The organism is Nonomuraea sp. NPDC050394, from assembly GCF_044459065.1.
Taxonomy (GTDB): Bacteria; Actinomycetota; Actinomycetes; order Streptosporangiales; family Streptosporangiaceae; genus Nonomuraea.
The window spans coordinates 780,609-837,384 of record NZ_JBITIO010000001.1; the positions used below are offsets into that span (position 1 = coordinate 780,609).

47 protein-coding genes (1 of these 47 running past the window's edge) are annotated in these 56,776 nt (G+C 70.9%); 27 read left to right on the forward strand and 20 right to left on the reverse strand.

Going from position 1 to position 56,776, the window contains the following annotated elements:
• Positions 1-372: 372 nt before the first annotated feature.
• From ACIBKY_RS03930 to ACIBKY_RS03940, 3 genes are all read right to left on the reverse strand, one after another.
• Positions 373-630 (reverse strand): hypothetical protein, encoded by a 258-nt coding sequence (locus ACIBKY_RS03930; protein ID WP_397094194.1) that lies wholly within the window; start codon positions 628-630, stop codon positions 373-375.
• A 150-nt stretch (positions 631-780) separates the two neighbouring features.
• Positions 781-1,017, reverse strand: a complete 237-nt coding sequence (locus tag ACIBKY_RS03935) for a type II toxin-antitoxin system VapB family antitoxin (RefSeq protein ID WP_397094195.1) — start codon at positions 1,015-1,017, stop codon at positions 781-783.
• 857 nt (positions 1,018-1,874) lie between these two features.
• Positions 1,875-3,140, reverse strand: a complete 1,266-nt coding sequence (locus tag ACIBKY_RS03940) for an erythromycin esterase family protein (RefSeq protein ID WP_397094196.1) — start codon at positions 3,138-3,140, stop codon at positions 1,875-1,877.
• 175 nt (positions 3,141-3,315) lie between these two features.
• On the opposite strand from ACIBKY_RS03940, the gene ACIBKY_RS03945 reads away from it, so the two are divergent.
• Positions 3,316-3,885, forward strand: coding sequence for a hypothetical protein (locus ACIBKY_RS03945; RefSeq protein ID WP_397094197.1), 570 nt, complete (start codon positions 3,316-3,318; stop codon positions 3,883-3,885).
• Positions 3,886-3,920: 35 nt separating this feature from the next.
• On the opposite strand, the gene ACIBKY_RS03950 is transcribed toward ACIBKY_RS03945, so the two are convergent.
• Positions 3,921-4,577 carry a TetR/AcrR family transcriptional regulator gene (locus tag ACIBKY_RS03950; protein WP_397094199.1) on the reverse strand — a complete coding sequence of 219 codons (657 nt, stop codon included), beginning with the start codon at positions 4,575-4,577 and terminating at the stop codon, positions 3,921-3,923.
• A gap of 126 nt (positions 4,578-4,703) precedes the next feature.
• Between ACIBKY_RS03950 and ACIBKY_RS03955 the strand changes: the two genes are divergently transcribed.
• Positions 4,704-5,927 (forward strand): oxygenase MpaB family protein, encoded by a 1,224-nt coding sequence (locus ACIBKY_RS03955; protein WP_397094201.1) that lies wholly within the window; start codon positions 4,704-4,706, stop codon positions 5,925-5,927.
• Here ACIBKY_RS03955 and ACIBKY_RS03960 read toward each other — a convergent pair.
• Positions 5,924-6,595: a hypothetical protein gene (locus tag ACIBKY_RS03960; RefSeq protein WP_397094202.1), complete on the reverse strand. Its 672-nt coding sequence runs from the start codon at positions 6,593-6,595 to the stop codon at positions 5,924-5,926. The genes ACIBKY_RS03955 and ACIBKY_RS03960 overlap by 4 nt on opposite strands.
• Before the next feature lie 73 nt (positions 6,596-6,668).
• Between ACIBKY_RS03960 and ACIBKY_RS03965 the strand changes: the two genes are divergently transcribed.
• Entirely contained in the window at positions 6,669-7,571 is a 903-nt protein-coding gene (locus tag ACIBKY_RS03965; RefSeq protein WP_397094203.1) for a LysR family transcriptional regulator, read from the forward strand.
• Here ACIBKY_RS03965 and ACIBKY_RS03970 read toward each other — a convergent pair.
• A complete protein-coding gene (locus ACIBKY_RS03970) occupies positions 7,497-8,159 on the reverse strand; it encodes a DUF2306 domain-containing protein (RefSeq protein ID WP_397094205.1) in 663 nt (220 codons plus the stop codon). The genes ACIBKY_RS03965 and ACIBKY_RS03970 overlap by 75 nt on opposite strands.
• Positions 8,160-8,318: 159 nt before the next feature.
• Here ACIBKY_RS03970 and sigJ point away from each other — a divergent pair, with 159 nt between their 5' ends.
• The 6 genes from sigJ (at position 8,319) to ACIBKY_RS04000 (ending at position 15,506) form a co-directional block, all read left to right on the forward strand.
• Positions 8,319-9,266 (forward strand): RNA polymerase sigma factor SigJ, encoded by a 948-nt coding sequence (sigJ, locus tag ACIBKY_RS03975; RefSeq protein ID WP_397094207.1) that lies wholly within the window; start codon positions 8,319-8,321, stop codon positions 9,264-9,266.
• Between the two features lie 81 nt (positions 9,267-9,347).
• Complete coding sequence (locus ACIBKY_RS03980; protein ID WP_397094209.1) at positions 9,348-10,181, forward strand: SDR family NAD(P)-dependent oxidoreductase; 834 nt, start codon at positions 9,348-9,350, stop codon at positions 10,179-10,181.
• A gap of 114 nt (positions 10,182-10,295) precedes the next feature.
• Entirely contained in the window at positions 10,296-11,693 is a 1,398-nt protein-coding gene (locus ACIBKY_RS03985; RefSeq protein ID WP_397094211.1) for an MFS transporter, read from the forward strand.
• Positions 11,690-12,058: a cupin gene (locus tag ACIBKY_RS03990; RefSeq protein ID WP_397094213.1), complete on the forward strand. Its 369-nt coding sequence runs from the start codon at positions 11,690-11,692 to the stop codon at positions 12,056-12,058. Before ACIBKY_RS03985 ends, ACIBKY_RS03990 begins: the two co-directional genes overlap by 4 nt.
• Entirely contained in the window at positions 12,055-13,800 is a 1,746-nt protein-coding gene (locus ACIBKY_RS03995; RefSeq protein ID WP_397094215.1) for an ABC transporter ATP-binding protein, read from the forward strand. Before ACIBKY_RS03990 ends, ACIBKY_RS03995 begins: the two co-directional genes overlap by 4 nt.
• Entirely contained in the window at positions 13,800-15,506 is a 1,707-nt protein-coding gene (locus ACIBKY_RS04000; RefSeq protein WP_397094216.1) for an ABC transporter ATP-binding protein, read from the forward strand. Before ACIBKY_RS03995 ends, ACIBKY_RS04000 begins: the two co-directional genes overlap by 1 nt.
• A 1-nt stretch (position 15,507) precedes the next feature.
• Here the strand turns inward: ACIBKY_RS04000 and ACIBKY_RS04005 are convergent, their stop codons facing one another.
• The gene (locus tag ACIBKY_RS04005) at positions 15,508-16,053 is read right to left on the reverse strand and encodes a dihydrofolate reductase family protein (RefSeq protein WP_397094218.1); all 546 of its coding nucleotides are present in this window, start codon (positions 16,051-16,053) and stop codon (positions 15,508-15,510) included.
• A 55-nt stretch (positions 16,054-16,108) separates the two neighbouring features.
• Positions 16,109-16,810, reverse strand: coding sequence for a helix-turn-helix domain-containing protein (locus ACIBKY_RS04010; RefSeq protein WP_397094219.1), 702 nt, complete (start codon positions 16,808-16,810; stop codon positions 16,109-16,111).
• A 98-nt stretch (positions 16,811-16,908) separates the two neighbouring features.
• Between ACIBKY_RS04010 and ACIBKY_RS04015 the strand changes: the two genes are divergently transcribed.
• From ACIBKY_RS04015 to ACIBKY_RS04030, 4 genes are read left to right on the forward strand one after another with little or no spacing between them, the layout of a single operon-like run.
• Positions 16,909-18,420 (forward strand): serine/threonine-protein kinase, encoded by a 1,512-nt coding sequence (locus ACIBKY_RS04015; RefSeq protein ID WP_397094220.1) that lies wholly within the window; start codon positions 16,909-16,911, stop codon positions 18,418-18,420.
• On the forward strand, positions 18,417-21,173 hold the full coding sequence (locus ACIBKY_RS04020; RefSeq protein ID WP_397094222.1) for a BTAD domain-containing putative transcriptional regulator: 2,757 nt from the start codon (positions 18,417-18,419) through the stop codon (positions 21,171-21,173). Before ACIBKY_RS04015 ends, ACIBKY_RS04020 begins: the two co-directional genes overlap by 4 nt.
• A gap of 24 nt (positions 21,174-21,197) precedes the next feature.
• Entirely contained in the window at positions 21,198-21,794 is a 597-nt protein-coding gene (locus ACIBKY_RS04025) for a hypothetical protein (RefSeq protein ID WP_397094224.1), read from the forward strand.
• A complete protein-coding gene (locus ACIBKY_RS04030; protein WP_397094226.1) occupies positions 21,778-22,317 on the forward strand; it encodes an OmpA family protein in 540 nt (179 codons plus the stop codon). Before ACIBKY_RS04025 ends, ACIBKY_RS04030 begins: the two co-directional genes overlap by 17 nt.
• Positions 22,318-22,513: 196 nt before the next feature.
• On the opposite strand, the gene ACIBKY_RS04035 is transcribed toward ACIBKY_RS04030, so the two are convergent.
• Both ACIBKY_RS04035 and ACIBKY_RS04040 read right to left on the reverse strand, forming a co-directional pair.
• Positions 22,514-23,572 carry a S1C family serine protease gene (locus ACIBKY_RS04035; RefSeq protein WP_397094228.1) on the reverse strand — a complete coding sequence of 353 codons (1,059 nt, stop codon included), beginning with the start codon at positions 23,570-23,572 and terminating at the stop codon, positions 22,514-22,516.
• A 19-nt stretch (positions 23,573-23,591) separates the two neighbouring features.
• Positions 23,592-25,013, reverse strand: a complete 1,422-nt coding sequence (locus ACIBKY_RS04040) for an AMP-binding protein (RefSeq protein WP_397094229.1) — start codon at positions 25,011-25,013, stop codon at positions 23,592-23,594.
• A gap of 67 nt (positions 25,014-25,080) precedes the next feature.
• Here ACIBKY_RS04040 and ACIBKY_RS04045 point away from each other — a divergent pair, with 67 nt between their 5' ends.
• Together ACIBKY_RS04045 and ACIBKY_RS04050 are read left to right on the forward strand one after the other, a co-directional pair.
• The gene (locus ACIBKY_RS04045; RefSeq protein ID WP_397094230.1) at positions 25,081-26,226 is read left to right on the forward strand and encodes a hypothetical protein; all 1,146 of its coding nucleotides are present in this window, start codon (positions 25,081-25,083) and stop codon (positions 26,224-26,226) included.
• Between the two features lie 60 nt (positions 26,227-26,286).
• Positions 26,287-28,464 carry an acyl-CoA dehydrogenase gene (locus ACIBKY_RS04050; RefSeq protein ID WP_397094231.1) on the forward strand — a complete coding sequence of 726 codons (2,178 nt, stop codon included), beginning with the start codon at positions 26,287-26,289 and terminating at the stop codon, positions 28,462-28,464.
• A 44-nt stretch (positions 28,465-28,508) separates the two neighbouring features.
• Here the strand turns inward: ACIBKY_RS04050 and ACIBKY_RS04055 are convergent, their stop codons facing one another.
• Positions 28,509-29,927: a serine hydrolase gene (locus tag ACIBKY_RS04055; RefSeq protein WP_397094233.1), complete on the reverse strand. Its 1,419-nt coding sequence runs from the start codon at positions 29,925-29,927 to the stop codon at positions 28,509-28,511.
• 60 nt (positions 29,928-29,987) lie between these two features.
• Positions 29,988-31,808, reverse strand: coding sequence for a hypothetical protein (locus ACIBKY_RS04060; protein ID WP_397094234.1), 1,821 nt, complete (start codon positions 31,806-31,808; stop codon positions 29,988-29,990).
• 73 nt (positions 31,809-31,881) lie between these two features.
• On the opposite strand from ACIBKY_RS04060, the gene ACIBKY_RS04065 reads away from it, so the two are divergent.
• Positions 31,882-33,468 (forward strand): hypothetical protein, encoded by a 1,587-nt coding sequence (locus ACIBKY_RS04065; RefSeq protein WP_397094235.1) that lies wholly within the window; start codon positions 31,882-31,884, stop codon positions 33,466-33,468.
• On the opposite strand, the gene ACIBKY_RS04070 is transcribed toward ACIBKY_RS04065, so the two are convergent.
• Complete coding sequence (locus ACIBKY_RS04070; protein WP_397094236.1) at positions 33,463-35,487, reverse strand: helicase-associated domain-containing protein; 2,025 nt, start codon at positions 35,485-35,487, stop codon at positions 33,463-33,465. The genes ACIBKY_RS04065 and ACIBKY_RS04070 overlap by 6 nt on opposite strands.
• 162 nt (positions 35,488-35,649) lie before the next feature.
• Here ACIBKY_RS04070 and ACIBKY_RS04075 point away from each other — a divergent pair, with 162 nt between their 5' ends.
• From ACIBKY_RS04075 to ACIBKY_RS04090, 4 genes are read left to right on the forward strand one after another with little or no spacing between them, the layout of a single operon-like run.
• Entirely contained in the window at positions 35,650-35,784 is a 135-nt protein-coding gene (locus ACIBKY_RS04075) for a hypothetical protein (protein WP_281395023.1), read from the forward strand.
• A gap of 10 nt (positions 35,785-35,794) precedes the next feature.
• Positions 35,795-36,598, forward strand: a complete 804-nt coding sequence (locus ACIBKY_RS04080; RefSeq protein WP_397094238.1) for a glycosyltransferase — start codon at positions 35,795-35,797, stop codon at positions 36,596-36,598.
• The gene (locus tag ACIBKY_RS04085) at positions 36,595-37,725 is read left to right on the forward strand and encodes a glycosyltransferase family 4 protein (RefSeq protein ID WP_397094240.1); all 1,131 of its coding nucleotides are present in this window, start codon (positions 36,595-36,597) and stop codon (positions 37,723-37,725) included. The genes ACIBKY_RS04080 and ACIBKY_RS04085 overlap by 4 nt, the downstream gene beginning before the upstream one ends.
• Positions 37,722-42,386: an alpha-(1->3)-arabinofuranosyltransferase family protein gene (locus ACIBKY_RS04090; RefSeq protein WP_397094241.1), complete on the forward strand. Its 4,665-nt coding sequence runs from the start codon at positions 37,722-37,724 to the stop codon at positions 42,384-42,386. The genes ACIBKY_RS04085 and ACIBKY_RS04090 overlap by 4 nt, the downstream gene beginning before the upstream one ends.
• On the opposite strand, the gene ACIBKY_RS04095 is transcribed toward ACIBKY_RS04090, so the two are convergent.
• Entirely contained in the window at positions 42,310-43,992 is a 1,683-nt protein-coding gene (locus ACIBKY_RS04095) for an acyltransferase family protein (RefSeq protein WP_397094243.1), read from the reverse strand. The two genes, ACIBKY_RS04090 and ACIBKY_RS04095, sit on opposite strands and share 77 nt — an antisense overlap.
• Positions 43,908-44,627, reverse strand: a complete 720-nt coding sequence (locus ACIBKY_RS04100) for a class I SAM-dependent methyltransferase (protein ID WP_397094245.1) — start codon at positions 44,625-44,627, stop codon at positions 43,908-43,910. Before ACIBKY_RS04100 ends, ACIBKY_RS04095 begins: the two co-directional genes overlap by 85 nt.
• A gap of 134 nt (positions 44,628-44,761) precedes the next feature.
• Here ACIBKY_RS04100 and ACIBKY_RS04105 point away from each other — a divergent pair, with 134 nt between their 5' ends.
• Positions 44,762-45,673: a DUF3068 domain-containing protein gene (locus ACIBKY_RS04105; RefSeq protein WP_397094247.1), complete on the forward strand. Its 912-nt coding sequence runs from the start codon at positions 44,762-44,764 to the stop codon at positions 45,671-45,673.
• A 167-nt stretch (positions 45,674-45,840) separates the two neighbouring features.
• Positions 45,841-46,941: an NAD(P)H-dependent flavin oxidoreductase gene (locus ACIBKY_RS04110; protein WP_397094249.1), complete on the forward strand. Its 1,101-nt coding sequence runs from the start codon at positions 45,841-45,843 to the stop codon at positions 46,939-46,941.
• On the opposite strand, the gene ACIBKY_RS04115 is transcribed toward ACIBKY_RS04110, so the two are convergent.
• The 5 genes from ACIBKY_RS04115 to ACIBKY_RS04135 form a co-directional block, all read right to left on the reverse strand.
• Positions 46,928-47,329, reverse strand: a complete 402-nt coding sequence (locus ACIBKY_RS04115; RefSeq protein WP_397094251.1) for a hypothetical protein — start codon at positions 47,327-47,329, stop codon at positions 46,928-46,930. The two genes, ACIBKY_RS04110 and ACIBKY_RS04115, sit on opposite strands and share 14 nt — an antisense overlap.
• Positions 47,330-47,367: 38 nt before the next feature.
• Entirely contained in the window at positions 47,368-48,276 is a 909-nt protein-coding gene (locus ACIBKY_RS04120) for an RNA polymerase subunit sigma-70 (RefSeq protein ID WP_397094253.1), read from the reverse strand.
• 20 nt (positions 48,277-48,296) lie between these two features.
• A complete protein-coding gene (locus tag ACIBKY_RS04125; RefSeq protein WP_397094254.1) occupies positions 48,297-49,106 on the reverse strand; it encodes a crotonase/enoyl-CoA hydratase family protein in 810 nt (269 codons plus the stop codon).
• 43 nt (positions 49,107-49,149) lie between these two features.
• The gene (locus tag ACIBKY_RS04130) at positions 49,150-49,776 is read right to left on the reverse strand and encodes a class F sortase (protein ID WP_397094256.1); all 627 of its coding nucleotides are present in this window, start codon (positions 49,774-49,776) and stop codon (positions 49,150-49,152) included.
• Positions 49,777-49,920: 144 nt separating this feature from the next.
• Complete coding sequence (locus tag ACIBKY_RS04135) at positions 49,921-51,732, reverse strand: hypothetical protein (protein WP_397094257.1); 1,812 nt, start codon at positions 51,730-51,732, stop codon at positions 49,921-49,923.
• A gap of 289 nt (positions 51,733-52,021) precedes the next feature.
• Between ACIBKY_RS04135 and ACIBKY_RS04140 the strand changes: the two genes are divergently transcribed.
• The 5 genes in view from ACIBKY_RS04140 to ACIBKY_RS04160 are tightly spaced (each overlapping or abutting the next) and all read left to right on the forward strand, a layout consistent with a single transcriptional unit that may run on beyond the window.
• A complete protein-coding gene (locus tag ACIBKY_RS04140) occupies positions 52,022-53,566 on the forward strand; it encodes an acyl-CoA synthetase (protein WP_397094258.1) in 1,545 nt (514 codons plus the stop codon).
• The gene (locus tag ACIBKY_RS04145) at positions 53,556-54,452 is read left to right on the forward strand and encodes a Zn-ribbon domain-containing OB-fold protein (protein WP_397094260.1); all 897 of its coding nucleotides are present in this window, start codon (positions 53,556-53,558) and stop codon (positions 54,450-54,452) included. The genes ACIBKY_RS04140 and ACIBKY_RS04145 overlap by 11 nt, the downstream gene beginning before the upstream one ends.
• Positions 54,452-55,435 (forward strand): lipid-transfer protein, encoded by a 984-nt coding sequence (locus ACIBKY_RS04150; RefSeq protein ID WP_397094262.1) that lies wholly within the window; start codon positions 54,452-54,454, stop codon positions 55,433-55,435. The genes ACIBKY_RS04145 and ACIBKY_RS04150 overlap by 1 nt, the downstream gene beginning before the upstream one ends.
• On the forward strand, positions 55,435-56,583 hold the full coding sequence (locus ACIBKY_RS04155; RefSeq protein ID WP_397095440.1) for a thiolase domain-containing protein: 1,149 nt from the start codon (positions 55,435-55,437) through the stop codon (positions 56,581-56,583). The genes ACIBKY_RS04150 and ACIBKY_RS04155 overlap by 1 nt, the downstream gene beginning before the upstream one ends.
• A protein-coding gene (locus ACIBKY_RS04160; RefSeq protein WP_397094264.1) for an acyl-CoA synthetase crosses the window boundary here: on the forward strand, positions 56,583-56,776 show its 5' end (the start). Its footprint extends 1,381 nt past the window's final position; only the first 194 of its 1,575 coding nucleotides appear in the window; its start codon is at positions 56,583-56,585; its stop codon lies beyond the right edge, outside the window. Before ACIBKY_RS04155 ends, ACIBKY_RS04160 begins: the two co-directional genes overlap by 1 nt.

The window sequence follows — 56,776 nt, forward strand, 5'->3', positions numbered from 1 at the left end:
TTGATCGAGCGCGCCTTCGGCGCGCGGCTTGCGCGTGGGGTGAGGGGTTCAGGTGGAGCAGGTCCAGGTCATTGGCGGCCGGTTCTTCACGTCACCAGCGTCGCGGATCTGGACGACCTTGAAGAGGTGGTGGTGTGTGGGATGCGCGGGAGGCCGTCTGTACCATCATCGCGTCGAAATCGTGGTCCCTGGATCATCGGTGGGGTGTCCTGAACTTCACAGTGCTTCAGACGAGCGTAGGCGCATGCTCTGAGGTACATGCCGTACAGGGTGTGGGCCGGATACATGTCCAGGCGCCCAGCCGGGTCAAGAGCTTGCCCTGAAACGGCAGGGCGATCGCGGCTCGTCCTCGCCCGTAGTCCTCCTGGGCGTTCAGATATCGGTGACCAGTTTGACTGGTTGCCTCGTCAGGACTGCCAGGGTCATGAAGTCGCGGTCATCGCACAGCACGGTGAGGTTCGCCCGTTCCGCGGTGCCGGCGATGCGCAGGTCGGCCGGACCGGCCGATCTGTGCTGCCCGGTCTCGGTGAGCAGTTGTTGCACCTCGGCCGCACGGTGCCAGGCATGCTCACTCATCGGTACCCAGCCGAACAGATCATGGAGCAGACGAATTTTCCAGACGGTCCGCAAGTGATCTCGCGGAGAGAAGGAACTCCAATTCCACGACCGGACAGGTCGCGATGACGCCGGCGGCAAGCTGATCGGACCACACTTGCCGGAGCTTTGGCTCCTGCAACCTCCGGAACATGCCGGAGGTGTCGGTGAGATACAGGGCGGGTGTCACCGGCGGTAGGCCGCCTTGTTGCCGACGAACTCATCGAAGTCTCCTCGGTCGGCCATCTCGCCAAGCGCGGCCAGGGCTCGAAGGCGCACCAATCGCTGCCCGACCTCTCGGAGGGCCGCGTTCACCGTGTCCTTCTTCGTCTTGGTACCGAGAACTTCGGCGGCTATCGCCAGGGCTTCTTGGTCGATCTCGATCGGGGCCTTCACCATGGCCATGGGATCACCGTCCTTCACCCATTCAGCATGTCAAGGACATCCACTCTGGATGTCCTTGATGTCTTCCGTGAATCTGCAGAGGGTCGCTCAACCGCCTCGCCATCGCTCTGATCGGCCAAGGCGCAGCCTTCGGCTCACCTCTTGCGCTTGTGGCGTCGTGGTCGAGTAGGCGGTAATCAGGTCTACAAGCAAGGTCTTTCACGCTGGGCGCCGCGTCGAGCTTATGGGTTCCGGGCGTTCTTCCAGTCGAGCTGAAGCTCGACCTCTGACGGTCCTCCCTCCGGTCGGGCGTTCTTCTGAGATCCCACCTGCTGCCCGCCTGCGTAGTTAAGTCCCATCCACCCTGGTCTGTGGCCCCCAGCTGCGCTCGGGCGCCTTGATCGGCGCGCGGCTCGCGCGGATGCTTCCCCGGCGTCGATGGTGGTGCTGGGATCTGCGCCGGTTCGGTTTGTCTGGTTCGCCGCATCAAGGCCGTGGACCGGGCCAGCGTCCGCCGCTCTTGCTGCGGATACCGCCGAGCCGGGCATCGCCAGCAGGTTGGTGCCGCGCGACGTCCGGTGCGGATGCCTTCAGCGGCCTGAAGGCATCCGGATCATCGGGAGCTCCGTGCGCCCGCGACGTCCGAACGACATCCCGGTATCTGTTCGAGGGACTCCATGCGCCGACCGAACCCGGACGCCGGCTGGTCACCCACACGATGCTCCCAAGCGCTTCCGGGTCGCCGGGAGACCGCGCCCGCCGGGCATGGCACGGTGGCGGTGCGGCGAATCGGGTCCGGGCGTCGGCCCCGGCCGTCCTGCTGCTGCCGAACCCGCCGGCGTGTGGTGGACCGGCAGTGGCCATCCTCACGCCTGCGGGCGGACGCGGCACACGGTTCAGAGGGGGTCGGCGGCCTTCACGCGGTGGAGGTGGATCAGCGCGTCGTAGGCCTTGCCCAGGGCCAGGGGCTTGGTGAACATCTCCGGCAGGTACGTGGCCGGGATCGTGTAGGTGGGCCGGGGGGTGTCGAGCCAGGTGCGTACCGCCGGGTTCCGGCCGGCCTGGCGGAGGTTCACGAGGTAGTCGCGGTGGCCGACCTTGTCGAGTGTGTGCTCGCTGCTGCCGGTGCCCGGGGTGCCGGTGTCGAAGACTCCGACCTTGCCGGTCTTCGGGTCCAAGGCGCGGAACCGGCCGGAGTGGATGGTGGTGGCGATGGCGACGTAGGACTTGCCGGCCATCGCGCGCAGGTGGGCGCCCTGCGTGACCGGGTACGTCTCCGGCCAGGCCGAGACGTAGCCGATGTGGCCGTTGTGAGCGGCCGCCACCGTCTTCAGGCCGGTCTGCCGGTTCCACCACCACGTGTTCTGCGCCATGGCCTTGTCGCGGTGGCCGTGCAGGGCGGGGCCGTCCAGGGCGTACATCGTGGTCATTTGCGCGATGACCCGCGCTTCCTGGGCCACGATCGGGGTGGCGTTCTTCACCAGGCGGTAGGCGGCCTCGGCATTCTCGGCCAGGGTCTTGCGCCGCTCCGGTGGGAGGGCGGCGATGGCGTTCATGCGCTCCGCCGTACCGGCGGGAAGGGCGAGCAGATCGGCGTAGTGACGGCGGAGGCCGGGCACGATCGCGGGCTTGTTCTTCTCGGCCCAGGCGATCACTCGCCGGTACTGGTCCGGATGGACGTCGCCGATGTCGAAGCCCATGACACGGAGTTTGTGGCGGGCCGTGCGGTTGTACTCGCGCATCCAGGTGTAGAGCTCCAGCCACTCCTTGGTCTGCCAGGAGCTGTAGGCCTGCTGGAAGTCCTCGCGCAGGATGGTGCGCAGGTCGCCCTTTCCGGTGCGGACGTACTCGTCGAGCCGGACGCCCGCCGACCAGGGCGCCTCAAGGGCGATCGTGGTGAAGCCCTTCTTGCTGACCAGGTGCCGGAACATCCGATGGCGTACGGTGAACAGCTCCTTTGACCCGTGGGTCACTTCGCCGATGCCCACGATCGAGGCGTCGCGGGTCATCTTGGACAGCGCGTCCAGGTCGCTCAGCGGGCGGGCGTACCGGTCGAGTCCGGCCACGACGCCCTTGTCGGTGGCGGCGTGGGCCGGAGCGGCCAGGATCGGCGCGGCCAGTGCCGCGACCAGGCCGAACGTCAGTAGGGAGAGCTTGTTCATGCGTTCAACCGTAGGGATCGGTCCTCGCCGTATCGATCCCGCGAACTGCCCTCTCGCCGGTACGGCAGGCACTACCTCGGCTCGGTGCATGAGAGGTCTCTCATGACGGTGCCAGCGGCGTCTCATCGATCGCCGGAAGGCTGCTTGCAGCGGACAAAAGACGAGGAGACCGGACATGGGCAAGATCAAGCTGGTTCTGGTGGGTTCGGTGCTCGGGCTCGGGCTGGGGGCCGCGGCGCTGGCCGCGCCCGCGCTGGCGGAGGAGCGGACGTGCCGCGGTTCGATCGGGGCGAGCACGCTCGACAACGTACGGGTGCCGCAGGGCGCGACGTGCACGCTCACTGGGACGCGGGTGAAGGGCACGGTCAAGGTGGAGCGGAACGCGGTGCTCGTGGCACGTGGCGTACACGTGATCGGCAACGTCCAGGCTGAGGGCGCGCGGGCCGTCACCGTCACCGGGGGTTCCAAGGTCGGCGGGAGCGTGCAGGTCAAGCAGGGTGGGGCGGCGACGGTCCGTTCGTCGCGGGTCACCGGTGACATCCAGTACGACGCCAACCGGGGCCGGCTTCAGGCGGCCGGCAACCGGGTCGGCGGGAGCATCCAGGTGGTCGGCAACCGCGGGCGGGCGCTGGTGGAGCGCAACACGGTCAAGGGCAATCTGCAGTGCAAGGAGAACAGCCCCGCGCCGGAGGGCGGCGGCAACGTGGTCGGCGGCAACAAGGAGGACCAGTGCCGCCGCCTCTGACCGATGCCGCTCTGCTTCCCGGTGGGCGGCCACACTCAGGCAGGTGGCTCCAGCATGGGTACGAGGAACCGGCGGGCCACCGCGGCCAGCCGTTCGTCGTCGTCCAGGTCGATGATCGCGCTGGGGATCGTCAGGAAAGAGGTGGAGATCCGCACCATCATCTCGGCGACGAGGTCGACGTCGAGGCGGCCCGACACGTTGCCCGCGCGTTGCTCGCTGCGGAGCTGGCCGGCGACGAAGTGCCGGACCGTGGCCAGGGTCTGACCGCCGTCGGCCGTCATGGAGGGGACCAGCAGGTCGGGTTCGGTGGCGATGAGGCCGCCGATCAGCGGGTTGCCGCGAATGGCCCGCAACGAGCTGACGAAGCCCAGGACCACCCGGTCGGCGGCGGTTCCGGCTTGCTCGATGTCGATGAGGAATCGGTCGAAGTAGCGGCGGAACTCCCGGCGTACCACGTGCTCGACCAGGGTGTCCTTGCTGTCGAAGCGCCGGTAGACCGTGATACGCGACACCTTCGCCAGGCGGGCGACGTCCTCCATGGTGGAGCGCCTGATGCCCATCCGGCAGAACTGCTCGTACGCCGCGTCGAGGATGCGCGTCCTTAGCTCGTCGGTGTCGTCGACGCGCTCGACGGCGTCGACGTAGGCGCGCTCCAGCAATCCGGACAGCACAGATTCCACGACCACCTCCATTAGGGGATTCTGCCTCAAACGCGGTCTTGTGATGCTCGTCACCCTGTGCTCTGATGATGATACACGGATCCAAAGGTTGTTTCTTTGTATCATCCCCTTCTCGCATGCCCTGAAAGGAGTGCGAGCATGGCAGAGTTGAGCAGGCGCGAGGCACTGATCTCGGGCGCCGCACTGGGAGCGCTCGGCGCGTTAGGGGTGTCCTCCCCGGCCCAGGCGGACTCCCTTGCAGGCGACTGGACGTGGCCGGCCGGCGGTTCTATCGCGGGTTCCGGCACCGGCGCCGACCCCCGCTGGGTGTGGGACGAGGTGGCCGATCCGCTGCTCGCCTCACTGTTCGAGCGCGGCGTCATCCCCGAGGTCAATCGGCTGCTGTACGACTGGAACCGCAACGACCAGCCCCTGCCCGCCGGACTGCCGGAGGATCTGCGGGCCTTCATCGAGCAGGCGCGTCAACTGCCGTCGTGGGCCGACCCCGCCAAGCTGGACGCCGGGGCGCGCTTCCACGCTCTCAAGGGGAACTACATCGTCGTCCTCACCATCGTCGGCGCCGGGATGCTGGCCACCGCCATCCCCAAGGAGGCCCGCGCGGTCTACTACTCCGCGGGCGGCGCGGATCTGAAGGACCGGATCGCCAAGACGAACATCCTGGCCTACGCGGTCCGGCCCCGGAACGCCTGGGGCGCCGGCGGCACGGCCGTGGTCGAGGCGGTGAAGACCCGGCTGGTGCACGCGGCGGTACGGCACCTGCTGAAGTCGTCCCCCCACTGGTCGGGCCCCATCCCGATCACCCAGGAGGACATGCTCGTCACGTGGCACACCCTGGCGACGTACTCCATGCGCGGCCTGCGGGAGTGGAAGGTGCGCATGTCCGCCACCGAGGTCGAGGGATACCTGCACTCGGTGCAGATGCTGGGGCACATGCTCGGCATCAGGGACGAGTTCCTGCCCGCCACCTGGGACACCTCCTACACCCAGTCGGACCTGGTCCTGCCCAGGAACATGGGGCCGACCCGGGAGGGAGTGGAACTCAACGCCATCCTGCGGGACATGCTCGCGGAGCTGACCAGCCCGGGAGGGATCGACAAGCCGCTGGTCAACGCGTTCTCCAGATACCTCACCGGCAACCAGGTCGCCGACTGGAACGGCATCCGGCGCGAGCCGCTGTGGGACCCGGTGGTCAAGACCGCGTGGCCGTTGCTGGTGCGGTTCCGTGAGGGACTGATCGGGCTACCGCTGGTGCCCGCCGCCGCCTGGCTCCTCGACGAGATGGTCAAGAAGTGGACCACGTACTACCTCACCCGTGGGGCCCAGACCAAGATCGTGATCCCGACGGGCAACCGGCCCGGCTAGGCGCGGGCTTCATCGGGATATTCCGGCAGCTCTCGCAGGGCGGGGGAGGCTTCCCGGTCCATCACGTCGCGCGAGGCGTGCGCGACGAACTGGGCGAGCAGCAGCCGGCTGTTCTCCAGCTTCGCGTGGAACTCCGGTCGCGGCAGGCTGGGGCGAATCTCGTTGATCGCGTCGAGGGCCTCCTGGGCGCAGGCCGTCACGTCGTTGTCGCCGGCGACGATCTGCGCGCGGAACAGGGCGTGCAGCGCGGCCCCCTGGGCCTGGTCGCTTGCCGCGCGGGCCTCGTGGTAGGTGGGCCCATGGGGATCGTCCTGTCCTCTGTACCACCGCGTGGCCCGTGCCTGCTGGTAGGTGGTCGCCCCCACGGCGAAGGCGCCGTAGGCCTCGATCCGCTCCTGTCTCAGCTGGGAGCTTCTCAGTCGCTTCTCACCATGATCGGACGCACGTCGTTGTAACCAGTACGTGACGATGGAACCCAGGAGGGTTCCTACTACGGCAACGGCTCCGGCCAGTACGGTCTCCATGGCCTCATAGCACCACATCCACCGCACTTGAGGGGCCGTCGCGGATGACACCGCGTACGGCGCGGGATCGATGCCGGGCGACAGGCCGACGGCGGGCGAGAGGCAGAGCGCCCACCGCAGCCGGTGGTATGTCAGGTCCGCCACGCCAGGCCGGGAATCAATCGCGAAAAGCGATTAGTTCAGATTCGTGCAATCGCCCATCACTATGATGGAGGGCGTGTCCGACATCGAGTTGCGCCACCTGGCGGCGATGGCCGCCATCGCCGAGGAGGGTTCGTTCGGCCGGGCGGCCGCCCGGCTCGGCTACACCCAGTCAACGGTGAGCCAGCAGGTCGCCGCGCTGGAGAAGGCCGTCGGCGGCCTGGTGTTCGACCGGCCAGGCGGACCGAAGCCCGTACGCCTCACCCCGCTCGGCTCCGTGGTCCTCGGCCACGCTCGCGACCTGCTGGCGAAGGCCGGCGCGCTGAACGACGCCGTGGACCGGTTCAAGGCGGGCGACGGCCGGATCGACATCGGCACGTTCCAGAGCGTGTCCAACGTGATCCTCCCCTCGGTGGTACGGCGGCTGCGTGCCGAGCACCCCGGCTGCGACATCCGACTGTCCGAGGAGGAGCCGGACCAGCCGCGGATCGGCGACCTCGACCTGCTGTTCTACGACGGGCTCATCGACGGCGACAGCGATCACCTCAAGCTGCTCGACGATCCGTACCTGCTGGTGGCGGGCGCCGGCGCCTTCCCCGACGGGCCGGTCGCGCTGGAGCGGCTCGACGGCGTCCCGATGGTGGCCTGGCCGCTGACCTGCGACCAGCCCGTGATGGAACAGGCCCTCGCCCGCGGCGGCGCCCGCCCGCAGTTCGTGTTCCGCAGCGCGGTCAACGACACCTTGTTGTCGATGGTGCGGGCGGGTCTGGGATCGGCGGTGCTGCCGTGGCTCGCCATCCGCGGGGCCGGCGTCTCATCCGACGACCGGCTCCGCGTCCACGAACTGCGGCCCTCCCCGCCGCCGCGAGAGATCTACCTGCACTGGCGGGCCGGCCGCACCCACTCACCGCTTGCCGGTCGTGCCATCGAGATCGCGGTCGAGGTCGCGACCGAACTCGCGCCGCCGGCCAGTGCTTGACGCGTGCCGGGAAGAGGCCGGGGTGAAGTGGATGGCGATGAGGAGGTTCGGTACCCAGCACAGCCAGGCGATCGCCACGTAGGCCGTGGTGAAGTCGAGGGTGATGAGCTCGGCCGAGGCCAGCCCGCCGTACACGAGGAGCATGAGGCGCAGAGTGACGGCGGAGAAGGTGAGGGCGAAGCTGCGGATCATCCAGCGGCGGTGGTCGGCCACGCGGCCGGTGAGGATCATACGGAGGCCGATGGCGCCGGTCACCAGCCAGCTGACGGCCAGGCCGGCGAAGCCGAGGGCGGCGACGGGGCCGCCGTGGGCGGTGGGCGCCAGGAGGAGGCCGCCGATTCCGCCGGCCAGGCAGCCCAGGAGGTAGAGGACTCCGATGGCGCGGTGGAGGCGGGGCAGGCGGCGCCGTATCGCTCCCACGAACTGCAGGGGTCCGATCGCAAGGGCGACGATCGCACCGCAGATGTGCAGTCCGAGGGCCAGGACACGTTCGACGTAGACCTCGCGTTGCTGCGGGAAGTACACCGCCGGGTCGAAGGTCAGGTACTTCGCGGCGACGAAGACGATGAACAGGGATAGCACAGTCATGAGGGCCCAACCGGCCCAGCTGATCCGCATGTGCACAGCATGATCCGGACGCGGACGGCCGGGCATCGGGTGCGCCCCTGAGTACTGCCCTGGGGTCACCCCTGCCTCATCTCAGGGGGCGGATGGAGGGGGGCACCCGGCATGGTTGAGCATGGAGACATGTCGCTTGAGGCCGATTTCTTCGAGAGCTTCAGAGGTCGCCTGGAGGCGATCGCCTACCGGCTGCTGGGGTCGGCCAGTGACGCCGAGGACGTGGTGCAGGACACCTTCCTGCGCTGGCACGCGGCGGACCGCGCGCTGATCGAGACGCCAGAGGCCTGGCTGACGAAGGTGCTCACCAACCTCTGCCTCAGCCAGCTCGGCTCGGCGCGGGTCCGGCGGGAGACCTACGTGGGGCAGTGGCTGCCGGAGCCGGTTCTGACCGGTGACCGCATGCTCGGCCCGGCTGACACCGCCGAGCAGCGTGAGTCGGTGTCCATGGCGATGCTCACCCTCATGGAACGGCTCTCGCCCAACGAGCGCGTCGTGTACGTGCTGCGCGAGGCGTTCGGGTACCCCCATCGCGAGATCGCGGAGATCCTCGACCTGACCGAGGTGAACTGCCAGCAGATCTACCGGCGGGCCAAGCAGCACCTGGCCGCCGGACGCTCCCGTGGCGAGGTCGACGCGGGGATGGCGGAGAAGATCGTCCGGGGATTCCTCGCCGCGGCGCTCAGCGGCGACACCGAGCCGCTGGTCCGGCTGCTCAGCGATGACGCGGTCAGCGTGGCCGACGGCGGTGGGCGGATTCCGGCGCGCAGGACCCCGGTCGAGGGCCCCGCCAAGATCGCGCGGTACCTGCTTCACGCGTTCCGGCCCACCGACGCCAAACGGGCCTTGTTCACGGGTGGCGGCGGCCTCGCCTTCTACGCGATCGTCGTCAACGGCGGGCCTGGCCTGCTGGTCGAGACCGGTAAGGGGGTGCTCGGCGTCTTCTGCCTCGACGTGGCGCCCGGCGGGGCCGTCGCGGCGATCCATCTTCAGGTCAATCCCGACAAGCTTGAGCGGCTCACGCGGCAGTGGGCGGCGGCCGGCCGGCCTGGCCGGCCCATCGAGAGCGATTGGTGATTCGCGGTCTGTGTCAGGAATCGGGCGGCTGTCCAGTTCAGGAGGTGAGTGCAGCCGACAACGTAGGAACGGGAAGACATCATGAGCAAGGTCTGGTTCGTCACGGGTTCGTCGCGCGGCTTGGGCCGTAACTTCGTCGAGGCGGCCCTGGCGCGCGGGGACAAGGTGGCCGCTACCGCCCGGAACGCCGCAAGCCTTGACGGGCTGGTCGCCGCCTACGGCGACGCGGTGCTTCCGCTGGAGCTCGACGTGACCGACAAGGCCGCGGTGTTCGAGAGCGTGAAGCTGGCCAAGGACCGCTTCGGGCGGCTCGACGTCGTCGTGAACAATGCCGGATACGCCCAGATCGGCGCGATCGAGGAGCTGACCGAGCGGGAACTGCGCGACCAGTTCGAGACGAACCTGTTCGGGGCGGTCTGGGTTCTCCAGGCGGTGCTGCCCCACCTGCGCGAGCAGGGTTCGGGGAACATCGTCCAGCTGTCGTCGGTGGCCGGGCTGGTCGCCATGCCGCTCGGGGGCGCGTACCAGGCCTCCAAGTGGGCTCTCGAAGCGCTCAACGAGACCCTGGCCCGTGAGGTCGCGGGGTTCGGGATCAAGGTGACCGTGATCGAGCCCGCCGGGTTCGCCACCAGGGACGGGAAGAATCCCGACCCGCTCGACAACGGGTTCATGGCGGAGGTCAACCCGGCCTATGACGGCCTGCGGCAGAGCCTGGCGAGTGTGACGAAAGACCAGCCCGCCGGGGATCCGGCCGCCGCCGCGCAGACGCTGCTCACGATCGTCGACTCGGCCAGTCCGCCCCTGCGGGTGCTCTTCGGGCAGGGCTTCTATCCGATGATCCGGCAGGTCTATGCCGACCGGCTCAAGACCTGGGCCGACGGGCAGGACCTTTCGGCGGCCTCCCACGGCGGATAGGACCGGACTACTCCCGGCGTCGTAGTCGGGCAGGTCGCTGATGCGGGGGCGGTAGCGGCAATTGACTTCACGGGTACGACGCCCCTGAGCTGCGGCTCGACCACGATTGCGGGCATGACGATATTGGTCGGCACACGCACGGGGTCCACGCTGGCGACGGTGGCGGTCGTGCAGTTCATGGTGTCGCTGGACCTGTCGGTGGTCAACGTCGGACTCCCGCAGATCGCGGCCGGCCTCGGCTTCGGCACGGTGGGACTGACCTGGGTGATCCACGCCTACGCGCTCACCTTCGGCGGGCTGCTCCTGCTCGGCGGCAAGGCGGCCGACCGGTATGGCCGTAAACAGGTTCTTCTGCTGGGGCTCGGCCTGTTCGGCCTCGCCTCGCTCATCGGCGGCTTCGCCCAGGAACCCGGCCATCTGATCGCCGCGCGGGCCGCCCAGGGCGTCGGGGCCGCCGCGCTGGCTCCGGCCGCGTTGTCGCTGCTGGCCACGACGTTTCCCGGGGGCAGGGAGCGGGTGCGTGCCTTCGGCGTCTGGAGCGCGACCAACGCCGCGGGCGGTGCGCTCGGCGTGCTGATCGGAGGTCTGCTCACCGAGTACGCGAGCTGGCGCTGGGTGATGTTCGTGAACGTGCCGATGGCGGCGGGGGCGCTGGCCCTGGCCTGGAGGGGTGTCGCCGCGGGCCCGGCGCCGGTTCGCACGGGTCGTCCGGACGTGCTCGGGGCCGTCCTGGCCACGGCGGGCGTGACCCTGCTGGTGTTCGGCATCGTGCGTACCGAACACCATGCGTGGACCTCGCCGGCCACCGTGACGACGCTCGCGGTCGCGATCGCGCTGCTGATCGCGTTCGTGCGGGTCGAGCTGACCACCCGGCGCGAGCCGCTGATCCGGCTCGGCCTGTTCGCCAACCGGTCGGTACTCGGCGCGAACCTGTTCAGCCTGCTGATCGGCGGAGCCATGGCCGCGTCCTTCTACTTCGCCTCCCTCTACCTCCAGCGCGTGCTCGGGACGGGGCCGGCGCTGACCGGGCTCATGTTCCTGCCGATGGCCCTCGCGGTGATCGCCGGGTCCGTGCTCGCGGTCAAGTTCGGCTACCGGGCCGCGCCGCGGACGCTGCTGATCGCCGGCGCGCTGCTGACCGGGGCCGGGTTCGCCTGGTTCGGGCTGATCAGCCCGGACGGTACCTTCCTCACCCACGTCCTGGCGCCGTCGGTCGTGATCGGCGCCGGGTTCGGGCTCTGCCTCGGGCCGATCGTCTCCACGGCCACCACCGGCGTCGCGGCCCACGAGAGCGGCACCGCGTCGGGCCTGCTCAACAGCTCACGCCAGATCGGCGCCTCGCTCGGGCTGGCCGTCCTCGGCACCGTGGCACACCACCGCACCGGCCAGGTCCTCACGCCCCAGACCCTCACCGACGGCTACGCGCTCAGCCTGACCGTCTGCGCCGCGCTCCTGGCCGCCGCCGTCCTCATCGCCCTCACCGTCCTGCGCAGGAAGGTCGTCCCGGCATGACCATCACCCCGATCGATTTGTTCGCCTCCCCTCTCCATCTCCACCAGGACGGCCAGGTCAAGGCCGGGACCCCCGGCGAGGACGGCTGGCGGCTGACCACCCTCCACGCGAAGACCGGCGCCGACGTCCACGCCGACCACTGGGAGATCCACCCCGAGGCCGAGGAGCTCGTGTCCTGTCTCGTCGGGAAGATCCGCCTCTACCTGCGTCCGGAACGGCCCGGCCTGCGGGAGGAGGAGGTCAGGCTGATCGCGGGAACCGCGGCCGTCGTCCCGCGCGGACGCTGGCACCGCATCGAGCTGGACATCCCGAGCAACATCATGGCCGTCACCCTGCCGCGCGGCAGCCGCCTGGAGAAGCGATGAACGCCACCGAGTCGCCCGGCATGGCGCGGTTGCTGCGCCCCCATGCCCTGAGTTTCGCCGCCGTGGTCCTCTTGCAGGTCATCGGTGCCGTCGCGGGGCTGGCTCCGCTGCTGGCGGTCGTCGAGCTGGGCCGTACGCTGCTGTCGCCCGGCCCGCTCGACCACGGCCACGTCTGGACCGTCGTGATCGCGGGAGCGGCCGGGTTGTTCGTCCGGCTGCTGTTCACGTCCGCGTCGTCCGGGATCGGGCACCTGGTCGACGGCCAGGTGCAGCTGATGTTCCGCCGGCAACTGGCGGCGCGGCTGGGGCGGGTGCCGATCGGCTGGTTCTCCCGGCGCCACAGCGGCGAGCTGGCCAAGGTGGTCGGCGACGACGTGAGCGCCGTGCACCCGTTCATCGCCCACACGCCGGGCGAGCTCGTCTCCGCGTTCGTGGTGCCGCTCGTGTCGCTCGTCTACCTGTTCACCGTCGACTGGCGGCTCACGCTGATCACGCTCATCCCGGTCGTGCTGGCCCTGGCGCTGGTGCCCTTGATGATGACCCCGGCCAGGCTGCGCGAGCAGAAGGCGTTCGACGCGGCCATGGGACGGATCACGAGCTCGGTCGTGGAGTTCGTGCAGGGGATCTCGGTGGTGAAGGCGTTCGGCGGCTCCGGGCGGGCCCACCGCAGGTTCGTGACGGCGGTGGACGAGTTCGTCGGCATCTTCTCCCGGCTCGTCTACGGCATCTCCGGGATCGGCGCGGGCATGCAGGTGGCGTTGTCGCCGCCGTTCGTGCTGCTGGTGGTGCTGATCGGCGGCACGCTCCTGATCACGTCCGGGAGTCTCGCACCGGCGGACCTGCTGCCGTTCCTGCTGCTCGGGCTGGGACTGACCGCTCCGGTGGCCGCCCTCGGCCACGGCTTCGACGAGATGCAGGCCGCCCAGCGCGCGGTCGGGCGGATCAAGGACGTGCTCGCGGTGCCGTCGCTGCGCGAGCCCGCCCACCCGGTCGCGCCGCGGGGGTCCCGGGTGGAACTGCGCGGCGTCCGGTTCGGCTACGACGACGATCACGAGGTGCTGCGCGGGATCGACCTGGTCCTGGAGCCGGGTACGGTCACCGCCGTCGTCGGCCCGTCGGGCGGCGGCAAGTCCACGCTGGTCCAGTTGCTGCCGCGGTTCTTCGACCCGAGCCACGGGTCGGTCGTGCTGGGCGGAGTCGATCTGCGCGAACTCGGCGGCCGGGAGCTCTACCGGTCGGTCTCCTTCGTCTTCCAGGACGTGCGCCTGCTGCGCGCCTCGGTGGCGGACAACATCGCGCTGGCCGTACCGCACGCCGATCTCGACGACGTGATACGCGCCGCGCGCATGGCCAACATCCACGAGCGTGTACTCGAACTGCCGCGTGGCTACGACACGGTGATCGGCGAGGACGTGAAGCTGTCGGGCGGCGAGGCGCAGCGGATCTCGCTGGCCCGCGCGCTGCTCGCCGACACGCCCGTCCTCGTGCTCGACGAGGCGACCTCCTTCGCCGACCCGCACACCGAACAGGCGGTACGCCAGGCCCTTGCCCGGCTGGCGGGTGAGCGCACGATCCTGGTCATCGCCCACCGCCTGGAGACGGTCGCCGACGCCGACACCGTCGTCCTGCTGGAGGACGGGGCGATCGTCGAGCGCGGCAGGCCCGCCGAGCTGCTGGCGCGAGGTGGCAGGTTCGCCGCGTTCTGGCAGTCACACCGATCACCGCAGGGAGACGAACGCTGATGATCCGCATGCTGATCCGTGTGCTGGGCGACGAGTACGCCCGGCCGTTGCGCCGCACCGTGGGCCTGATGACGGCGACCGCGGTGGCCGAGGGGCTGTCGTACGCGCTGCTGTTCCCGGTGCTGCGGGCGCTGTTCGGGAGCACGCCGGGGGAGGCCGTGCCCTGGCTGGTCGCGTTCGGGGTCGCGGTCGCGTTCTACGCGGGCCTGCGCTACTTCAGTGATCTGTCCGGGTTCCGGATGGGGATCTCGCTGTTGCGCGGCATGTACCACCGGCTCGGCGGGCATCTGGCCCGGCTGCCCATCGGCTGGTACGACGCCCGGCGCGTCGGGCAGGTGTCGGTCCTGGCCGGTGAGGGCGTGCTGCAGGCGATGAGCGTGATCGCGCACCTGCTGTCGCCGTTCATCGCGGCCGGGGTGACCCCGCTGACGATCGTGGCCGTGATGCTCGCCTTCAACTGGCAGATGGGGCTGGCCGCGCTGGTCGCCGTGCCGGTCGTGGCGGCGATCCAGGTCTGGTCGGGACGTTCGATGGCCGCCGCCGACGCGCGGACCGCGGAGCGCGGCCACGAGGCGACCGGGCGGGTCATCGAGTACGTGCAGGCCCAGCCGGTGCTGCGCGCCGGTGGCCGGACCCACGAACGGTTCCGGCTGCTGGACGACTCGCTGAGCGAACTCCAGCGGGCCTCCCGCCGTACTGTGCTGTCGGCGCTGGCCGGCGTGGTGGCCACGACGATCACCGTGCAGGCGGTGTTCACCGCGCTGCTGGTCCTGGGCGCCTACCTCGCGCTCGGCGGGGGCATCGGGGTGGCGGAGGTGCTGGCGATCCTGGTGCTGGCCGCCCGCAGCGCCGACCCGCTGCTGTCGCTGTCGGACATCGGCGGCAAGGTACGCGGCGCGCGTGCCGAGCTGGCCAGGCTCGACGCGGTGCTGCGTACCGAACCGCTGCCGGAGCCCCGCGAACCGGTCCTGCCGCGCAGCCACGACCTGGCGTTCGAGTCGGTCACCTTCCGGCACGGCGAGCGCACGGTGCTCGGCGAGGTGTCGTTGTCCGTGCCGCAGGGACAGCGGCTGGCCGTGGTCGGGCCGTCGGGCGCGGGCAAGAGCACGCTGCTGCAGTTGCTCGCGCGCTTCTACGACGTGGACGCGGGCACCGTCCGGGTGGGCGGCGTGGACGTGCGCGCGATGAGCTCCGAGGCGCTGATGGAGCGGATCTCCATCGTCTTCCAGGACGTCTACCTCTTCGACGGCACGATCGAGGAGAACGTACGGCTCGGCCGCCCCGGCGCCGACGACGCCGACGTGCGGGCCGCCGCCACCGCCGCCCGGCTGGACGAGGTGATCGAGCGGCTGCCCGGCGGCTGGGCGACGAACGTCGGCGAGGGCGGCGCGCTGCTGTCGGGCGGCGAGCGCCAGCGTGTCTCGATCGCGCGGGCGCTGCTGAAGGACGCGCCGATCGTGCTGCTGGACGAGGTCACCTCCGCCCTGGATCCGGTGAACGAGGCGGCCGTCCATGAGGGGATCGAACACCTGATGGCCGGCCGTACCGTGGTGATGGTGGCGCATCGGATGCGGACCGTCCGCCGCGCCGATCGCATCGTCTTCCTCGACGACGGCGCGATCGTGGAGGAGGGCGGCCACGACGAGCTACTGCGCCGCGGCGGCCGCTACGCCGCCTTCTGGAACGTCTCGCTGAACAGCTCCTGAGTCAGGCGGGAGCCGGGACGTAGGAGAGGTTCAGGACGCCGCTGTCGAAGGTCACGGAGTTGGTGAGCTTCAGCGGGTGGGTCGGGGTGTCCTCGAAAAGGCGCCGGCCATGGCCGACGACGATGGGGTGGACGAGCAGGTTCAGCTGGTCCAGGAGCCCCTGGGCCAGGAGCCACCGGACCGTGGTCGCGGAGCCGGACATCTGGATGTCGCCCTCGGTCTGCTCCTTGAGGTCACGGATCTTGGCGGCGACGTCGCCGGAGATGATCGTGGTGTTGTTCCAGTCGGCCTTTTCGAGGCTGTTGGACACGACCCACTTGCGGCTCTCGTTGAGCGACCTGCCGGCGTCCGGGTCGGCCTCGGCGGTCGGCCAATAGGAGGACCACTCGTCGTACAGCGTGCGGCCCATGAGGTAGCCGGCGGCGTTGCCCATGCCCTCCATGACCACGGCGCCCATCTCATCGCTCCAGTACGGGAAGTGCCACTGGTCGGGCGACTCGACGACACCGTCCAGGGAGATGAAGAAACTGGAGATGATCCTCGCCATAGCGGTGCTCCTTAGGTCGTTCGATACGAGTGGGAGGGTAGGACGGAACGGGCGGTCAGGTCTTGTACAGAAGCGACAGCGGCTCCGGCGAAGGCGGGTCGGTCAGTTGCGTGGCGGTCCGGCCGATGAAGCGGGTCAGCGAGCGGGCCAGGTGGGGCTGGTCGAAGTAGCCGAGCCGGTGGACCACGTCCTGGGCCGGCCGGCCTTCCCGCAGAAGGATCGCCGCGTGCCTCGCGCGGTCGATCTGGCGTACGGCGCCGCGGGTCAGGCCGGTGGCCGCCAGGAACCGTCGTTGGAGCGTGCGGTCCGAGACCTCCGGGCGTGCGCCGTCGAGCGCGGCGGCGACGATGGGGTCGCGGGCCAGGACGTCCTCGCGGACCAGCCGCCCGACGAACGCCTCGGCGTCGTCGTAGCCGGGCAGGCACCAGGTCGAGCCCTTCAGCCAGAACGAGCTGCCGGTGGTGCCGGGGATCGTCGCGGAGTTGTCGACGAGCCGGTCGATGGGCAGGTGGGGCATCGCGGTGCCGAGGGAGAAGGTGATGCCGAAGAACGTCGCGTCCTCGGGGACGGGTGCCGCGCGCGCCCGCGTCTCCGGGCCCTGTACGGCGCCGCAGACCTGGCCCCGGTGCTCCCAGAAGACGAGGTCCCAGCGGGCCGCCGCGACGGACATCATCCGCGCCACGTCTGAGCTGCGGCTGCGCCATACCCGATCGATGTAGGGCGAGTCGGATGGCCGGCTCTCGACGTTCAAGCCCATCGGAGTCCCTCCTCGCCGGTGTCCGGGCTGCCCAGCGGGCAGTCTGGCATGTGCGAAGCGTCCGGGAAAAGCGGTATCTGGCTAATGTGTGTCCTGCGATGAACGGTACGGAACGGGTGGTGGGCGGGTACACGCTGCGGCGGTTGCTCGGCCGGGGCGGCATGGGCGAGGTCTACCTGGCCACCGGGCCCACGGGCGGCATGGCGGCGGTGAAGGTGATCCATCCGCAGCTCGCCAGGGAGGCGGCGTTCCGGCGGCGCTTCGAGCGGGAGGTCGCCGCGGCGCGCAGGGTCGCCCGGTTCTGCACGGCTCCGGTCATCGACGCCGGGCTGGACGGGGAGACGGCCTACCTGGTCACCGAGTACGTGAAGGGCCCGGATCTGGCCGCCGCCGTACGGGACCAGGGGGCGTTCGGCGGCTCGAACCTGGAGGCGCTCGCGGTCGGCATCGCGACGGCGCTGAGCGCGATCCACGGGGCCGGAGTCGTCCACCGCGACCTCAAGCCGTCCAACGTGCTGCTGTCACCGCTCGGGCCCAGGGTGATCGACTTCGGCATCGCCCAGCTCGTGGACGCGCAGAGCCTGGTCAGCCAGACCGTGCTGGGGACGCCCGCGTTCATGGCACCCGAGCAGGTACGGGCCGAGCCGGTGACGCCCGCCGCCGACGTCTACGCGTGGGGCGGGGTGATCGCGTTCGCCGGGACGGGGCGGCTGCCGTTCGGCGGTGGCGCGCCGCACGAAGTGCTGTACCGGATCGTCAACGAGGGGCCGAACCTCGACGGGCTCGACGAGCGGATGCGCGGGCTCGTGGAGTGGGCGCTGGCCAAGGACCCCGCCGCGCGGCCCACGGCCCAGCAGTTGCTGGACGCGCTGGTCGGGACGCGGCGCTCGGCTCCGGCCGAGGCCAGTCAGGTGGTGGAGCGTACGTGGACGGTTCCGGTGGGCCCGGAACAGGAGCCGCCGGTCCGGCGTGGGCGACGGAAGTGGTGGTGGCTGGCCGGTGGGCTGGCGGTGCTGGTCGCGGGTGGGGCGGCGGTAGCCGTACCGGCTGTGCTGGGGGAGAGGTGGCCGTATCAGGCGGGCTTCGGCGAGGCCTGGGCGGTGGGGGCTTCGCAGGGCGGCGAGGCGCGGGTGGACGGCACGGCGTACGTGCTGACGGCCAAGCCGGGGTGGCGGCTGTGGAAGTCGGCGCCCCGGGAGGAGCCCGAGGGGGGAGTCACCGTCAGCGCGCGGGCGGAGGTCGAGGAGGGCGCGGGCGAGTTCGGCGTGTGGTGCCACGGGACGGAACGGGCGGGCGACCGCTACGAGTTCTCGGTGAGCGCGTCGGGGCAGGCCACGATCGTCAAGCGTCGCGCGGGAGCGGAACCCGCCATCCTGTACGGCCCCGCCCGCGTCAGGACCACCACCGAGACCCGCGTCACCGCCCGCTGCACCCGGGACGGCGGCAAGGCGGCCCTGGGCATGTGGGTCAACGGCCGCAAGGTGGGCGAGGTGAGCGACACGAACCAGGCGTACCTGAACACGGTGGCGGGCGTGCACGCGGCGCCCTCCGGTGAGCGGGCGATGCGGGTGCGGTTCAGCGCGTTCACGCTGGAGCCGGTCGAGCCGTGAGCGACGCCGTGGCCTTCGGAGTACTGGGGCCGCTCATGCTCCCGGACGGCGCGCCGCCGCCCGGTCCCGCCAAGCATCGTGCGCTGCTGGCCGCGTTGCTGCTGTCGCCCGGCCGGATGGTGCCGATCGAGCGGCTCCTGGCGCTCGTGTGGGACGGCGAGCCGCCCGCGTCGGCCGAGTCGGTGCTGCGCGTGTACGTGAGCGCGTTGCGCAAGGTCGTTGACGGGATTCAGACGGTTCCCGGTGGTTATCTGCTGGCGGTCGAGCCGGAGCGGGTCGACTGGCACCGGTTCGAGCGGCTGGTGGAGCGGGGGCGTCGGGCCAGGGAGGCGGGGAGCCTGGCCCAGGCGGCCGATCAGCTGCGGGCGGCGCTCGAGATGTGGCGCGGGCCGGCGCTGGCGGACGTGGATTCCGGTCAGTTGCGGCGGGCGCATGCCGTACCGCTGGAGGAGCTTCGGTTGCGGGCGCTCGAAGAGCGCGTGGAGCTGGACCTGCGGCTCGGGCGCGGCGGCGAGGTGGTCGGCGAGCTGCGGGCGCTGGTCGGCGCCTACCCGCTGCGTGAGCGAGCCTGGGCGCAGCTGATCACGGCGCTGCGGCTGGCGGGGCGGCGTTCCGAGGCGCTGGAGGCCTATCAGGAGGCCCGGCGGGTGCTCGTGGACGAGCTCGGCCTGGAGCCGGGCGCGGACCTGCGGCAGGCGCACGCGGACGTGCTGGCCGGGCGGGAGCCGTTCGTGCCGGTGCCCAACGAGACGCCGCCCGACATCGCCGACTTCACCGGGCGGGCGGAGGAGCTGCGGTGGATCGGCGAGGCGGTGCCCGCGGCGGGCGGCGCGCCGGTTCACCTGGTGGTGCACGGGGCGCCGGGGTGCGGGAAGACCGCGGTCGCCGTGCACGCCGCGGCGTCGGCGGGCGGCGCGTTCACCGGCGGCGTGCTGTTCGCGACGTTGCGCGAGCGTGCGCCGGGGGCCGTGCTGGAGGATCTGCTGCGCTCGCTCGGGTGTCCTGAGGGCGCGGTTCCGGCCGCGCCGACCGAGCGGATCCGGCTTTATCGGAGTATGACGGCGTCGCGGCGGCTGCTCGTCGTGCTCGACGACGCTTCAGACGAGTCCCAGGTACGCCCGCTGCTGCCCACGGGCGCCGGGAGCATGACGCTGGTCACGAGCCGCTCGCCGCTGTCGGGGCTGGAGGCGTCCCGGGCCATGGAGCTGGGCGTGCTCTCCCCGCGGGAGGCGCTCGACCTGCTCGCGGTCGTCGCCGGACGGCAGCGGGTCACGGCGGAGCCGCAGGCGGCGGCCAGGATCGCGCTGCTGTGCGGGCACCTGCCGCTCGCCCTGCGCGTGGCCGGATCCCGCCTGGCCAGGAAGCCCGGCTGGACGCTTGAGCACCTGGCCGGCCGCCTGAGCGACTCGCGGCGCCGCCTGGACGAGCTGAGCGCGGGCGACCTGGCGGTGAGGGGGAGTCTCGCGCTGGGGTACGACGGGCTGGCCGAGCGGGAGCGTACGCTGTTTCGCCGTTTGGGCGCGCTGTCGGCGCCGGACTTCGCGCCGTGGGTGTTCGGCGACCTGGAGGCACTGGCCGAGGCGGGACTGCTGCGGTCGCGCGGCCTCGACGAGTCCGGCCAGGAGCGCTACGGCTGGCACGACCTCACCCGCCTCTACGCCGCCGAACTCCTGGCCGCCGAGGGCCGCGAGGTGCTGGCCGGAGTGGCGGGGGAGATCCTCGACCGGGCCAGACGGGCCAGGCAACTGCTGCTGCCCGCCGAGCCCGGTTCCGGCCGGACCGTCGCGCGGACCGAGGAGCGGGTGCCGGAGACCACGCTGCTGCGCGAGTCGGCGGGATGGCTGCGGTCGGAGCGACGGTTTCTGTCCGCGTGCGTGGCCGACTTCCACACCGCCGGGCTGCACGAGGCCGCCTGGCGGCTGGCCTTCTACCTGGCGCCGTTCTACGAGCTGGGCGCCCATCACGACGACTGGCACCAGACCACGGCCACCGGCCTGGACGCGGCCAGGGCGGCCGGTCAGCGGCAGGGCGAGGCTCTGCTGCTGCGCGGCCTGGCCGACCTGCACCGGATCGAGGGCAACCCGCAGGCCGCCGCTGCCGCGCTGCGTGCCGCCCAGCCGCTGGTCGAAGGGCTGGAACTGGCCCGGGTCACGCTCAGGCTCGGGCTGGTGACGGGTGACGAGCGCGCGTACGCCCGCTGTCTGGCCGTCTTCGAGCAGGCGGGAGACCAGCGCGGCAGGACCGACACGCTGCGCGCGCTCGGCGCGCTGAAGGGCGACCGGGGGCTGCTGGAGGAGAGCCTGGCCGGATACCTGGCGCTGGGCGATCCGCGCGGCGAGGCCGAGGCGCTGCTCGACCTGGCGAACCTGCACCTGTCGGCGCGCAGGCTACCGGCGGCGCGTGAGTGCGCGGAGCGCCGCCTGCGGATCAACAGGCGGCTGGGTGACCGGCTGCCGGAGGCGGCCGGGCTTCTGGTCCTGGCCGGGATCTCGCGGGCCGAAGGCCGGCCGGATCCCCGGGCCGCGGCCGCCGCGCTGGAGATCTTCCAGACGTTCGGCGACCGCAAAGGCGCGGGACAGGCCCTGCTCGCCATGGCCGAGGCACATCTCGACCTCGATGAGGTGGATGAGGCGGTTGAGGGGCTTGAGCGTGCTATGGGAGAGTTTGTCCTGCTCAGCGATCAGCGTGGCCTCACCGAAGCGGAAGGGCTGGCGCGGGAGGCGCGGCGGCGTCGCGGGCTATACGGATCCTGAATGTCGCCCTCCTAGAAAGGTGACATGACGATGCGGAACAAGCTCGCCCTGCTGCTGGTGCTCCCCGCCCTGGCCAGTTGCGGGATGCTGCCCGGCCAGGACCGGCAGGGAACGGGCGGCGAGGAGAAGCAGGCGGTCGCCCAGCCGTCCACGCCCCCGGCCGCCACCGGCACTCCCACGGCGGAGCCGACGGAGGCGTCACCATCGGCCGGAGAGCTGACGGCGATCACCAGCCGGAAGATCAAGCATGACGACAACACCCTGCGCATCGACATCACCCAGCTCAAGCGCTCGGGCAAGATCGTCACGCTGACCTGGACGGTCACCAACCTCGACACCGACGGCAGCTGGTACGTGGGCGCGAACCTCGGTAGCGACGTCCTCGACTACACCACCTCGGCCGTCTCCCTGATCGACCCGGTCAACGGCAAGCGCTACCGGGTGGCCCGCAACGGCGCCGGTGAGGACGCGGCCTGCGTCTGCAGCCGGGTCAACCAGCACCTCAAGCCCGGCGGCGGCCTGGAGATGTACGCCGTCTACGGCGCCCCGCCCACCGACATCACCAAGGTCAACGTCGAGATGGCGGATCTCGGAGTGTTCAACGATGTCCCTGTCTCCTAGCATCGCCGCCGCCCTGCTGATCGCGCTGTCCCCGACCCCGCCGCCGGACACCGCCACGCTCCCGGTCGAGGACCTGGTCTTCCCGGTGGAGGACATCCTCCCCGAGACCGAGTCCCTGGACGGAGTCCAGAGCGAGACCAAGCGGGGCGACGAGGTACGCGTCGCGCTGACCAGCGACGTCCTGTTCGCGCTGGACAAGTGGGTGCTGACCGCCAAGGCCAGGCAGCGCCTGGGGTCCGTGGCCGGCAAGATCCGCTCGGAGGGCGCCGGCGGCGTGGTCAAGATCGAGGGCCACACCGACGACCAGGGCCTGGACGCCTACAACCTCACCCTGTCCCAGCGCCGCGCCCAGGCCGTCCGCCAAGCCATCCAGGGCGGGTTGGCCGGCGTGACCTTCGAGGTCAGGGGGTACGGCGAAGCCCGCCCAAGACTCCCCAACACGATCAACGGCCGCCCCCAGCAGAAGAACCGGGCCAAGAACCGCCGCGTCGAGATCGTCTTCACCGTCAAGACCACGCAGTGAGCACGCCCGCCACCGTCCGGCGACCCCAACCCCACCCCGGCCACCCCGCCACCACATCCAGCGGCGCCCACGCCGCCCCGCGGCGCCCACACGCGGCGTCCACACGCGGCGTCCACACGCGGCGTCCACACGCGGCGCCCACACGCGGCGCCCACGCCTGGCACGCGGGTCCACCGCGCGGCCGGGGTCGTGGTTGTTAGGCCTTGAGTTCGCCCAGGGTGGCGGTTACGGTCTCGGTCGTTCCGTCTGGTCGGATGACCTCGACCTTGACCTGGTCGCCCGGCTTGAGGGTGGTGAGGATCTCCGACAAGTCAGACATGGTGGGCGTGGGCTTGCCGTTGAGGGAGACGATCACGTCGCCGGTGTCGATGCCCGCCTTCGCCGCCGCGCCGCCGGGCTCCACCCCGGCCACCGCGACGCCCACGGGCTGCCCGTTCTCGCCCAGGACCGTACGGCCCCTGAGGCCGAGTGCCGCGCGGTGGCTGTTGGTGACCTTGCCGCTCTTGACGATCTGGCCCGCGATGTCGGCGGCGGTGTTGCTCGGGATGGCGAAGCCGATGCCTGGCGCGGCGCCACCGCCGAGCTCCGGGTCGGTGGCCGCGAGCGTCGGGATGCCGATCACCTGGCCGCTCATGTCCACCAGCGCGCCGCCGCTGTTGCCGGGGTTGATCGCGGCCGAGGTCTGGATGGCTCCGGCGATCGTCGCGCCGGGTGAGCCCGGGTTCTGCGGCTCGCTGACCGTGCGGCCGAGCGCCGAGACGATGCCCTGGGTGACGCTGCCCGACAGGCCGAGCGGGTTGCCCATGGCCAGGACGAGCTGGCCCACGCGCAGCTTGGAGGAGTCGCCGAACGTGGCGGGCTTCAGCCCGTTCGCGTCCTCCACCTTGATCACCGCGAGGTCGCCCGCCGGGAACGACGAGACGAGCTTGGCCTTGCGCGGGGTGCCGCCGGTGGCCAGGGATACTTCCATCTCGGTGGCCTGGCCGACGACGTGGGCGTTGGTCACCACGTGGCCGGAGGCGTCGTACACGATGCCGGAGCCCAGCCCCACCTTGGTGGTGATCTGCACGATGGACGGCAGCACCTGGGTGATGATCTGCTCGTATCCGGATTCCAGCTCGCGGGTGCCCTGGGCGGCCTGAGGGGCGCCGCCGGACGGGCTGCCGGACGGCGTGGCCGTACCCGTGCCCTGTGGTGTGGACGCGCCGCACCCGGCGGCCAGAACGACGGCGAGACCCGCCGCGATCAACCTCATACGGGAGTATCTTCCCAGGTCAGGCGGAAAGATACTCTTTTCTGACGTCGCTCCTGCTGAGCTTGCCGGTGGGGGTTCTGGGGAGAGATGTCCGGTACTCGATGAGCCGGGGATGCTTGAGCCGGGCCAGCCGGGGTTCGCAGTGGGCCAGCAGCGCGGCGGTCAGTTCGTCGTCCGGGGTCGCGCCGGGTACGGGCTGGACGAGTGCCACGACCTTGTGCCCCCATTCGGGGTCGGGCACGCCGATCACGGCCACGTCGGCCACCGCGGGATGTTCCAGGAGCGCCGCTTCGATCTCGGCCGGGTAGATGTTGACGCCGCCGGAGATGATCAGGTCGGTTCTGCGGTCGAGCAGGAAGAGGTAGCCGTCCTCGTCCACGTAGCCGATGTCGCCGGGCGTGTAGGCGCGCTCGCGCATGGCCGCGGCGGTCTTCTCGGGATCGCCGTGGTACTCGAAGCGGTTGATGCCGTCGATGTACACCAGGCCGGGCGCGCCGGGAGCGGCCTCGCGGCCATCCTCGTCCACGATCGCGAACGACATCCCGTCCAGCGCGCGGCCGACCGTGCCGGGGCGCTCCTGCCACTCCCGCGAGGAGACCATCGTGGCGACCGCCGCCTCGGTGGAGCCGTAGTACTCCCACAGCACAGGTCCCAGCCAGTCGATCATCGCCTGCTTGGTCGCGGGCGGGCAGGGGGCCGCGCCGTGGTAGAGGTGGGTGAGCGAGGACAGGTCGTACTTCTCCCGATCCGGTACGGCCAGCAGCCGGTGGAACATGGTCGGGACCATGAAGGCGTTCGTCACCCGGTGCTCCTGGACCAGGCGCAACGTGTCCTCGGCGTCGAAGCGGTCCGGGGCCACGATCGCGTGGCCGTACTGCAGGGCCATCATGACCTGGCCGTAGGGGGCCGAGTGGTAGAGCTGCGAGCAGACCAGGTGCACGCCGTCGGCGGGCAGGCCGAAGTGCCGCCAGCTCTTGCGCATCAGGATCGGGTGGAGGTCCTCGGGCGTGAGGTCGAGCAGCCGCCTGCGCACGCCTTTGGGGCGGCCGGTGGTGCCGGAGGTGTAGAGCATCATCGATCCGGCCCTGCGGTGCCGGGGCGTGGTGCCGGGCAGGGCGTCGAAGCGGTCGCCGATCGGGCCGCGGAAGACGGCGCCCGCGCCGCAGTCGGCGATGATGTAGTCGATCTCCTCGTCGGTGTAGTGCCAGTTGACCGGCACGTGGTAGGCGCCGATCTGGTAGGTGGCCAGCATCATGGTCAGGGCGTCGAGGCCGTTGCGCAGGACGCTGACGACGGCGTCGCCCCGGTCCACGCCTTCTGCGCGAAGGCCGTGGGAGAAGCGGTTGGCGCGTTCGTGCAGGGCGCCGTAGGTGGTCGGCTCCTCTCCCAGCAGGGCGGGACGGCCGGGGTCGGCGGCGGCGATCTCGTAAAAGCCCCTCATGTCAGGCGACACTACAGAATTAGATTCTGTCCCGGGAATAGTCTCAATCTCGTCTAGCCTCGACGTCATGGCGGACGTCGGCGACCAAGTGCCCTCTTACGATGCTCCGACCACCCCCTTTCAGCGGGTGGTCGTGCCCGCCGACGTCGAGCCCGACGACACCGTGCAGATGCCCAGGATCGTCCTGCCCGACGAGCCCGCACCTGATCCGGAACCAGAACCCGAGGTCGACGACACCACGACGGCCTACGTCCGGCGCCCCGTCATCAGGCCCGCCGCGAAGCCCGCGGAAAAGCCCGCCGCGAAGTCTGCTGCGAAGCCTTCGGGAAAGGCTGCCGCGAAGCCCGCGGAAAAGGCTGCCGCGAAGCCGGTGAAGCCCGCGGCGATGCCCGTGGAAAGGCCGGTCGAGAAGCCCGGGGCCGCGGTCGAGAAGTCCAAGGCCGCGGTCGAGACGGTGACCGTGCCGCGCGTGTCGCCGCCGCGCATGCCGATGATCCCGCCCCCGCCCAAGCGGGGCATCAGCGAGATCCCCTTCCGGGTCGTCTACATGGTCGGCGCCGTCATCGCCACGATCGTCGCCCTCCTGCTCATCTTCGTCGTCTTCTCCGGCGACACCCCCGACGCGAACCCGGCCAGGGCCACCTCGACCGCCAGCCTGGCCGGGGCCTCCCCGTCCGAGCTCGCCCTTCCTCCGGCTCCGGAGGCCAAGGCCTTCCCCGCGTACAAGGGCAAGGCCGCGGTCGTGATCGGCCTGGTGGCCGACACCAAGACGGGCATCGTGTATCCCAGGCTGGGCACGCCGTGGCAGTCCAAGTCGTACGCGCCGTACACCGTGGCCCAGCGGATCGGCAAGGTGGCGCGGCCGTACACGATGATCGTTTCGGCGAAGTACCCGATCGAGGCACCCAAGACCAAGCCCAAGGACGAGTCCGGCTACCGCGAGCTGGCGGTGCGGGCGGCGCGCTGGTCGCTGCGCACGCAGTTCCCGGCGGGGTCGACGCTGGGCTGGACGGGCTCGCAGCCGCTGGCCACGGGCAAGGGCTGGCTGCTCGGCTACCAGGTCACCTACGGGGCCAAGTCCTCGCAGGCGGTGGTGGCCGTGGTCGAGGTGGGCAAGACGAAGCCCGCGATGATGCTGGCGACCGTCGCCGACGGCCGCAAGACGCAGTGGCGCGATCTGACGACACTTCTGAAAGGTGTGCGCCCGCTATAGACAGAAGCATCCTCTAGAATATGGTTCTGCCATGGCATGGGACGCGCTGGAGGATGAGTAATGGCGATCGGGTTGAGCGAGGAGCACGAGGCGCTCCGCGAGTCTGTCACCGGCTGGGCGGAGCGCAACATCCCCGCCGAGCTGCTGCGGTCCGGCACAGAGGAACGCCCCGCGTTCTGGCCGGGGCTGGCCGAGCAGGGGCTGCTGGGCCTGCACCTGCCCGAGGAGTACGGCGGCTCCGGCTACGGGCTGCTGGAGGCCGCCGTCGCGGTCGAGGCGCTGGCCGAGCGGATGGCGCCGGGGCCGTACGTACCGACGGTGCTGGCCGGCGCGGTCATCCACGCCTCCAAGCAGCACGGACTGCTGTCTGGCCTGGCCGACGGCACGCTGACCGGCGCCGTCGCGCTCGCCTCCGCGCTGACGGGCGAGCGCGCCGCCGACGGCTCCCTCGTCGTCTCCGGTACGGCCGAGCCCGTCCTGGGCGGCGCGATGGCCGACATCCTGGTCCTGCCGGTGTCCACCGGTGACGGCGAGGAATGGATCGCGCTCGACGCCTCCGCGGCCACGGTGACGGCCGTCAGGTCGCTGGACATCACGCGCTCGGTGGCCAAGGTGGAGGTGGCGGCGGCAGCCGTACCGGCTGAGCGGGTTCTGGACGGGGTCGAGGGGCCCGACGTGCTCAACCTCGCCGCCATCCTGCTGGGCGCCGAGGCCACGGGACTCGCGTCGTGGTGTGTGCGGGCCGCCTCCGGCTACGCGAAGGTACGCGAGCAGTTCGGCCGGCCGATCGGTCAGTTCCAGGGCATCAAGCACAAGCTCTCGCGCATGCTGGTGGCGCTGGAGCAGGCCAGGGCGACCGTGTGGGACGCCACCCGCGCGGAGGGCCGCGAGCTGGAGTACGCCGCCGCGATCGCCGGCGTCATGGCCCCGGACGCCGCCGTCCAGTGCGCCAAGGACGCGATCCAGACCTTCGGCGGCATCGGCTACACCTTCGAGCACGACGCCCACCTGTACTACCGCCGGGCGCTCACCCTGCGCGCGCTGCTCGGCCCGAGCGCCGAATGGGCCGCCTCGGTCACCGCGCTGGCGCTGCAGGGCGTCACCCGCGAGATGGAGATCGACCTGCCCGAGGGCGCGGAGGAGCTGCGCGCCGCGATCCGCGCCGAGATCGCCGAGCTGGCGAAGCTGGAGGGACAGGAGCAGAAGCGGGCGCTGGCCGGCCAGGGCTTCGTGATGTCCCACCTGCCCAAGCCGTGGGGCCGCGCGGCCAAGCCGCTGGAGCAGGTGCTCATCCAGCAGGAGCTCAAGGCCGCCAAGGTCAGACTGCCGCAGATGATCATCGGTGCGTGGGTGGTGCCCTCCATCGCCACGTACGGCACGCCCGAGCAGCAGGAGCGCTTCCTGCCCAAGACGCTCAGCGGCGAGATGATCTGGTGCCAGCTGTTCTCCGAGCCCGGCGCCGGCTCCGACCTGGCCAACGTGCAGATGAAGGCGGAGAAGGTCGAGAGCGGCTGGCGCCTGAACGGCCAGAAGATCTGGACCTCAGTCGCGCATGTGGCCGAATGGGGCATCTGCATCGCGCGTACCGACCCGTCCAAGCCCAAGCACGACGGCATCACCTACTTCCTCGTCGACATGAAGGGCGCGGGCGTCACGGTCCGGCCGCTGACGGAGATGACCGGCGAGAACCTGTTCAACGAGGTCTTCCTCGACGACGTCTTCGTCCCCGACGACCTGGTGGTCGGCGAGGTCGACAACGGCTGGCGGGTGGCGCGCAACACGCTGTCCAACGAGCGTGTCTCGCTGTCCTCCGGCTCGGGCGGGACCGGCTCGTCCGTGTCCGACCTGCTGGGCCTGACCTCCCGCCTGGGCCGCGAGCTCACCCCGGTCGAGGCCGTGGAGCTCGCCGGCGTCATCTGCGAGGGGCACTCGATCAACGCGCTCTCCCTGCGGGTCACGCTCAAGCAGCTGGCCGGAGGCGAACCCGGCGCCGACGCGTCGGTGCGCAAGCTGCTGTCCACCTCCCACGCGCAGCACGTCTCGGAGACCGCGGTCGGCCTGCTCGGCGCCCAGGCCGTGATCGCCGCCGACATGAAGCTCGGCGACGCCGGCTACTGGAACCGCGCCGTCCTGGCCACCAGGGCCATGACCATCTACGGCGGCACCACCGAGGTGCAGCTGAACATCATCGGCGAGCGCATGCTCGGCCTCCCACGCGACCCCGAGCCGGGCCGCTAGCCGGGAGTTCGGGTACGGCCCCGCCGGGCCGTACCCGAGGTGGTTCAGCGGCGCGACCACCGGTCGGCTTCGTAGGCGTCCACCGCGCGGCCGAGCTTCGCGAGCTTCTCCGTGTAGGTCACGGGGAAGAGGCCGGGCTCGGCGGGCGGACGGTGCGCGTCCACGTACTGGGTGCCGAGGTTGGTCAGGGCGACGACGATGTAGTGCCTGCCGTCCTCGCCGGGCAGCGACCTGACGATGCCGGCGTCGGCGCCGGAGTTGCCGACCCAGCCGGTCTTGTGGGAGTAGGTCACCTCCGCCTTGGCGTTGCAGGGGCGTACGTCGCGGCCGAACTTGTTGCCGGCGACGGTCACGGTCCCGTCGGCGCCGATCCAGCGGTCCGCGACGGCGTGCGGGATGCCCGCGGCCGGGTACGCGCCGCCGCACCGGTTGGCCGAGGAGAGCATGTCGTTCCAGCCCTGGGCGGCGAGGTGCCGCTTGAACACCTGGCGGGAGGACGCGCTCAGCACGGCCTCGGTCACCGGCTTGCCGCCCGGAGTCGTCCAGGCCCTGCCGGGCAGGCCGTTGACCAGGGCGAGCAGCTTGGCGGTGTCGAGCGAGCTCATGGTGACGGGGTTGGACCAGCGCCCGCCGGTGGCCGGGTTGGTGTTCTTGAACTGCAGCGTCTCCAGGCCGAGGCTCTGGAAGGTCTGGTTGAGCTCGTCGACGGCGCCCTTGTCGTGCAGAAGCTTGACGAGCGCGCAGGTGGCGGGGTTGTTGGAGGAGGTGAGAGAGGCTTCGAGGTAGTTGGCGACCGTGTTGCTGGTGTCGCCCTGGCACAGGGAACTGGTCTCGGTGGGACGGTAGTCGTAGGTGTCGGCCAGCGCGATGGTGCCCTTGTCGACCAGGCGCAGCACGCCGAAGGCGACCATCAGCTTCAGCACGGAGGCCGGGTAGGGCGACATGAAGTCGATGGGCGCCTGCTCACGGCCCGGGACGATGTCGATGGTGCCCTTGCCCTGGTTGGCGTACCAGCCGTTGTCGTCCCACTGGCGCCAGCGCACGGCGTTGGTGTGGAAGTTTCTGTCGACGGGGACGACGACCCCGCGCGGATGCTGCGGGCTCATCAGGACGGTGCCGGACGACAACGGCCTGCCATGGCGGTCGAGTTCGAGGACCGTGACGTCGAGCTGCGGCTGCTGCGCGATCGGCTTGGGATCGGCCGAGGCGAACAGGCGGGCGTAGTCCCCGGGCGGCGTGGCCTCCTTCTCCTCGGCGGAGGCGGCGAGCACGCGCGCCTGGGACGAACCCGGCGGGGCCAGGTCGAGCACCTCCTGGAAGCGCGCCCGGTCCATGGCCTGCTGGAGGAAGCGGGCGACGTTCCCGCTCTCCGCGGCCCGCGCGGGCATCGTGGTGAGGCTCAGGAAGAGGGTGCCGGCGACGACCCCCGCGGCGGTTCGGCGGCTCTTCTGAAGGAATGACATGTGACTTGATCTTATTTACTGATCTTGGTGGACGGCTACAGGTTCGCCGATTCGGGAACGTCAGGGGGTGACCGGCTGCAGGGGGATAGGGCTGCCGGTCTTGGCCGGCATGGGCACGCCGACCCTGATCTCGCCCACACAGGGGCGGGCGCCGTCGGGGGAGGCGATGGTCAGCTCCTGTCCGCTGCCCTTCACCGTGGCGTACGTCCAGCCGAGGTCCTTGCCCGTCTGCGCGGCGGCCGATCCGGTGCCGAGGCCGATGGTCAGCCGGGCGGGGCGTGGGTTGAGGTAGCTGACCTGCACGGTCCAGGCGCCCTGCGGCAGGGGGAGCGGGAGGCGGAAACGTTCCGGGGCGGAGCCGATCGGGCGGCAGGCGGCTCCGGGCGGGACGGTCAGGCCCTCGATGCTGACCGGGCGCAGCCGTCCGCGCTCGTCGAAGGTCATCAGGTCGCGCAGCGGTCCGTCGAGCTGCCGGACCCAGGTGACCGGGCGGCCGGCGATCGGGCCGAGGACCTTGGAGGCCAGCGCGTAGTCGTAGAAGAAGATCGGGTAGACGACCTTGGCGGGGACGTGGGTGTCCAGGACGACGAGGCCGGCGGGCGCCCTGCGGAGGGCGACGCGGCCGGTCTCGATGTAGGACTTGACGTTCTCGCCGAGGGGCAGGCGCGTGTACTGGGTGATGGACCAGATCGAACCCGCGGCGAAGACGGCGGCCAGCGGGATCCACACGATCCGCAGCGGGCGCTCGCCCTCGCGCGGGATGAAGGCCAGCGCCACCACGACGGCCATCAGCGAGGCCGTGGGCGCGATGTAGCGCAGCTCGAAGCCGCCGAGGTCGGGCCCGAGCTGCTCGATTCTGCCGATCATGACGGGGACGACGTCGGCCAGCAGGAAGTAGCCGAGCAGCATGAGCCAGGCCAGCCACGCGCGCCGCCGGAAACGGATGGTCAGCGCCACGACCAGCGCGGCCGCGCCGAGCCCGGCCCAGACGGCGGCGTCGGGGGTGGCGGCGATGGCGTAGTCGTCGCCGATCGGGTGCCAGCGCCAGGGGCCGCCCAGGGAGGAGGCCACCAGCGAGCCGGAGAACAACCGCCAGGCGAACGCCGCCGCCACGGCGAGCGGGGGCAGGCTGGGCTGGACCGTGTCGTTGGTGAGCTGCACGGAGGTGAACACGGCCGGGAACAGGATCGCCGCGTACCCGGCCACGATCGCGGCGTACAGGGCCCAGGCCGGCCACTGCCACTTCCTGATGCCGCCGAGCCAGCCCGCGGTGATCACGAAGGCCAGGACCGGGATGAACGGCGCCTTGACGAAGAACACCATGGCGAAGACGGTCCAGCCGGCGGCGGCCAGGGCGTGACGCAAGCGCCGCGTGCGTACGTACAGGACGTGCGCGCCCAGGGCCATCGGCAGGGCGACCTGGAACGGGAGGGTCTCGATCACCACGGCCCACCAGGACAGCGACGAGATCGTCATCGGGGTGAGCAGGTAGAAGGCGAAGGGGATCAGGATGGCGGGGCGGGAGCCGTACAGGATGAAGAGCAGGCGCAGCAGGGCCAGCGCGGCCGCGCCCATGAGCACGATGGTGACCACGTGCATCAGCACGTCGTTGTAGACGCCGAGGCGGCCCATCGCCCAGTGCGCGCCGAACGGGCCGGGCATCAGGTGCCCGTAGTCGGCGCGCATGAGGTAGTCCCAGGTCAGGCCGTTCTCCAGGCCGCGGGCGATGAAGGTGAAGTCGTCCTGCCTGAAGTACGTCCTGCGGACCAGGTCGAACTTCCAGACGAGCTGGACGGCGACCATGACCATCGCGGCCGCGAGCACGCCGTCGCCGCGCAGCCACTGCCTGGGCTCCACCACGGTCTCGCTCGCCGCCGTCACGCATGAAGGCTAACGACGCCGTTGATCCTGATGGAATGGGCGTTGTCCGGTTGTGATGTGGTGTTATATCGGAATGTTTCCGCAGGTGTCGCGCTATGGGTGGTGGGCCGCCCTGCTCGGCACGGGCCTGGGCGCCCTCTGCCTCGGTCCCGGACTCGCTCCCGGGTACATCCTCATCCAGGACATGGTCTTCGTCCCCGACCCGGCCTTCTCGCCGTTCACCTTCGGGCTGGCGGGCGGCTCGCCCCGCGCGGTGCCCAGCGACCTGGTGGTCACGGTGCTGGCCCAGGTGCTGCCCGCGGACCTGGTGCAGAAGCTCGTCCTGCTGGGCGTCTTCGCCCTGGGCTGTTCCGGGGCCGCGCTGCTGGTGCCCGGGGCCGCCCTTGCGCCCCGGCTGGTCGCGGGGGCCTTCTACGTCTGGAACCCCTACGTGGCCGAGCGGCTGCTCATGGGGCAGTGGGCGTTGCTGCTCGGCTACGCGGGGCTGCCCTGGGTGGTGCTGGCGCTGGCCCGCGGCCGGTTGCCCGCCGTCGCGCTGCTGCCCGCCGCCGTGGGCGGGTTCGCCGCGATGATCGTCACCGCCGTCGCGGCCCTCCCTCTCGCGCTCTCCGGCACGGTCTCGGGGACGGTTTCCGGCACGGTCTCCGGTACGGCGAGGCCGTCCGATACGCCCAGGCTCCCTGGTACGGCGAGCCGGTGGAAGGCTGCGGGGGGAGTGGTGCTGTTGCTGGTGGCGTTCAGCCTGCCCTGGCTGGTGACCGCGCTGACCCGGGCAGACGGGCTCACTGGCGACCCGGTGGGCGTGGACGCGTTCGCCGCCCGCGCCGACGGGCCGTTCGGCACCGTCGTCAGCCTGCTGTCACTGGGCGGCGTCTGGAACGCCTGGGCCGTCCCCGCGGGCTTCGACCAGCCGGTCACCGCCGCGGCCCGGCTGGCTCTGGTCCTGGCGGGCATCGTGGGCTTCTGGCCGGCGCTCAAGGACACGAAGCCGAGGTTCGGGCCGGGGCTGGCGGTGGCGGCGGGCGCGGGGTTCCTGATCGCCTGCCTCGGGGTCACCGAGCCCGGCAGAGACCTGCTCAAGTGGCTCATCGGAGTCTGGAGCGGGTTCGCGGTCCTGCGTGACGCCCAGCAGTACCTCGCCCCGCTGGCTCTCCTGGCCGCCGTCGGCCTGGGCATGCTCACCGCCCGGGTGGCCTCGCGCTGGGCCGTCGCTCTGGCGCTGGTGCCGCTGGCCGTGGTGCCGACGCTCGCGTGGGGGGCGTCGGGTGCGCTGGCGGCGGTGCCGTACCCGCTGAGCTGGGTGGAGGCGCGCGAGATCATCGGCCGGGACCCCGCGAAGGGCGACGTGCTGGTGCTGCCGTTCGAGTCCTACCGGCGCTTTCCGTGGAACGGCGACCGGGCGGTGCTCGGCCCGGCGCAGCGGTTCTTCGCCACTCCGGGCCGCGAGGTGGTGGTCAACGACTCCGTCAGGGTCGGTGATCTGGTGGTCGGCACCGAGGACGCGCGGGCGAAGCGGGTCGCCGCGCTGCTGGGCGACCCGCGGCGGCTGGCCGAGGAGGGCATCAGGTACGTGGTGGTGGACTCGGGGGAGGCGGACCTTCCTGGTGCCCGGCTGCTCATGGACCGCCCGGAACTGCGGCTCTACGTCGTGGAGCTATGAGAGGCGCCTGGGCGCGCGGGTGAGCGGCGCCGACTCCAGCACGGTGGCGCCGGTCTCGGCTTCCAGCGCCGGGGTGTAGCCCGCCGCCCGCAACGCCTCCATGGTCTCCCGTTCCGAGCCGGTGCTGATGAGAACCGTCGGGGCGATCCGCCGCAACCCGAGCCGGCGCAGCGAGCGGGCGGCGGCCAGTTCGGCCAGCAGCGCCTCGTCGTCCGAGCGGATGCAGCAGCCGGAGCGCACCACCCTCATCCGGCCGTGCGTCCGGCCGACGTCGTTCACCAGGTAGACCAGTGGCTGAGGCAGGTCTCCACGGGCGACGGCGGCCAGCGACGCGAGGAGAGCGTCCGGGCTGCTTCCCGCGTCGAGCGCGCGGCGTACCGACGCGTTGCTGAAGCGCCACACCACCGCGTGCCCCTCGGATTCGCGCGTCGCGGCGGAATTCAGCAACTCGGCCAGCGCCGCCTCCGGCAGGCCGGACACGACGGCGGTCAGGTCGGCCTGGAAGCGCGCCGTGGTCTCGGGAGCGGGCAGCAGATCGGCCAGCGTCCTGGCCAGGGCGGCCGGCGGTTCGCTCATGACCTGCGGGTAGGAGGCGCCGGAGCGGAGCAGTTCCAAGGCGGCCAGGCCGAGGGAGGTGAGCGCGCCGTGCGCGACCAGGCCCAGGTGTTCCGCCTCGTTCAGCACCGAGGCCAGCCGGGAGAGGCTCTCCGGTGAAGCGCCCACGAGGAACGGGCGGTGCCAGCTCGCGGCCGTGAGAAGGTAGGCCATGTCCCGCTGCTCGTCGAGGCCGTGGCCGTCGGGGATCGCGGCCAGCGCTTCGAGCACCGCGAGGCGCAGGTCGGGGGCGTCCGGATCGTGCGCGCAGGAGATCGCCACCGGGGTTTCTCCGGCATCGGGCCACCAGGTGAGCAGGCCGGGCAGCGTGGCCCAGGCCGTGATCGCCGGGAGCAGCCGTTCGGCGGGAGTGCGGCCGAGCCACTGATCGTAGCCGGAGGTCGGCACCACGCGGACGTCTGGCGCCGGGGCGGGGGTACGCCGCCGCCCGCGAGGTTTCTCGACAGGATCGGCGATGCTGCCGAGCAGGTCGGCGGCGAAGCCGAGGTCAATGCAGAATCTGACGAGTTCCTCGTCCAGGCCGGCCGACTTGGCGACCCGTTTGGTGTCGCGGACGGCGACCCCGCCGTTCCTCCGTACGGCCAGGGGCGTCGCGGCACACGCGCCGAGCACCCGCTCCAACTGCCCGGCGAACGCGGTGGCCTGTGCCTGGGCGGCCTCGTTCGCGCGGGTGACGGGGGAAGAGCCCGGCGGCACGGGCGGCAGCGGGTCGAAGGGAGCGAGCCGGTCGCCGCGGAGCGCCATCGCCACCTCGGCCGGCAGTTCGGCGAGATCGGGCCTGCCGGAGGGCAGGACGAGCCCGCGGGCGGCCAGCCAGTCGGTCGCCGGGTCACCCGCTCCTCCGGCGCGGAAGGTGTGTTTGGTGGTGCTGTAGGGACTGGTCGCGACGTAGGCGTGTGTGCCCAGGTAGGGGCCGGCGAAGGCCAGCTTCTCCAGCAGTTCGGCGGCGTCCGGCGGGGCGAGCGCCAGAACGCCGGCGAGCAGGGACGGGTCCGAGAGGATCGCGACGATCTGCTGCTGGGCGGCGGCCCTGTTGGCGGCTCTGGCGAGCCCGAGGCCGGCCGCGACCTGGTGCACCTCGGCGGCGTTGAATCCGGCCTCCATCAGCTCCGCCGCCGGGCGGCCGAGTCTGAGCCCGCCGGAGACGGGGGCACGCACCTCGACGGGGAGATCCAGCTCCCCGGAGCCGCGATGAACCAGCTTCCGCTCGGTCAGCGAGGCCAGCAGCGCCCTGACGGCCGGGTGCGCGGCGGGCTCGAACATCCGTAGCACGTCCGCCTCAGGCACCGGCCGGGTGCCGCGCCACCAGGACGCCGGTGGAAGGGGGCCGTGCCGTTCGGCGGCCGCCCAGGAGATCGCGGCGAGGATCTGGTACTCCGGCAGCGTGCAGGCCTGAACATCCACCCGTCAAGGCTAGGGGCTTCGCCGGGTTTACGGATGAGGTTGACACCCCTGGTAGACAAGTCCGGAATATTAAGATTCCGTCTAGCTACTTCCGAGTAGCTAGAATTGGTTCTAGGTTTGTGACGGCCCCCACATCCCAGCCCGCAAGAGGAGGAACCCCCCGTGATCAAGATCCTCTTAGCAGCGATCATCGGCATCGCCGTGGCCGCTCTGGTGACGACGGTGACAACCGTCTCGCTCACGGGTTCTACCGCGACACCTGTCAACAGGCCGCTTTACAACTACGGCGACCGGTAAGCCGCACGTCATGCCGCCGTCCCGCCGAGGGGACGCGCGGGTAAGCCGTACACCACTGCTTGAGATCGTCGTCCCGGCCTACAACGAGGAACGACGACTCCCCGGGGGCCTCCTGCAGCTGTGCGCGAAGCTTGCCCAAATGCCGTTCCCGGCCGCCGTCATCGTCGTCGACAACAACAGCACGGACACCACAGCCGAGATCGTCAAGACGTGGCCGGAAGGCGAGGTTCCGGTCCGCCTGATCGCCTGCCCCGTCCCCGGCAAGGGCGCCGCGGTGCGGGCGGGACTTCTGGAGACGCGGGCCCCGCTGGTCGGGTTCTGCGACGCTGACATGGCCACCGACCTCGACGCGGTCGACGTGGCCGTCGGTCTGCTGCTCTCCGGGGAGCGCGTGGTCATCGGCTCGCGGGCGCACACCTTCTCCGAGGTGGAGAACCGCCACAGCCGTGTGCGCGAACTGGGCGCCGTGGGCTTCCGCGCGCTCGCCTCCCGTCTCGTCCGCGGGGTGAGCGACACGCAGTGCGGCTTCAAGTTCTTCGACGGCCGGCTCGCTCGCGAGGTGGCCGCACGCATGCGCACGCCCGGGTTCGCCTTCGACGTGGAGTTCCTCGCCCGCTGCGCGGCGCTCGGCTCCGCGGCGATGGAGATCCCCATCCAATGGCATGACATGCCGGGATCGCGCTTCTCCCCGGCCCGTCACAGCGCCGGGATCCTGCTGGAGCTCGGCGGGATCTGGCTGCGGCTGCGCGCCGAGTCACGCGGCGTCGTACGCCCGGCGTGGGAGCACGCGCCCGACCCCGTCGGATATTCGTGATCCCGTCCGAACTCGAAGGACTACGCGTCGCCGTCGTCAACTGGCGGGATCCGTGGCACCCGGCAGCCGGCGGCGCGGAGACGTACGCCTGGCAGATGGCCAGGCGCTTCGCCCGCGCGGGCGCGCGGGTGCGCTTCGTGACGGCGCGCGCGCCCGGCCAGGCACGCCACCAGACCGTCGACGGGGTACGGCTGGCCAGGATGGGCGGCCTGTTCACCGTCTACCCGCTGGTGCTGGCCTGGCTGCTGCGCCGCAGGAACAGGTTCGACGTGGTGCTCGACTGCCAGAACGGCATCCCGTTCTTCACGCCGTGGGTGCTGCGCCGCCGTACCAGGGTGATCTGCGTCGTGCACCACGTGCACGACCGGCAGTTCGACGTGCACCTGCCGCGGTGGCTGGCCATGCTGGGCTGCTTCCTGGAGGGTCCGGCCTCACGCTGGACCTACCGCGGGCGGCGCAGCGTCGCGGTCTCCCCCTCGACGGTGGCGGCGATGCGCGAACGGCTCGGCTGGCACGGCCCGATCGACATCGTCCCGAACGGCGTCGAACCGAGCACGGATCACCGGACGGCGCGCAGCCGTACGCCCAGACTCGTCTGCGTGGGCAGGCTGGTCGCGCACAAGCGCGTCGACCTTCTGCTCGACGCCGTACCTGAACTGCGCAAACGCTGGCCCGAGCTGACCGTGGACATCGTCGGCCGCGGTCCCGAGGAGGAACGGCTGCGCGCGCGGCTGCCGGAAGGCGTGACCATGCACGGCTACGTGTCCGAGGACGAGAAGGAACGGCTCATCTCGGCCTCCTGGTTGCAGGTCAACGCCTCCCAGGGCGAGGGCTGGGGACTGTGCGTGCTGGAGGCCGCCGCGCTCGGCGTGCCCACGGTCGCCTTCGACGTGGACGGGCTCAGGGACGCCATCCGCCACGGCGAGACCGGCTGGCTCGTGTCCGAGGGCGCCGACCTGGCCAAGGGCATCGCCGCCGCGCTCGACGAGCTCGACGGCGCCCAGAGCGCGAGCTGCCGCCGCTGGGCGTCGAGGTTCCGCTGGGACAACAGCGCCGAACGGCTGGCCACGCTGGCCCTGGGCCGTCCGGTCGCTCCGATGCGGGTCTTCGGTTGGGAGCCGTCGTGAACGACACCCCGGTCAGCGGGCGGGCCAGGCACCGGCTCTGGCTGGCGATCTGCTGCCTCGGCTTCGCCGTCCTGGCGTTCACCACCAGTCCGGGCGACATCATCGCGGACACCAAGATCGACCTCGCGCTCAACCCGGTCGGCTGGCTGGAACGCCTGGCCCACCTCTGGGACCTCCAGCACTTCGGCCAGCTCCAGAACCAGGTCGCCGGCTACCTCTTCCCCATGGGCCCGTTCTTCGCCCTCGGCGAGCTGCTCGGCCTGGACCCCTGGATCACCCAGCGGCTCTGGCTGACGCTGCTCATGTGCGTCGCGTTCCTCGGCGTGGAGCGGCTGGCCAGGCAGTTCGGCATCGGCAACCCGGGCACACGCGTCGCGGGCGCGCTGGCGTACGCGCTCGCGCCCCGCGTGCTGTCGATCATCGGTGAGATCTCCGCCGAGTGGCTGCCCGCCGCGATGCTGCCCTGGATCCTGCTCCCGCTGCTGACCGCCGCCGAGACCGGCCAGCGGGCCAGGGCGGCGATCCGGTCGGGCCTGGCCGTCGCCCTCTGTGGCGGAGTCAACGCCGTCGCCGTGCTGGCCGTCCTCATCGCCCCCGTGCTCTACATCTTGACCAGGCCCAAGCCCGTCCCGCGCTGGCGCATGCTGGCCTGGTGGAGCGGCGCGGTGGGCGTGGCCACGCTGTTCTGGTGGCTGCCGCTGCTGCTCGTGGGCCGGTACGCCTTCTCCTTCCTGCCCTACACCGAGACCTCCACCGCCACCACCCAGGTCACCTCCCTGACCAACGTGCTGCGCGGCGCCTCCGACTGGGTGCGCTACCTGACCGTCAACGGCGTGGACACCCAGCCCGCGAGCTTCGCCATCGCGACCTCAGCGCTCATGATCGTGGTGACCGGCGTGATCGCCGCGCTCGGCCTGGCCGGCCTCGCCCACCGCGACCTGCCCGCGCGCGGCTTCGTGATCGCGCTCTTCCTCGTCGGCGTGACCGCGCTGACCGCCGGCCACATGAGCGCGCTGGAGCCCGTCGTCGCCGAGCCCGTGCGCTGGCTGCTCGACGGTCCGCTGGCCCCGCTGCGCAACCTGCGTAAATTCGATCCCCTGGTACGGCTGCCGCTCGCCCTCGGCCTGGCCCACCTGCTTGTCAGAGCCCGCGTACCCGTCAAGGCCGTGGCCGCGACCGCCTTCGCCTGCCTGGTGCTGCCCGTGTTCAACCAGGGCCTGGGCGCTCCGGGGCACTTCAAGGAGGTCCCGCTCTACTGGCGCCAGGCCGCCGCATGGGTCAACGAGAACGCCGGCGGCGAAGGTGTCCTGGTCGTGCCCGGCGCCAAGTTCGGCGAGTACCTGTGGGGCCGGCCCATGGACGACCCGATGCAGCCCATGTTCGCCGCCCGCTGGACGACCAGGCAGGTGACGGCGGCCGGCTCGATCGGGCTCAGCCGGCTGCTCGACGCCGTTGACCAGCGCTTCGCCGCCGGGCACGGCTCGCCCGGCCTGACCGAGGTCCTGCGCCGCATGGGCGTGCGCTACCTGCTCGTCCGCAACGACCTGAACAGGGCCGCCATCGCCGGCGCCTACCCCTCCAGGATCTACGAGGCGCTGCGCGAGTCACCCGGCATCACCCGGCTGCAGTCGTTCGGCGGCGAGGTCGGCGACACCAAGACCGACGACGCCGAGAACTCCGTCGACTGGCCCTTCCCCGCCCTGGACCTGTATGAGGTGTCGGGCAGTTCGGGGGCGGTCGGCGTGCTTCCGGCCGGCGACGCGCTGGCCGTACGCGGTGGGCCGGACTCTTTGTTGTCCATGGGCGACCTCGGCCTGCTGGGGGACTCGCCCGTCCTGGTCAACGGCGACGCCGGCACCCGCGAGGCGCCGACCGTGGTCAGCGACGCGCTACGGCTGCGCGAGCGCCACTTCGGCGAGATCCGCTCCAACTGGACCCAGACGCTCACCGCCGAGCACCGCGAGGACTTCACCGGCGTACGCGCCCTCGACCTGCTCGAAGACGGCTGGCTGGACGACACCGCCACCGCCGAGTACGAGGGCGTCTCCGCCGTGACCGCCTCCTCCTCGGCCGCCGACGCCGGTGCCGTACCCGGCATCAGCAGTTCGGGACGCAGCCCGTGGGCCGCCCTGGACGGCGACTACGAGACCAACTGGGAGACCAGCGGCTGGAAACCGCCCGCGGGCGAGTGGCTGCGACTCGACTTCCCCGCCGAACGCACCCTGCCCGGCATGAAGGTCACCTTCACCAACAACGTGCTGCTCGGCCAGTCCATCAAGACCGTGGCCGTGGAGACCGAGAACGGGCGGATCGTCCAGGACGTCCAGCAGACCAACAGCCCGCAGAGCCTGCGCGTCCCGTCCGGCACCACCGGGTGGGTACGCATCAAGGTCGTCGCCACCACGAGCCGCTCCTGGAACTTCGTCGAGCGGGTCGGCATCAGCGAGATCGCCATCCCCGGCCTGCTGCCCGGCCGTACCATCCGGCTGCCGCAGGCCACCGGCGACGTCTACGTCATGGACCGCGGAGTCGACGAACGCCCCCGCTGCATGCGCAACCAGGCCCGCTGGGTCTGCAACCCCCTCCTGGAACGCCCCGGCGAGGAGGGGGCCGGCTTCGACCGCACCTTCACCGCCGCCGCGGCCGCCAAGAGCGGGCTGAGCGGCTTCGCCGTCCTGCGCGACCCCGCGCTGGTCGACCGCTACACCCGCCTGACCGACGACCTCCCGTCCATCAAAGGCACCTCCCAGGTCAGCAAGGACCCGGTCGTCGCCCCCCGCTCCGCCTTCGACGCCGACGCGGGCACCACCTGGATCCCCGCCGGCCCCGACGCAGAGCCCGCCCTGACCATCGGCTGGAAGAAGCCGAAGACGATCTCCCGCATCCAGATCGCCCGGCCGGGCGGCGACAAGGAACCCCTGGACGTCATCGTCACCGGCGACAAGGGCGCCACCCGCGGGGCCCGCGTCGACGCCGGCGGCAACCTCGTCTTCAAGCCCATGACCACCCGCACGCTCAAGCTCCGCTTCTTCGCCACCTCCCGCCGCCTCCAGGTGACCGAGCTGATCATCCCCGGAGTGACGCCGGCCAGCCGTCCCGAGGGCATCCCGTTCCGCCTGGGCTGCGGGCAGGGCCCCACCCTTCAGCTGAACGGCGAGCAGGTCCGGACCAAGGTCAGCGGCACCTACGCCGACCTGCTGGAACAGCGGCCCGTCCGCTTCGTCAGCTGCGCCAAGACCGCGATCTCCCCAGGCGCCAACCGCGTCAGGATCCCCGGCTGGGAGCCCTGGGCGGTGTCCAGCCTGATGGTCGGCTCGCTCCGGCCCGGCGCACCCGCCGTCGCCGGCGCCGCCGTCCAGGGCACCTGGACGCCGTCCCTGCGCGAGGTACGCGTCACCGCGCCCAAGGACTCCTTCCTCATCGTCAACGAGAACTTCAACGAGGGATGGCGGGCGGAACTCGACGGCCAGACGCTGCGGCCGGTGCGGATCGACGGCTGGAAACAGGCCTGGGAACTGCCCGCGGGCACCACCGGGACCGTCCGCCTGCAGTACGGGCCTGACCGGACCTACTGGCTGGCGCTGGCGGCCGGGTTGGCGGGCATCGCGGGGCTCGCGTTGCTGGCCCTCGTCATGCGTGGTCCACGCCCTGAGCATGTCCTGCAGACCGCGCCCGCTCACCGGTCGCGGCTGGATCGGTGGCGGGTGCCGTACGTGATCGTGCTGGGGCTCGCGTTCGGCGGCTGGGTGGCGAGCTGGCCCGGCATGGCCGCCGTCCTGGCGACAACCGCCCTGGTCCTCCTCACCCGCCTCCACCCCACCACCCAAGCCCGCACCCCCACGCTCACCCAGACCCGCACCCCCACACCCACACCCACCCAGGCCCGCACCCCCACACCCACCCAGACCCGCACCCCCACACCCACACCCACCCAGGCCCGCACCCCCACGCCCACCCACGGTCACACGCCCGCCCACGACCGGGGCTCCACGCCCTCGCCCGCCCCCATCCCCGAGCCCTCACCCGGCCGCGCCCGCACGTCGCCCCATGGCGACACCTCCACACCCACGGGCACCCCCGAGCCCCCGCACGGCCACACCCCCGCGCCCCCACACGGCCACACCCCTGCGCCCCAGCACGGCCACACTCCCGGGCGCTCTCACGGCCAATCCGCCGCGCCCACCCACGGCGGCGCCCTCTCGTCTCCGCAGGCCGTCGCCCCCGCGCCATTGCCCGGCCACGAGCACACGCCCGCCCCAACACCCCCGGCCACCACGGCCCCCGCACCGGCGTCTGTGCCCATGCGCGGTTCGGCCGTCGTCTCCGTCTCCGCCTCCTTGCCCGGCCCTGGTTCCGAAGGTGTGGCGTCGGGCGGCGTACCCGCTCCCGAGGCCTCAACGGACCCGGGCCGTAGGGGCGGGCGGATCGCGGAGATGGCCGCGTCACCGTGGCTGGGAGCGGTGTTGTTCGTGCTCGCGGCGGCGGCCGTGGCGGCCGGGATCCGGCTGGATCTGCCGGTCCTGGCCGACCAGGTGGCTCAGCTGATCGCCTGCGCCGCGATGGGAGCGCTGTTCGGGGCGCTGGTCACCGTGCCGCCCCGGACGGTTCCCGAGCCGGAGGTTCCGGCGGTGAAGCAGGAGCTCGCCGCCGCGACCCGCTGAGCCGCAGGGCGTTCTCCTCAATGAGGTGATAACTCCCCGCACTGATCAGCAGCGTCCCGATCAGCGTGAAGGTCGCGACAGGCCAGAAGTTCCCGTTGAACGGCTCCGCGTCCGTCACCTTGTAGTACAACGTGATCACCGGCGCATGCCAGAGGAACACGCTGTAGGAGATCCGCCCCAGGTAAGCCGACACGGGGTTCCCCAGCACCCGATGCCGCAGGGAGCCGGTCCGGGGGGCCAGCGCGAACGGCGCCACGACCAGCACCGCCACGGCGGTCTCCAACATCATCCGCCAGAGCGACTGCGACAACGAAGGCAACGTCAACGTACGCGGCCCCGCCAGCTCCGTACTGAGCATCGCGTAGAGCAGCACCGCCAGCACCAGCAACTGCGGCGCCAGCGAGTTCAGCGCCCGAGACTCCTTGATCCACACCGACAGGACGGCCATGGCCATCCCGGCCGCGAAATAGATCAGGTGATGCGGCAACCACAAGGCCAGCTGCGGCTGATCCCACACGTGCGCCGCCACCACCGTGGCAATCGAGATCACCGGCAGTACGGCGATGCCCCCCAACAGCCGAACCGCCCGGTTCCCGCGCCGCGCCCAGACCCCCAGACACCAGGCGATGAGCGGCAACGCCAGATAGAAGGCCAGCTCGATGGGCATGGTCCACATCTGGTAGAGCCCGTCAGGGGCCTGACCCTGGCCGGTGTAGTTCTGGAGCATCAGCATCCAGGTGGCCCAGCCGTACCCGTCGAGCGAACTCCAAGCCCACAGGGCCAGCGCCGTCACCAGCCAGTAAGCAGGGAACACCCGCAAAAGCCGCCGCCACAGATACCGCGGCGTACTGGGCGCCGGGCCCCCCTCGATGAAGGCCCTGGCCCAAGGCCGAAACAACAGCAGCCCGGAGAGCAGGAAGAAGATCGGCACCGCGATCCCGAGCCGCGTGGTCATCCACGCGAACATCCCATCCCCATAGATAACCCCCGTATTCCCCCCAACATGCAACAGCCAGACCCCGAGCGCCGCCAACCCCCGAATCCCATCCAACGCCGCATCCCGCCCACCCCCACCCGCGAGCCCACCCACCGATCCCGCCCCAGTCCCCCCACCACCTACCGACTGCTCGGTGGGCTCGTGGTGCTGCGCTGGCCAGGTGCCTGCCGACCCGGTGGGTTCCGCGGCATGGGGTGTTGCCCCGCCGCCTCCCGACCGGTTGGTGGGTCCGACGGCGTGAGGCGTGGCCCCGCCGCCTTCCGGCTGGTCGGTGGGCTCGGCGTGGTGGTGCGCTGGCCAGGTGCCTACCGACTGCTCGGTGGGCTCGGCGGGGCGGGGTGTTGCTCGGTCGCCTTCCGGCTGGTCGGTGGGCTCGGCGTGGTGGTGCGCTGGCCAGGCGTCTACCGACTGCTCGGTGGGCTCGGCGGGGCGGGGTGTTGCTCGGTCGCCTGCCGACTGGTTGGTGGGCTGGGTCGGGGGTTGGGGTGGGGTGCCGGCTACCAGTTTGTCTTCGGGGGGTCTTCTCACGGGCGTTTCCTCAGGACGAGCACCAGGTTCCACGTTGCGAACTCCCTGACGATCGGGACCTTCAGCATCGGGCGGTACCACCAGGGCAGGTAGCGCGGGATCGCGTCCACCAGGTCGACCTCCGCGGCGGTCCGGGCCCAGCGGAGGCCGGCGGCCACCGAGACGGGGTACAAACTCTCCTTGTACCGATTTTTCGGCGGTCTGCCGTGTTTTTCGTGGTATTTTCGGGCGGCCAACTCCCCACCCAAGTAGTGCCACGGCGACGTCTCGTGCCCGCCCCACGGCGACAGCCAGTTCGTGTAGGCGAGGAAGATCAGGCCGCCCGGCCGTGTGACCCGGGCCATCTCGGCGGCCATCCGCCACGGGTCCGGCACGTGCTCCAGCACGTTCGAGGAGAAGCAGACGTCCACGCTCCCGTCGCGGAACGGCAGGTCCATCGCGCTGCCCAGCAGCCCGCCGCCCGCCAGTTCACCCGCGTTCACGTCGACGCAGACGCAGCGCGCGCCCCTGCGCCGGAACTCCCGCGCGAAGTAGCCGGGGCCGCCGCCCACGTCGAGCACGGTCCTGCCGTCCAGGTCCGCGTACCCCACGAGCTGGGCGGCGGTGTCGGCGGCCAGCGTCGTGTAGTAGGCGTCCCCGTCGCTCTGTTCGGAGCGGAAGGCGCGGAACAGCCGTAAGGACCGCGCGAGATCGGCGCGTACCGGAGTGTCTCCCATAACCCAACCCACGTTAGAACCTGTTTCTATCGATTTGGTTGCGGCTCTATACCGCCCGGTGACGCATGTCACTCACTGTCATACTTTGGTCCCCTAGCGCCGGGTCATACGACAACACGTTCTAGGAGCCGTTGATGGGTCGCATTTCCACGCTTGTTCTCATCGGGGTCGGAGCGTTCTTCATCGCATTAGCCCCGCTGGTGAAGTTCTGGGCGGCGGAAAAGATCATCGCCGCCCCGGCCAACCAGTTCGGCATCACCCGGCTGACGGCGACGGGCGCGCAGTACTTCTCCAAGCAGGACCTCAAGGTCCTCACCGCCGACCTCGACATCATCGTCACGACCCGCGGCGACGTGAAGGAGTCCAAGGACGACGTGGTCGTCTGGGACGAGGCCACCGTCGTTAACGACGTGACCAACCGGCGCCCCCAGATCGATCTGTCGGACCGCCGCAGCGCGTTCGACAAGTACACCGGCGCCGGCGTGAACTGCTGCGCCGTCAACGTCAAGAAGGCCCCGGTCACCCTTGAGGGCCAGATCTACAAGTTCCCGTTCGGCGTGGAGAAGAAGACCTACAAGGTGTTCAACTCCAGCGTGCAGAAGGCCTTCGACGCCACGTTCGTCCGCGAGGAGTCGGTGAACGGCCTGCCCGTCTACGTCTTCGAGCAGCAGATCCCCTCGACCAAGACCGAGACCCTGACCGCCCCCGCCTCCGTGCTCGGCATGACCGAGGAGGGCGACGTCCAGGTCGACCGCTACTACGACGGCAAGGTCACCTTCTGGATCGAGCCGGCCACCGGCGCGCCGGTCAAGCAGGAGCAGCAGCGCCACGAGGTGCTGAAGACCCAGGACGGCGTCGAGCGTTCGCTGGCCTTCGTGGCCACGGCGAAGATGACCGACCAGACCGTCGCCGACCTGGTCTCCAGCGCCCAGAAGAGCAAGAGCCAGATCAACCTGCTGAAGAACATCATCCCGCTGGTGCTGCTGATCGTCGGCGTCGCCTTCGTGCTCGTGGGCGTCCTGGTGGGCCGCCGCGCCGAGCGCTGATACAAGTCGAGAAAGGCCCGTCCCTGATGAAGGGGCGGGCCTTCCGCATTCGCACCACGTAGCGTAGTTAGAACACGTTCTTGCAAGATGTTACCCGCCAGTACCGACGTGATGTTCTAGAGTAGAACGTGTTGCAATTAACCTGAAGTCGGGATTAACGTCAGGCCATGCGGACCCGTGTCACCGAGATGTTCGGGATCGAACTGCCGATCTTCGCCTTCAGCCACTGCCGGGATGTCGTCGCCGCGGTCAGCCGGGCAGGCGGCATGGGTGTCCTCGGCGCCCTCTACTTCACGCCGGAAGAGCTCGAGATGGAGCTCAAATGGATCGACGACCACGTGGACGGCAAGCCGTACGGCGTGGACGTGGTCATGCCCGCCTCCTACGAGGGCGCGGACTTCGCGCCCGAGGAGCTCGTCGGCAAGCTCCAGGGGATGATCCCCGAGGGACACCGGGCCTTCGTGGAGGACCTTCTCCGCCGCCACGACGTCCCGGAGTCGTCGGCCGACGCGGGCAGGGTCCTGCTCGGCTGGACGGACGCCACCGCCAGGCCGCAGGTCGAGGTGGCGTTGCGGCACCCGATCGCGCTGCTGGCCAACGCCCTCGGGCCGCCGCCCGCCGACGTCGTCGAGCTGGCGCACCGGCACGGCGTCAAGGTCGCCGCGCTGGCCTCCACGCCCCGCCACGCGCTCAAGCAGGTGGAGGTGGGCGTCGACGTCGTGGTCGCCCAGGGCACCGAGGCCGGCGGGCACACCGGGGAGATCTCCACGATGGTGCTGATCCCGCAGGTCGTGGATGCCGTGGACGTTCCCGTGCTGGCCGCGGGCGGCATCGGCAACGGCCGTCAGATGGCGGCCGGGATGGCGCTGGGCGCGGACGGCGTGTGGACCGGCTCGCTCTGGCTCACCGTCGAGGAGGCCGACACCCCGGCCATGGCCAAGGCGCGCATCCTCGAAGCCACCTCGCGCGACACCGTCCGTTCGCGCAGCTGGACGGGCAAGCCCGCGCGCCTGCTCAAGAACGAGTGGACCGACGCCTGGGAAGCCGCGGACTCCCCGGGGACGTTGCCGATGCCGCTGCAGTTCATGCTGGTGTCAGATGCGCTGCGGCGGATCGGGAGATCCGACGCCGCCGAGCTGGCCACGTTCCCGGCGGGTCAGATCATCGGCATCACCAATCAGGTCCGGCCGGTCAAGGAGGTGATGTTCGGGCTGGTCGAGGAGTATGTCGAGGCGATCGAACGGCTCGACGGGATCACGGAATCCTGACGGAGACCGAGTCGTACCCGCCGCCGCCCGGGTAGTGCCAGGCGCCGGTCAGGGTGTTGCCGTCCGCGCTGAACGTGCCCTGGTAGTAGGCGGGCGAGCCCTTCTCGCCGCCCCAGATCGTCAGCGTGTCGCCTTCGAGCTCGTAGACGTAGTCGTAGGTCTCGCCGCCGGAGCCGTAGTAGCGGGACTTGACCTCGTCGCCGGGCTTGTCCGCGCCGAACGGCATCTCCCGGCCGATGACCTCCATGCCCAGGACGGGGCCGGTCTCGCTGTCCATCGCGATGTCCTGGATGAGGAAGTTGCGGCCTTCCAGCCAGCGGTAGGTGATCGTGCCGGTGGTGCCGCCGGAGACTTTCCAGGTGCCGATGAGCCTGTCGTAAATGTTCATGCCCGTATGACCGGGCGGCGCGCGGAAAGGAATCGGTCTCAGTCGAAGATTCTTTCCGGCAGTCCGAACGTGGGCAGCGTCTCGGGCCCGAACGTGGTGATCTCGGCGATCAGGCCGTCCTCGACGCGCAGCACGTCGAGGTTGACCGCGCCGAAGAACTCCTCGCCCGGCCGCCGTACGTAGTTGGCCACCGCGGGCATCCTGTTCGCGGTGGTGGTACGCGCCCGCCACTCGCCCCACGCCTCCTGGCCCGCCATGACCGGCGCCCACATGTCGAGGATCGCCCGGCGTCCCGGGAAGAACATCATCGCCGGCGGCATGGCCTGCAGCGCGTCCTCGCGCAACAAGGTCGCCAGCGTGCCCATGTCCGCCTTCATCGACGCCTCGACGAAGCGCTTGAGAACGGCCCGCTCCTCGGGGCTCGGCTCGGTGGCGGCCGCCCAGTCGCCGCGCCGTTCTGGAAGGTGCTTGCGGAGGGTTGCCCGGCCGCGCTGGAGCGCGCTCTTGACGGACGGCACCGTCATCTCCAGCGTCTCGGCGGTCTCCTCCGCGGGCCAGCCGAGCACGTCGCGCATGACCAGCACCGCGCGCTGTCGCGCGGGCAGATGCTGGATGACCGCGAGAAAGGCCAGCTCGATGGTCTCCCTCGCCACGGCCAGCTCCTCCGGGAGCTGCTGGTCGGGGTACGGCTCCAGCCACGGCACATCCGACAACGGCGCCTCCGACAGCACCACGTCCTTGCGCTTGCCGAGAAGGTCGAGACAGACGTTGGTCGCGATCTTGTAGAGCCAGGCGCGGTAGGTGGAACGGCCCTCGTAGGTGTCGGCCCCGCGCCAGGCGCGCAGCATCGTCTCCTGAACCGCGTCCTCGGCCTCGGTGTAGGAGCCGAGCATGCGATAGCAGTGCACGTGCAGCTCACGCCGGTACCGCTCCGCCTCCTCCACCATGCCTGACACCCTAACGGCGGTTACACGCCTCGGTAGGTCGCGGGGCGCTTCTCCTTGAAGGCGCGCGAGCCCTCGCGGGCGTCCTCGGAGCCGATGACCGGCCAGCCGTACTCGTCGGAGACCTTCAAGGCCTCCGGCTCGGCCAGGCCCAGCGTGTCGCGGTAGGTCCGCAGGATCGCCTGTACGGCCAGCGGCCCCGACGCCGCGATGTCGTCGGCGATCTCCCTGGCCACGGCCAGCGCCCGGCCGTCGGGGACCACGCGGTTGACCAGGCCCATCGACAGCGCCTCCGCGGCGGTCACCGAGCGGCCGGTGAGCAGGAGGTCCATGGCGTGGCAGTACGGGATCTGGCGTGGCAGCCGGATCGCCGCCCCGCCCATGGGGAACAGCGCCCGCTTGGCCTCGAACAGCCCCAGTGTCGCCGACTCGGCCACGACGCGCAGGTCGGTGCCGATGAGCAGTTCGGTGCCGCCGGCGACCGCGTAGCCCTCGGCCGCGCAGACGATCGGCTTGGTGGGCAGGTCCTCCCGCAGCAGCCCCTTCCAGTGGAAATTGGGGATCTGGGCGGCACGGGCCTGTACGTCGGGGTCCTGGGACGGCTGGCCCATCGCCTTGAGGTCGGCTCCGGCGCAGAACGTGCCTTCGGCCCCGGTCAGCACCGCCACCCGTACGCCGGGTTCGGCGGAGACGTAGGCCCAGGCCGAGGCCAGGCCGATCAACATGTCGGAGGAGAGCGCGTTGCGGGCCTCCGGCCGGTTCAGGGTGACGATCACGACGTGGCCGTCGCGCTCGATCCGGCAGTGCGGGGTGCTGATCGGCAGGAGTTCCACGGGGCAACCTCCGGAGACGCTGAAGTATCAAGCGCTTGCTAGGTTACACGGTGAGGTGCGCGTAGACGATGACGTTGTCCTCATAGTGGCCCGTCGCGGGATCGAACGCGCCGCCGCAGGTCACCAGCCGCAACTCCGCCCCCTCTGTCGCGCCGTACACCTTCTCGGTGGGAAAGGCGTCCTTGTCCACCCGCTCCACCGAATCCACGGCGAACTCCGCCACCGAGCCGTCCGCCCGCCTGACCGAGATCGTGTCGCCCTGTCCGAGCGTGCCGGCCTTGTGGAAGACCGCGGGTCTGCCGTGCGCGTCCACATGCCCCAGCAGTACGGCCGGCCCGTCCTCACCCGGCGTCGGCCGGTGCTTGTACCAGCCCACCAGCTCCGGCCGGTCCAGCGGCGGCACCTCCACCGACTGGTCGGGCTTGAGCCCCACCGGGTCGATCGGCGCGTCCTTCACCCCGATCCTCCCGATCGAGACGCTGACCGGCTCCGACCTCTTCATGGCCGTGTCCGCCTCGGCGAACATCGGCGCCTGCCGTGGCGCCGCGGCCGTGCGCGTCTCCGCCGCCCGCGCGGGCAGAGGCTCGCCCCTGAACGAACCGGCGACCGCCAGGCCGCCGGAGAACACCAGTACGGCCGCCGCGGCCTGGACCAGTGTGCTCCTGATCATGACTGTCCCCCGATGTGGTCGGCGAAGGAAGGAAGGGGTACGGCCCGCGTGCTGCCGGGCCGTACCCCCCTGGAACGGCCGGCCGGGCGGCCGGGCCGTACCCGAGGAGAGCGACCCGGCGTCAGGCCGGGTCGCGCTCCACGATCAGGCCTCGTCGGTGCGACGGCGGACAAACAGGGCCGAGCCCGCGCCGCCCGCGATCAGCATGCCGCCGAGCGCCACCCCGCCGTAGCGGGCGTTGCCCTCGGGCAGGCCGCCGCCGGTGTCCGCGCCGCCCTTGGGGGTCAGCGTGAAGCCGCTGGCCCGGTAACGGGGCTTGACGGTGAGCTTCGCCCAGTCGGTGGCGCCGTTGGCCAGCTTGGCCTTGAACCAGTAGGTGCCCGCGCGGGTGCTGGAGGGCACGTGGAACTTCTTCGCGCCCACGCCCGACTTGCCGACCTTCACGGTGAACCGCTTGCCGGACGGGTCGGTGATCGTCGCCTTCGTCGTCTTGCCGAACGACGAGGTGGCGACGATGGCGGTGAACTTGCCGCCCGCGTACACCTTGTCCGGGTCGAGGATCAGCGCGAGCTGGGTGTGCGGGTGCCGCTTGACCACGGTGAGGCGCGCCGAGGTGCTCTGGCCGCCGTCCAGCGAGGCCCGGACGGTGTACGCGCCGGGACGCGTGCCCTTGGGCGAGGTCAGCTTGACATGGGCCTCGCCCCAGGAGTCGACGCGCACGACGTGCCTGCGGCCGGCCGGGTCGGTGATGGTGACCGGGGTACCGGCCTTGACGTTCGTGGTGGTGACGCCGGCGTAGTAGCTCTGGCCCGCCACGATCTTGCTCGGCGACAGGTCGAGCTCCAGCCCCGTCACCGGCACCGGCTTGACCGGGCCCTTCACGGTGACCGTGGTGGAGGCGGTCCCCACGGTACGGCCGGCGGCGTCCTTGAACACCACGTCGACCGGGTAGACGCCGGGCTTGGCGTCCGGGCGGATCGGCACGGTGCCGGTCCTGGTGGTGCCGAGCGTCATGTTCTCGGTGATCTTCGCCCAGAACGCCGGCGACTCGATGTACGCGTCGGCGGCCTTGCCGGTGACGGTGTAGGAGACCTTGTCACCGGGCTCGGCGGCGCTCGGGCTGACCGCGACGCCGTACCTGACGTCGACGGACTTCTCGACGGTCAGGGTCGTCCGGGCGGAGGAGCCGTCGGCGAAGTGCGCGTCGACCGGGTGCTCGCCGAGCTCGCCGGAGACGCGGACCTGGAAGCGGTACTCCTTGTGGCCGGCGGGAACGTTCCACGAGCCGGGGGAGAAGGCGCGCGAGGTGATGGCCTTCACGTCCGGGCCGTCCGACTTGACGCTCACGTTGACGATGTCGCCGGGCTTGGCGCTGGACCGGTCGACGGTGATGCTCGTCTTGGCGGCGGCCGGCTTCTCGACCGTCAGAACCGCGCGGGCGGAGGAGCCGTCGGCGAAGTGGGCGTCGACCGGGTACTCGCCGGGGGTCTGCGACACGCGGACCTGGAAGCGGTACTCCGTGCGCTTGCCCGGCACGTTCCAGGACGGCGGGTTGAAGCCGCGCGAGGTGATGGCCGTGATGGCCTCGCGCGTGGAGGTGACCGAGACCGTGATGATCTCGCCGGGCTTGGCCGTGGTGGAGCTGAGGGTGATGGAGCCCTTCTGCTCCACCTCCTTCTTCTCGGCTGCCTTGGTGGAAGCCGAAGCGGACGGCTTCGAGGACGGCTTGGCCGAAGGCTTCTCGGAAGGCTTCGACGCGGGCTTCTCAGAGGGCTTCTCGGAGGGCTTGTCGGAGGGCTTGCCAGAGGGCTTGGGCGTCTCGACCGGCGCCTCGGGAGAGCTGGTCTCGACCGGGGCGACGGGGAGGTCCGTGGGGGTGTCCGCGAGAGCCGGGCTCGCGGTGAGTACGGCGAGACCGAGGGCACCGGCAGCCGCCAGGGACTTGTTGAAGCGCATGTTCTCCCAATCGATGAGGCGGCGCGGGGTTCAGGAGACCCCCGTGCTCGGGAACACGCCGCCTCGCGACGAACATCATCTCGCAACAAAAGTGACAGAAGTGACCAAAGTGGACAAAAGCCAAGTTTCTTGACTATTTCATTACGTCTAGGCAGGTAAACGCCCAAATCGGTAACTCTAGCGGAGTCGTGGGACGCGGCGTGACTCGTGTGAAATCAAGCGCTTGCTCGGGGCTTTGCCGGCGCGTTACGCTCGCCTGAAGCTCTACCCCCCGACACGAGGGAGCGCGATGGGCACGCTCGGATTCTGGCGGCTGGCGCAGGCGGATCCCGGCTGGATCGCCGCCGTGGACCCCGACGGCACCGAGCATCGGGCCGGTGACCTCTTAGCCCGTTCCAACCAGCTCGTCCACGGCCTGCGCGAGCTCGGGCTCCAGCCCGGCGACGGCATCTGCGGACTGGTGCCCAACGGCGCCGACGGACTCGTCCTCTATCTGGCCGCGCTCCAGGCGGGCTGGTACTACACCCCGGTCAACTGGCATCTGACCGGCCCCGAGATCGCCTACATCGTCGAGGACAGCGAGGCCAAGGCCTTCGTCGTCGACCCGCGCTACGCGGCCGAGGGGACCAAGGGCGCCCAGGTCATCGAGCCGCACCGCCGCTTCGCCGTACGGCCGATCGAGGGTTTCCGCCCGATCGGGGAGCTGACCGAGGGCCGGCCGGCGACGGCGCCGCAGGACCGCACGGCCGGCGCCACGATGCACTACACCTCCGGCACCACCGGCAAGCCCAAGGGCGTCAGGCGGAAGCTGAGCGGCCTGGACCCCGACGACGGAGCGGAGCTGATGACGTTCCTGCTGACGTTGTTCGGCATCACGCCCGGCCGGCCCAACGCGCACCTCGTGACCGCGCCGAACTACCACACCGCCGTCACGCAGTTCGGCGGTACGGCGCTGCACATGGGCCACACGCTCGTCTACATGGACCGATGGGACGCCGAGGAGACCCTGCGGCTGTGCGAACGCCACGGCGTGACCAACTCCCACATGGTCCCCACCCACTTCAAGCGGCTGCTCGCGCTGCCCGCCGAGACGCGGGAGAAGTACGACCTGTCCTCGCTCAGGTGGATGATCCACGCGGCGGCCCCCTGCCCGGTCCCGGTCAAGCACCAGATGCTCGACTGGTGGGGCGAGGTGGTCTACGAGTACTACGCGGCCACCGAGGGCGGCGGCACCCTGGCCACGCCCCAGGAGTGGAAGGCGCATCCGGGCACGGTCGGCAAAGCCTGGCCGATCAGCGAACTGCTCATCGTGGACGACTCCGGCGAGCCGGTGCCCACGGGCACCCCCGGCACGATCTACATGAAGATGATGGGCGTCGCCTTCGAGTACAAGGGCGATCCCGACAAGACCGCGGCGAACCGCCTCAAGGACCACTTCACCGTCGGCGACATCGGCTACCTGGACGAGGACGGCTTCCTGTTCCTCTGCGACCGCAAGGCCGACATGATCATCTCGGGTGGCGCCAACATCTACCCGGCCGAGATCGAGAACGAGCTCATGATCCACCCCAAGGTCGCCGACGTCGCGGTCTTCGGCATTCCCGACGAGGAGTGGGGCGAGCAGATCAAGGCGGTCATCGAGCCCGCCGAGGGCTGCGAGCCCGGCCCCGAGCTGGCCGAGGAGATCCTCGCCTCGCTGGAGGGACGGCTGGCGCGGATGAAGTGGCCCAAGTCCGTCGACTTCATCGCCGAGATGCCACGCGAACCCAACGGCAAGCTGCTCAAACGCAAGCTGCGCGCGCCCTACTGGGAGGGACACGGCCGTGCCATCTGAGCCTCTGGTCGCCGACCACGTCCTGGAGTTCCCCGGCGGATACACGCGCACGACGGGGCCGGTCATCGGCAGGTTCCTGACCGAACTGCGTGACGGGCGGATCGTCGGCGTCCGCACGGCGGAGGGGCGGGTGCTGGTGCCGCCGCTGGAGTACGACCCGGACAGCGGCGACCCGGTCACCGGCGAGTACGTGGAAGTCGGCCCCGCCGGCACCGTCACCGCCTGGACCTGGGTGGAGACGCCGCTGGAGCGGCATCCGCTGGACCGGCCCTTCGCCTGGGCGCTGATCCGGCTGGACGGCGCCGACACGGCGCTGGTGCACGCCGTGGACGCGGGCGACGCGAAGGCGCTGGAGGCGGGTACGCGGGTGCGGCCCGTCTGGAGGACAACCCGCAAGGGCCACATCACCGACATCTCCCACTTCGCTGCCGAAGTGACGAAGATCGTCTCCCCTGTGAGGGCCGCCTACAAGATCACCGCGAGCAGGTCGCTGACCCACTTCCTCGAAGGGATCAAGCGCGGCGTCTTCCTCGGCTGCCATTGCCCGGCCTGCGACAAGGTGTACGTCCCCTATCGGCTGTCCTGCCCCGAATGCGGCATCGCGATCTCCGACGAGGTCGAGGTGGCCGACACCGGCACCATCACCACCTTCGCCATCAACAACCTGCCCGACCCGCGCGCCCCCGAGGTGCCGTTCGTCTCCGCCTACATCCTGCTCGACGGCGCGGACGTCCCCATGATCGCGCTCGTCGGCGGCGTCCCCGCCCACGAGGTCCGCCAGGGCATGCGGGTACGCGCCGCATGGGTGCCCGAGGCCGAACGCACCCTGTCGATGTCCAACATCCGGTGGTTCACCCCCACCGGAGAACCAGACGCGGAGCTCTAATGCGCGATGTGGCCGTCGTCGCCTTCGCCCAGACCCACCACACCGACCACGACACCGGCGTCTCCGAGCCGGAGCTGATCCTGCCGGTCATCGACGAGATCCGCGAGAAGACCGGGCTGCGCGCCTTCGGCTTCACCTGCTCGGGCAGCTGCGACTACCTGGCCGGAGCGCCGTTCTCGTTCGTCTCCGCGCTCGACGCCCTCGGCGCCTGGCCGCCGATCTCCGAGAGCCACGTCGAGATGGACGGCGCCTGGGCGCTCTACGAGGCGTGGGTACGCCTGCAGCACGGCGACGTCGACACCGCGCTCGTCTACGGCTTCGGCAAGTCGTCGCTCGGAGACCTGCGCACGATCATGACACTCCAGCTCGACCCGTACTACCTCGAACCGCTCGGCCTCGACCAGATCTCCATGGCGGGTCTGCAGGCCTCGGCGCTGGGCGCGCCCCAGGAAGAGCTCGACGAGATCGTACGGCGCAGCCGTACCGACGGACGGGCCAATCCCTACGCGCTGGACCTTCCGCTGGAAGGCGGCGAGCCACCCATCACGGACGGTGCGGCGGCGGTGGTCCTGGCGGCCGGGGACAGGGCCGGGGAGCTGTGCGCGAACCCCGCCTACATCAGGGGCATCGCCCACCGGATCGAACCCCACTACCCGGGCATGCGCGACCTGTCCCGCTCGGTCTCCGCCGCCGACGCCGCCCGCGCGGCGGGGGTCGGCAAGGGCCGGGTCGAGGTCGCCGAGCTGCACGCCCAGTTCGCCCACGAGGAGATCATCCTCAGGCGGGCGCTGGAACTGCCCGCCGAGACCGCGATCAACCCCAGCGGCGGCCCGCTGGCCGCCAACCCCGTCATGGCCACGGGCCTGATCCGCATCGGCGAGGCCGCGGGCCACATCCTCGACGGCCGGGCCGCGCGCACCGTCGGCCACGCCGCCGGCGGCCCCTGCCTGCAGCACAACCTCGTGACCGTACTGGAGGCATGATGGGGAACTCTTGCGCGGTGATCGGCGTCGGGCAGACGCACTACACGACGAAGCGGCGCGACGTCTCCATCGCCGGGCTGGTGCGCGAGGCCGCGCTGCGCGCGCTGGAGGACGCCGGGCTGACGTTCAAGGACATCGACGCGGTCGTCATCGGCAAGGCGCCCGACCTGTTCGAGGGCGTGATGATGCCGGAGGCCTACCTGGCCGACGCGCTCGGCGCCGCGGGCAAGCCGATGATGCGGGTGCACACCGCCGGATCGGTCGGCGGCTCCACCGCGCTGGTCGGGGCCTCGCTGATCCAGGGCGGCGTGCACGACCGGGTGCTCGTCGTCGCCTTCGAGAAGCAGTCGGAGTCGAACGCCACCTGGGCCCTGTCGACGCACCTGCCGTTCAACGCCTCGCTGGTCGTGGGCGCGGGCGGCTACTTCGCGCCGCACATCCGCGAGTACATGCGGCGCTCCGGTGCGCCCGGGCACATCGGCACGCTCGTCGCGGTCAAGGACCGCCAGAACGCGCTGAAGAACCCCTACGCGCACCTGAAGATCCCCGGCATCAACCGTCAGATGGTCGAGTCCACGCCCATGCTCTGGGAGCCCATCCGCTACCTGGAGACCTGCCCGTCCAGCGACGGTGCCTGCGCGATGGTGCTCGCGTCGGAGTCCGCCGTGACCGGCACGCCCGCATGGGTCCACGGTACGGCGATGCGCTCCGAGCCGATCTTCCGGGCCGGCCGCGACACCGTGAACCCGCAGGGCGGCAAGGACTGCGCCGCCGACGTCTACCGGCAGGCCGGGATCACCGACCCGCGCAGGGACATCGACGTCGCCGAGACCTACGTGCCCTTCTCCTGGTACGAGCCCATGTGGCTGGAGAACCTCGGCTTCGCCGCCGAGGGCGAGGGATGGAAGCTCACCGAGTCGGGCGCCACCGCGCTCGACGGCGACATCCCGTGGAACGCCTCGGGCGGCGTCCTGTCGTCCAACCCGATCGGCGCCTCCGGGCTGATCAGGTTCGCCGAGGCGGCGCAGCAGGTCCGGGGGATGGCGGGGGAGCACCAGGTGGACGGCGCCCGGCGGGCGCTCGGCCACGCCTATGGCGGGGGAGCCCAGTTCTTCGCGATGTGGGTCGTCGGACGGGAGAAGCCCTGATGGAGTTCAACCACGCGGACCTGTTCGAAGCGCTCGCGGACCGGATCGGCGACCGGGTCGCGGTCGTCTGCGGCGACCAGCGCCGCACCTACGCCGAACTGGACGCCGAGGCGAACCGGCTGGCGCACTACCTGGAGAGCGTGGGCGTCGGCCCCGGCGGGCACGTGGGCCTGCACCTGTACAACGGCGTCGA

What these genes read in the sequence shown, in the direction of transcription:
- ACIBKY_RS03940 (WP_397094196.1), bottom strand. Translation starts at nt 3,140, where the DNA reads ATGAACAAGCTCTCCCTACTGACGTTCGGCCTGGTCGCGGCACTGGCC.
- ACIBKY_RS03945 (WP_397094197.1), top strand. Translation starts at nt 3,316, where the DNA reads ATGGGCAAGATCAAGCTGGTTCTGGTGGGTTCGGTGCTCGGGCTCGGG.
- ACIBKY_RS03950 (WP_397094199.1), bottom strand. Translation starts at nt 4,577, where the DNA reads ATGGAGGTGGTCGTGGAATCTGTGCTGTCCGGATTGCTGGAGCGCGCC.
- ACIBKY_RS03955 (WP_397094201.1), top strand. Translation starts at nt 4,704, where the DNA reads ATGGCAGAGTTGAGCAGGCGCGAGGCACTGATCTCGGGCGCCGCACTG.
- ACIBKY_RS03970 (WP_397094205.1), bottom strand. Translation starts at nt 8,159, where the DNA reads ATGACTGTGCTATCCCTGTTCATCGTCTTCGTCGCCGCGAAGTACCTG.
- sigJ (WP_397094207.1), top strand. Translation starts at nt 8,319, where the DNA reads ATGTCGCTTGAGGCCGATTTCTTCGAGAGCTTCAGAGGTCGCCTGGAG.
- ACIBKY_RS03980 (WP_397094209.1), top strand. Translation starts at nt 9,348, where the DNA reads ATGAGCAAGGTCTGGTTCGTCACGGGTTCGTCGCGCGGCTTGGGCCGT.
- ACIBKY_RS03985 (WP_397094211.1), top strand. Translation starts at nt 10,296, where the DNA reads ATGACGATATTGGTCGGCACACGCACGGGGTCCACGCTGGCGACGGTG.
- ACIBKY_RS03990 (WP_397094213.1), top strand. Translation starts at nt 11,690, where the DNA reads ATGACCATCACCCCGATCGATTTGTTCGCCTCCCCTCTCCATCTCCAC.
- ACIBKY_RS03995 (WP_397094215.1), top strand. Translation starts at nt 12,055, where the DNA reads ATGAACGCCACCGAGTCGCCCGGCATGGCGCGGTTGCTGCGCCCCCAT.
- ACIBKY_RS04000 (WP_397094216.1), top strand. Translation starts at nt 13,800, where the DNA reads ATGATCCGCATGCTGATCCGTGTGCTGGGCGACGAGTACGCCCGGCCG.
- ACIBKY_RS04005 (WP_397094218.1), bottom strand. Translation starts at nt 16,053, where the DNA reads ATGGCGAGGATCATCTCCAGTTTCTTCATCTCCCTGGACGGTGTCGTC.
- ACIBKY_RS04010 (WP_397094219.1), bottom strand. Translation starts at nt 16,810, where the DNA reads ATGGGCTTGAACGTCGAGAGCCGGCCATCCGACTCGCCCTACATCGAT.
- ACIBKY_RS04015 (WP_397094220.1), top strand. Translation starts at nt 16,909, where the DNA reads ATGAACGGTACGGAACGGGTGGTGGGCGGGTACACGCTGCGGCGGTTG.
- ACIBKY_RS04025 (WP_397094224.1), top strand. Translation starts at nt 21,198, where the DNA reads ATGACGATGCGGAACAAGCTCGCCCTGCTGCTGGTGCTCCCCGCCCTG.
- ACIBKY_RS04030 (WP_397094226.1), top strand. Translation starts at nt 21,778, where the DNA reads ATGTCCCTGTCTCCTAGCATCGCCGCCGCCCTGCTGATCGCGCTGTCC.
- ACIBKY_RS04035 (WP_397094228.1), bottom strand. Translation starts at nt 23,572, where the DNA reads ATGAGGTTGATCGCGGCGGGTCTCGCCGTCGTTCTGGCCGCCGGGTGC.
- ACIBKY_RS04040 (WP_397094229.1), bottom strand. Translation starts at nt 25,013, where the DNA reads ATGAGGGGCTTTTACGAGATCGCCGCCGCCGACCCCGGCCGTCCCGCC.
- ACIBKY_RS04045 (WP_397094230.1), top strand. Translation starts at nt 25,081, where the DNA reads ATGGCGGACGTCGGCGACCAAGTGCCCTCTTACGATGCTCCGACCACC.
- ACIBKY_RS04050 (WP_397094231.1), top strand. Translation starts at nt 26,287, where the DNA reads ATGGCGATCGGGTTGAGCGAGGAGCACGAGGCGCTCCGCGAGTCTGTC.
- ACIBKY_RS04055 (WP_397094233.1), bottom strand. Translation starts at nt 29,927, where the DNA reads ATGTCATTCCTTCAGAAGAGCCGCCGAACCGCCGCGGGGGTCGTCGCC.
- ACIBKY_RS04065 (WP_397094235.1), top strand. Translation starts at nt 31,882, where the DNA reads ATGTTTCCGCAGGTGTCGCGCTATGGGTGGTGGGCCGCCCTGCTCGGC.
- ACIBKY_RS04080 (WP_397094238.1), top strand. Translation starts at nt 35,795, where the DNA reads ATGCCGCCGTCCCGCCGAGGGGACGCGCGGGTAAGCCGTACACCACTG.
- ACIBKY_RS04100 (WP_397094245.1), bottom strand. Translation starts at nt 44,627, where the DNA reads ATGGGAGACACTCCGGTACGCGCCGATCTCGCGCGGTCCTTACGGCTG.
- ACIBKY_RS04105 (WP_397094247.1), top strand. Translation starts at nt 44,762, where the DNA reads ATGGGTCGCATTTCCACGCTTGTTCTCATCGGGGTCGGAGCGTTCTTC.
- ACIBKY_RS04110 (WP_397094249.1), top strand. Translation starts at nt 45,841, where the DNA reads ATGCGGACCCGTGTCACCGAGATGTTCGGGATCGAACTGCCGATCTTC.
- ACIBKY_RS04115 (WP_397094251.1), bottom strand. Translation starts at nt 47,329, where the DNA reads ATGAACATTTACGACAGGCTCATCGGCACCTGGAAAGTCTCCGGCGGC.
- ACIBKY_RS04120 (WP_397094253.1), bottom strand. Translation starts at nt 48,276, where the DNA reads ATGGTGGAGGAGGCGGAGCGGTACCGGCGTGAGCTGCACGTGCACTGC.
- ACIBKY_RS04130 (WP_397094256.1), bottom strand. Translation starts at nt 49,776, where the DNA reads ATGATCAGGAGCACACTGGTCCAGGCCGCGGCGGCCGTACTGGTGTTC.
- ACIBKY_RS04135 (WP_397094257.1), bottom strand. Translation starts at nt 51,732, where the DNA reads ATGCGCTTCAACAAGTCCCTGGCGGCTGCCGGTGCCCTCGGTCTCGCC.
- ACIBKY_RS04140 (WP_397094258.1), top strand. Translation starts at nt 52,022, where the DNA reads ATGGGCACGCTCGGATTCTGGCGGCTGGCGCAGGCGGATCCCGGCTGG.
- ACIBKY_RS04150 (WP_397094262.1), top strand. Translation starts at nt 54,452, where the DNA reads ATGCGCGATGTGGCCGTCGTCGCCTTCGCCCAGACCCACCACACCGAC.
- ACIBKY_RS04155 (WP_397095440.1), top strand. Translation starts at nt 55,435, where the DNA reads ATGGGGAACTCTTGCGCGGTGATCGGCGTCGGGCAGACGCACTACACG.